Genomic DNA, 56,991 nt, shown 5'->3' on the forward strand with positions numbered 1-56,991 from the left:
TCTCCACCACGCGACCCCACGGCGTCACGGGCGACGCCGGGTCAGCCGTGCCCCCATCCGCTTGTTCCACCAGTTCACGGGAGCCACCATGAGTGCGACCACCGCCACCGCACGCGAGCGAACGAAAGCCGCCAACCGCGCAGGGTTCGGAGCCTTCATCGGCTCCACCATCGAGTGGTTCGACTTCTACATCTACGGGACCGCGGCGGCGCTCGTCTTCGACAAGGTGTTCTTCCCCGAACTGGAAGGCCCCATAGGCACCCTGGTCGCCTTCGCCACCTTCTGGGTCGGCTTCCTCGCCCGCCCCATCGGCGGCATCATCTTCGGCCACTACGGAGACCGGCTCGGCCGCAAGAAGACCCTCGTCATCACCCTGCTGATGATGGGCATCTCGACCACCGCGATCGGCCTGCTGCCCGGCTACGCCTCCATCGGCGTCGCCGCCCCGATCCTGCTGGTCCTCATCCGCATGATCCAGGGCATCGGCCTCGGCGGCGAATGGGGCGGCTCCGTCCTGATCGCGTCCGAGCACGCCCCGAAGGGCAAGTCGGTGCTGTACGCGGCGTTCGCCCAGCAGGGATCGCCCGTCGGCAACACCCTCTCCACGGTGAGCTTCCTCGCCATCAGCCAGCTGCCCGACGACGCCTTCGTCTCCTGGGGCTGGCGGGTGCCCTTCCTCGCCTCCGCCGCACTCGTCATGGTGGGTCTGCTGGTCCGGCTGAAGGTCGCCGAGTCCCCGGCCATGGCCAAGCTCATCGAGAAGAAGGAAGTCGTCAAGCTCCCGCTGACCGAGGTCCTGCGCAGCCACCCCATGCTGATCGTCCTCGGCATCGGCGCCTGCACCATCGGCCTGTCCGCGACGTACTTCAAGTCGACGTTCGCCCTGTCCTGGGCCACCACGTCCCTCGACTTCGACCGCAGCTCGTTCCTGACGATCATCCTCGTCGCCAACATCACCCAGATCATCGTCCAGCCCTTCGGCGCCCTCATCGCCACCCGGATGAAGAGCTGGTCCCGCGCGGTGACCGTGATGCTGGTCCCCGAGCTGGTCCTGATGCCGGTCATGTTCGTCCTCATCAGCACCGAGAACTACGGCCTCGCGATGCTCGGTGTCGCCGTCGCCACGATCCCCCACTGCCTCTACTACGCGGCACTCGCCGGAATGCTCGCCAGCCGCTTCCCGGCCCACCTGCGCTACACCGGCATCTCGCTCTGCTACCAGCTCTGCGGCACCCTGCTCGGTGGCACGACCCCGATCGTCGGCCAGTTCCTGCTCAACCGGACCGGCTCCATCACCGCCGTCATCGCGTACGCCGTCTTCCAGGTGGCGCTGACCCTGGGCTGCATGCTCCTGCTGCTCAAGCGCCCCAACCACGACGAGCAGGCCGCCGAGCCGGTCGCCGCCCCCCGCACCGCGCCCGTCACCGCCTGACCGCCCGTACACGCAGAACGGAGTACCGCCCATGCCGCTGACCGTGCACGGCATCCCGGAGATCCTCGCCCTCGGCGGGCGCGACCTCGGACACTCGGAGTGGAAGGAGGTCACCCAGGAGCTGATCGACGCCTACGCGCACGTCTCGGGGGACCACCAGTGGATCCACACCGACGTCGAACGCGCCGCCGCCGGCCCGTACGGGCGCACCATCGCGCACGGCTACATGGTGCTGAGCTGGGGCATCCCGATGTTCGGCGAGCTGCTCCGGGTGAGCGGCGTGGGACGCGCGCTCAACTACGGGGTCAACCGGGTCAGGTACCCGGCGCCCGTCCCCGTGGGCAGCCGTGTCCGCCTGCACGCCACCGTCACGGGGGTGACCGAGGTCGCGCGGGGCGGCGTACAGATGACGCGTGGCTTCACCTTCGAGCTGGAGGGCTCGGAGAAGCCGGCCTGCGTCGCCGAGTCGCTGACGCACTTCTACCCCTGAGGGGCTCCGGCGGCCCGTGGCCACGCCGGACCGGCCGTCGCCATCATCACCGGCCGTCGCGGAGCCTGGTCCGGAAGGCTTCGGAGACGGAGTGATGTCCGCCCGAGATCAGCGACGGCTCGAGAGCGGCTCTGCGGAGGCCAGGCGATGACCGTGGTCACCTCCGGTGCGTCCGTCACCGGCACGGCAACCACGTCGTCACGCAGTTGGGAGCGGCAGGAGTCGGGCGCCACCATCAAGGTCCGGCCAAGGGAGATGAGCTGCAGGAGCTGCGTGTGGCTGTGCACCTCGGGGCCCGGGCCGGCGGGGTAGGTACCGTCGGGCCCAGGCCAGCGGGGCGCGGGCAGATCCTCCACGTCGGTCAGGTCCTTCAGTCGCAGGTTTTCGCGGGTGGTCAGCGCGTGCCCGGCCGGCAGGACCGCGATCTGCCCTTCGGTGAGGAGTTCCTCGGTGTCGAAACCCGTCGTGTCATCGAACGGCTGGTGCAGTATCGCCACGTCCGCCCGTCCGTTGCGTAGGAGCCGTTCCTGCTCACCGGGAGCACAGAGCACCACGTCGACGCGGATCGATCCGGGATCGGCGGCGTAGGCGTCGAGCAACTTCGCCAGCAGCTCGCCGGAGGCCCCGGCTTTGGTGGCCAGGACGAGACCGGGCCGGCCGGCGGCCGCAAGGGCCGCACGTCGAGTGCGGTGCTCAGCGGCTTCCATAGCGTCCAAGGCCGCACGGCCTTCACGCAGCAGGACGGTGCCGGCCTCGGTCAGGGTCACCGACCGGCTGGTGCGCAGCAGCAGCTCGGCGCCCAAGCGGCGTTCGAGCAGGCTGATCGCCCGTGACAACGGCGGCTGGGCCATGTTCAGCCGCTGCGCCGCCCGGCCGAAGTGCAGCTCTTCAGCGACGGCGACGAAGTAGCGCAGCTCACGTGACTCCATCAGGAAAGGGTACGCGAGCAGCACCACCCATCGATACCTACGAGGTATCGCTCATGACCCGAGCGGTGTTGGACGCTCCGGCGGACAGGCCCGCACCATCGAGACATGAGTGCAACGAAGACCGCCCTGGTCACCGGGGCGAACAAGGGCATCGGCTACCAGATCGCGGCGGGACTGGGCGCGCTGGGCTACAGCGTCGGGATCGGCGCCCGTGACCGGACCCGGCGGGATGAAGCGGTGGCTGGACTTCTCGGGGCCGGCGTCGACGCCTTCGCCGTCCCGCTGGACGTCACCGATGACCACAGCGTCACCGAGGCGGCGGAACTGATCGCCGAACGTGCCGGGCACCTGGACGCCCTGGTGAACAACGCCGGCATCACCGGCGGCGGGCCGCAGCAACCGAGCACCGTCGACCCGGCCGTCATCCGCACGGTCGTGGAGACCAACGTCATCGGCGTCATCCGGGTCACCAACGCCATGCTGCCGCTGCTGCGCCGTGCGACGTCGCCGCGGATCGTGAACATGTCAAGCAGCGTCGGCTCCCTGACCCGCCGGTCCGGCCCGGGAAGCGAGACCACCACCGGCCCGGTGGCCGTGGCTTACGCTCCCTCGAAATCGTTCCTGAACGCGGTCACGCTGCAGTACGCCCAGGAACTGGCCGGCACGGGCATCCTCATCAACTGCGCCTGCCCGGGTTTCGTCGCCACCGACCTCAACGGCTTCCGCGGCGTGCGCAGCCCCCAGGAAGGCGCATCGACCGCCATCCGCCTGGCCACCCTGCCCGACAGCGGCCCCACCGGAGGGTTCTTCGAGGACGCCGGCGTCGTGCCCTGGTGACGGCACCGCACCGTCGGCGACGCCGCCGCACGGCCCGTCCACGCACGGCCCGTCCACGCACGGCCCGTCCACGCACGGCCTGTGCCCGTCCACGGAATTTCCGGCACCGCGTTCTCCGCACACGGATCACGGATCGTTTGTCCCGTCACAGAAGGAACCATGAACATCGCCATCCTCGGCACCGGCAAGGTCGCTCCACGCGCAGGCGCTATCCGGCGCGCTCGGCCTTCTCCGGATCCCGGGCCGTGGCCGGGGCCGCCAGATGGTCCGCCCGGGCGTCCGGGTCCGTCAGCCGGTTCAGCCGCGCGGGGACGTCGAAGCCGACCAGCAGCACCACGATCACCGTCCCGGCGAACGTCAGCACCGCGAGCGCCTGGCCCAGGTCCATCCCGGACGCCAGATCGGCCCCGAGCACCGGAGCCACGGCCCCGCCGAGCGCTCCCACGTTGTACGTGAAGCCGAGCGCCGCCCCTCGGCTCGCCGTCGGGAAGTGGCCGCCGATGTAGCGGGGCAGCAGCCCTGAGATACCGAAGCTCGTCGCCTGGAGCATGAACAGCAGGCAGCCGAGCAGCAGCAGGTCGTCCTTCACCGCGAAGACCGGGTAGACGAAGGCCAGAGAGGCCAGCAGAGTCAGCGCGTACGCCTTCTTCGCCCCGATCCGGTCTCCCAGGAAGCCCGCCGCCCAGCAGCCCACCATGGTTCCGAAGCCCGCGAAGTAGAGGACGTCGGTGACCTGGTCGGTGGTGTACCCCAGTTCGGTCTTCAGGTAGGTGGGGAGCAGCGCCTGGATGGGCCACGAGTACAGGAAGGCGAAGAACAGCGTCACGATCATCGCGAGGTAGAGCAGCCAGCTCTTCTTCCCGCCCAGCTGCACCGCGAATGCCGCGAGGGAGAGCCCCGCGACCACCGACAGCAGGGGTACGAGGCCCTCGCCGCCGGGTGTGAAGATCAGGAACAGCGAGAGCGTGGCGGCCACGACGAGGACGGTGTTGACCACGGTGAGCCGCGACGTGCGGAACAGCGGCCGGAAAGGGTTCGGCCTGGCACCCTTCTCCGCGACGTCCGAGGCCCACTCCTCGGCCTCCGGCAGTGCGCGCCGCATCCACAGCGCGACCGCGATGGGTATCAGGCCCAGGTAGAACATCCACCGCCAGCCGAGCGAGGGGACCACCCAGTTGTAGACCTGCGCCGCGAGCACCGAACCCACCGAGAAGCCCGAGATGAGGAAGCCGCTGGCCCGGCTGCGGACCCTGGCGGGCCAGCTCTCCATGACGTACGTGGCGCTGGCGCTGTACTCGCCGGCCATGCCCATGCCGATGGCGAGGCGGGCAGCGAAGAGGCTGTGGAAGTCCCACGCGAATCCGCAGGCGAACGTGCCCAGCGAGTAGAGCATGATGCTCAGCACCATCGAGAGCTTTCGGCCGTACCGGTCGCCGATGGCTCCCAGTACGGCGCCGCCCAGCCAGCGGGTGATGAAGGCGCCGGAGATCAGGCTGGCGGCCTGCACCGTACTCAGGCCGAATTCGTCGCTGATCTCCGTGAGGACCAGCGTGATGAGGACGAAGTCGAAGCCGTCGAGGACGTAGCCGATCCAGGCGGCGAAGAAGGACTTCCACCGGGTACCGCTCACCTCGCGGTACCAGGGGAGCGTGGATGTCGGTTTCTGCACGGTGCGCTCCTGGTGCGGGACGGCGTCTCGTTGCCGGACAGCTGTCCCTCGTGGTGAAGGCTGCTCAGGGCCGGGCGAGGCCGGCGACGAAGCGGGAGGTCAGGGCGGTGGGAGCGGTGATGGCCGTACCGACCACGACGCTGTGGGCGCCGCGGGCGAGAGCCTCGGCAGCCTCCTCCGGTGTATTGATACGGCCTTCGGCGACGACCGGTACAGAGACCGAGCCCGAGAGGGATGTCACAAGGTCCAGATCCGGGCCGGTCCGCTGCGGGGTCCCGGGCACGTAGCCGGACAGGGTCGTGGAGACGAAGTCCGCCCCCTGCGCGGCGGCGGCGACCCCCTCGGCGAGCGTGGAGACGTCGGCCATGACCAGGGCGCCGGCCGCGTGCACGGCGGTGACCAGCTCTTCGAAGGTGGAACCGTCCGGGCGCGGCCGGTCGGTGGCGTCGGCGGCGACCACGGCGGCACCGGCCTCGACGATCGCCAGGGCGTGCCGGACGGTCGGCGTGATGTAGACGCCTGTGTCACCGTCCTTCCACAGGCCGATGACGGGGAGGTCGACGGCCTCGCTGATGGCGGCGACGACCTCCGGCTCGTTGGCCCGGATCGCGGAGCCTCCGCCGGCGACGGCCGCGAGGGCGAGCCGTACCAGGGTGGCGGTCTCCCGCATCGGGTCGCCGGGGGGTGCCTGGCAGGAGACGATCAGTCTGCCCCGGAGGGTGTCGGCCAGATCCTGTGCGGTCATCGGAGGGCTCCCGGGTGGTGGAGGGGAAGGGCGGTGGTCAGAGCCGCGGCGCCGAGTACGGCGGCGTCGTGACCGAAGAGAGGGGGCTCGGGGACGAGCCCACGCAGGGGCGGCATCAGCTCGGCGGCGAACGCTGCGGCCAGCGCGTCGCCGTACAGCGCGCCGATCCGGGGAACCCCGCCGCCCACGACGACCCGGTCGGGGCCGAGCACGTTGGCGAGGCCGCCGAGAACCCGTCCGGCCGCCGTCGCCCCCGTGGTGACGGCGCGTACGGCGGCCTGTTCGCCCCGGGCCGCACGGGCGGCCACCGTTTCCAGCCGGTCCGCCGGGCTGCCGCTGAGCCGCTCGTAGTGCGCGGTGATGCCGGGGCCGGAGGCGATGACCTCCAGATGTCCGGTGCCGCCACAGGTGCAGGGCAGTCCGGCCGCCTCCTCGCTGGGCAGGTGGCCGAGGTGGCCGGCGATGCCGGACGCGCCGTGCAGCATCCGGCCGTCGACGGCGAGGGCACCGCCCACACCCGTGCCGACGGCGGCGAACAGGAGCGAACCGTAGCGGTCCGGCAGCGCGGCGAGTTCCGGACCGGCGGTGGCGCGTACGTCGTTGTCGCAGGCCACCGGGAGACCGGTACGGTCCGCGAGGCCGGCGCCGAGCGCGGTGCCCGTCCAGCCGCTGATCGAGTCGGTGGCACTGGTGACCGTTCCGCTGCGGGGGTCGACGACTCCGGCGGCCGCGACGCCGAGCAACGTGGCCAGCCGGCCGGGGTCCACCTCGGCCGCCGCTGCGGCGAGCGCGTCGAGTACCGCCTCGGCTCCGTCCCGGGCGGGGGTGGGCCGGGTGTGCCGGGCCAGTACCGTGCCGTCGGCGGCGAAGAGCGCCGCCGCTATCTTCGTGCCGCCGAGATCGAGACCGATCACCACGGCCCCGGTAGCCGCCGCACTCATCGGACGGGCGGCAGACCGGCGCCGCGCAGCCGCTCCGCGACCAGTTCGACCGATGCGGCGGACAGCTGGATCTGGGGGAGGGCGGTGGAGCCGTCCTCGATGACGCCGAGCAGCCACAGAGCCGCCTTGAAGGAGCCGAGCGCCGACGAGCTGCGGCCCATGTCCTGCTCCGGGCCCACGTCGACCATGCCGAACAGCTCGACGAGCCGCTCCTGTTCCCGGGCGGCGAGCGTCCATTCGCCGGCACGCGCGGCGTCGTACAGCCGGACGTAGCCGGCCGGATCCACGTTGCCGATCCCGGGCACGACACCGTCGGCTCCGGCCAGCAGCGCGGCGTCCACGGTGAGTTCGGAACCGGTCAGCACTCTGAAGTGCGGCACGGGACCCCGGGCCCGGCCTTCCCGCCCGCCGAGCTCCACGATCAGCCGGCGCAGCCCGCCCTCGTCGCCGCTGCTGTCCTTGAGACCGGCGAGAACACCGTCCTCGGCGAGCTCGCGCACCAGGGCGGCGGAGAGCTTCGAGTGGACGGCCACCGGGATGTCGTAGGCGAACAGCGGCAGGTCGACGGCGGCGCGCAGCCGCCGGAAGTGTCCGGTGATCTCCTTCGGGTGCGTACGGGTGTAGAAGGGCGCGGTCGCGACGAGGGCGTCCGCGCCGAGCGCTGCGGCGGACCGTGCGTGCCCGGTGACCCGGGCGGTCGTCGTGTCGATGACCCCGGCGAGGACCGGAACGCGTCCGGCGGCCGCGGTGACCACGGTCTCCAGAGCAGTGGCGCGCTGGACGTCGGTCAGATAGGCGACCTCGCTGGTCGAGCCCAGGGCGAAGAGCCCGTGCACCCCACCGTCGACGAGGTGGTCGACGAGCCGGGTCAGGGAGGCCGTGTCGACGTCCCCGCGGTCGTCGAGAGGTGTGCAGACCGGCGGCACGACGCCGTGCAGCGGTGAGATCAAGGGCATGGTGAGGGGCTCCAGCTTGTTCGGAACGCCGGACCGCCGCCGGAAGGGGAGGCGGAACTGGGACGTGAGACGTAAGATGTCCTATGTCTGGCCTCACCTTAAACAGATGCCCCGGCGGCCGGTCAAGAGTCACCGGAGGCCGGCGACACCTCAGGAGGACCGTTGTGGCCCGCCCCACCATGGCTCAGGACATCGAGCGAAGGATCAAGGAACTGATCCTCGAACGCGGACTCGGACCGGGCGATCCGCTGCCCACGGAGGCCGAGCTGATGGAGCTGTTCTCGGCCGGACGGGTCTCGGTGCGCGAGGCGCTCAAGGCGCTCCAGGCGATGAACGTCGTCGAGATCCGGCGTGGCTTCGGGACCTTCGTCGGCTCACTCTCCCTGTCGCCCTTCGCCGAAGGACTGGCCTTCCGGGCCGCCGTCCGGCACCGGCAGGGCGAACCGGGTCTGCTGGAGCTGATGAAGGTGCGCGAGGCGTTGGAGACCGGGCTGGTCGGTGCCGTCACGGCAGGCGTCCCCGCCGGGGACCTGGCCGTGCTGCGGGGGCTGGTCGCGACGATGGAGAGCGAGGCCGCCCAGGGGGGCCGGGTCGCCCGTGCCACCGACCGTGCCTTCCACCTCGCGCTCTACGCCTCCCTCGACAACCACCTGCTCAGTGAGGTGCTCGACGCGTTCTGGGCTGCCATGGACCGGGTCCGTGAGGATGTGGACGACGGTCACCAGGACCCGGCCGTCACCTGCGCCCAGCACCACGAGATCGTCGAGGCGGTCGCGGCGGCCGACGGCGTGCGTGCGGTGCGCGCGATGCGTACGCACTTCGACGGCATCAGGGGCCGCCTCGACCCTCAGTCGGTGTCGGCGTAGAGATAGCTGCTCGTGCCCGCCAGGGTGGCGCGGCACCACGCGTCCACCGAACCCTGGTCCATCGCCGTCCAGTCAGGGGGCTGTTCCACCTGGGCGCGGCCCAGCCTCCGGCCCAGCTCGACGAGCCGGGCCCCCTCCGGGGTCCGCTCGCGGGCGTAGCGCCGCAGCGCGTCGGCGGGTGAGGCGGACGTCCGTAGCGCCTCCTCCAGGCAGAGGGCGTCCTGCAACGCCTTGACCGCTCCGCTCGCGGTGTGCGGGCGGGTCACCCCCGCCGCGTCGCCCGCCAGCACGAACGGCGGCTCGGCCGCGCTCGGTGCGTGCAGATCGGTGACGGGGTGGCAGGTCATGGCGGTGTGCTCGCCTCGTGCCACGATCTCCGCCCACTCCTGGGGGAAGTGCTCGTCGGCCAGCTGCCGTACGTATCCGACCTCGACCGGCGGGCGGCCGGGTGGGGTCGCGTAGATCGCGTAGGCCAGCAGACGGGCGTCCGGCCCGGCACCGCCGCCCCGGGGGATCAGATAGAAGATGCCGTGGCCGCCGGGGAACCCGATCGTCACCCAGGCCTCACGCAACAGCCTCAGGGGCCGGCGGTGTTCCGCCGACGCGCTCACCGGAAGCGTGCCGCGCCACACCGCGTACGTGGCGGGGGAGGGGCGCAGGTCAGGGGCGAGGACGCGGCGCGTGAGCGAACCGTGGCCGTCGGCGCCCACGACGATGCCGTAGGTCTCCTCGCCGTCGGCCGTGCGGACGAGGGCGCCCCCGGCGGGGGTCCGCTCGACGGAGGTGACGGGGCGGCCGCGGTGATAGCGCGCGCCGGTGGCGGAGGCACGCAGCGACTGCCACAGCAGACCCCAGTTGCACGGAGTGACAGGGCTGGGCCGGCGCGCGATCTCACGGGCCGACCGCTCTCCGGGCGCTCGGGTCAGCCACACGCGGGTCGCCACGGGGGCGGTCGGCATGGCGGCGTCCAGATAACCTGCGGCGACCGTCTGCTCATGCAGCGGGGGCGGGATGACGATCCCCAGCCCCCGGTCCCGGAGTTCGCCGTCGCTGCGCTCGTAGACGGTGACCTCCGCCCCCGCCCGGACGCCCGCGACCGCCACGGCACATCCGGCGATGCTGCCCCCGACCACGCCCATCCGTAAGCCTGTTGCCGCCACGTCGGCACCGCCCGTCCAGGGTCCCCTGATGTTCCGTCAGTTTCTGGTGCCGCCCATCTTCGCACCACCCGGACCGGGCCGGGGGCAGGCGGGAGCCCGTGTCCGTCACCCACGGATGTACCGGAGGGCCGGGCCGTCCCGGACCGGAGGAGGGGCCTGCCGTTCGCGCTGCCTGCGATGCCCGCCCATCTCCCGGGCCGCAGACAGGTTATGCCAGGGCGGCGACGCACATCCAGCCGGCCAGTACGCCCCCGGCCAGGCCACGCACGATTCGGCGAGGAACAGAGCCCAGTGGGCCTTCTCCCGAGCCGGCCGAACAGCTCGACAACGAGTGTGATCCCGAAGAAGAGCAGGAATGTGCCGGTGAATTACGCCGCGTGACGGAGTGGGGGCATTCCGTCCGACGCGGTCGCTGTGGAGTTCGTATCGACTGGGTCGGTCACTCGCCCGACGTTACCAAGGGGGTGCGCCCGTAGTGGTCCTGGTGAGCCGAATCCTTCGGAAGCCCGTACGTGTGTCCCGGACGCGGAGTGCGGCCCTGCCCCGGCAGGGCGTGGCAGGGCCGCTGTCCCGCCGGGGGCGCCCGCCCGCGCGGGCTTCGGACCGCGGTCTACGGCGTGACCGTCACCGCCCGGCTTCCCGAGGCCTGCTTGCCGTCCGCCCGGTATGTCGCCCCGAGGGTGACGTCGCCCGAGGCACCGGCCGGGACGGTGACAGGGACCTTGATGTTCGCGCCCTCACCCGGCCGGAGCGCCGGGAACGCCACCTGCTCGGCCGTCCACCCGGCGGGTCCCGTCAGGGCGAGCGTGCCTGCCGAACGCGTGACGTCCATCCGGTTGACCACCCGCACCGTCACCTCCGCCCTGGTGCCGGCCTTCATGGTGGCCGGCGGGGTGATCGTGATGTCCGCGCAGGTGCCGCCGAGCCACTTCAGATCGAACGCGGAGTACGTGATGTTCCTGTAGCCGTCACGCTCGTACAGCAGACCCAGCCGTCCGTCCGGCAGGCGCGTCAGCGTCGAGTACGCCGCGCTGCCGGGGTCGACGACCTTCCGGACGGGCCAGGTCTTCCCGCTGTCGCAGGACATCTTCACGGTGAGGTTGCTCCGGGAGGAAGTGCTCTCCGTGTTGCTGAACAGCAGCCATGAGGACTTCGGGTCGGACGCGGGAGCGTCCGGGGCGTACCGGATGACCGAGCCGTTGTTCGCCGGGTCCGGGAGCGCGGTGTCCTGCGTGAACGGCGTGTAGTTGACGCCGCCGTCGGTGGAGTGGGCGATCGTCCGGTACGGCGCGGACCGGTTGTTCAGCATGATCCGGCCGTCACTGAGCTCGACGGTCTTGTTCTCGTCCCCGCCCGGCCCGACCGGGTTGCCCGACCTCCAGGTCGCGCCATGATCGTCACTGTAGGCGCTGACCGCGTAGTTCGCCCCGTTGTGGCGGATGGCGTACTGCTGGATCAGCCGCCCCTTGTACGCGCCGTTGCGTACCTGGATGCCTTCGCCGGAGGCCGCGAACATGCCGGCCCAGGCCGGGTTCTTGATCTGTCGGGTGATACGGCGGTGGGTCCAGGTCACCCCGTCGTCGTCCGAGTAGCTGTAGTCGGCCTGGAGCACGTCCGGGTCGGTCTCGTCGTTGCCGGTGGCGGATCCGGCGAAGCCCTGGTTCACGGAGCCCGCGTAGAAGACGAAGACGCGGCCCGTCGTGCGGTCCACGAGCAGACTCGGGTCGCCGAACCCCTTGGGCGCGGCCTCCTTGCGGACGACCTGCTGGGTCTTCCAGGTGGCTCCGCCGTCGGTGCTGCGGCGCAGCACGATCCCGAGGTTTCCGGGCAGGTCCCCGAGCGTGGGGCGGGAGTCGTAGGCGGCGAGCAGGGTGCCCTTGACGGAGGTGGTCAGCGCGGGGATGCGGTAGTAGGGGGAGCCGACGCCCTGCGTCGCGAGGTCCTGGGAGATCAGTTCGCCGGCGGCGGGGGCGCCATGGGCGGTGCCTGCCGCGGTGGCGACCATGACGGCGGCGGACAGCATGGCGACGGTGACTCTGCGCTGCATGAACGGCTCTCTTCTCGTGAGGGGGAGAGGTGCGGAGACTCGGCGGAGCGCGTGGCACGGGAGGCCGGCGCGTCAGGGAGGGGAAGGAGTGCGCGGGTCGGCCCGTCCGGTCGGAGGGCCGGCGAACAGGCTTCGCACCCAGACGAGTTGCTGCGCCCTGTGGTGCTCGGCGCCGCCCTCGTGGCCGTTGAACTCGTATACGTGTACGTCCTTGGGCCCCGCGTACCGGTTGTAGGCCGTGAAGCAGGTGGAGGGCGGGCAGATCTCGTCCATCATCGCGACGGAGAACAGCGCGGGAGCCGTCGCCCGCGTGGCGTGGTGCGCGGCGTCGAAGTACGCCAGCGTGCGGAAGACCGGGGCGGTGCGGTCGCGGTGGAGCCGGAGGTAGGCGGCGACCTCGGTGTACGGCGGCACGCCCGCGATCCGTACGGCCCGGGGGATGTTGCACAGGAACGGCACGTCCGGCATCACCCCCGCCAGCCCCTCCACCAGCCCGGAGACGGCCAGCGCGATGCCGCCGCCCTGGCTCACTCCTGTCACCACGACGCGGGCCGGATCGATCTCGGGGTGGTCGCGCACCGCCTCCACGCAGCGGACCGCGTCGGTGAACACCCGCCGGTAGTAGTAGGTCTCGGGGCTCTCGATGCCCCGGGTCAGAAAGCCCGGTACGGTCCCTGCCGCACCGGGGTCGGTGTCGGTGGTGGCCCCGCCCGCCGCCGACCATCCCTGGCCCCGGGTGTCCATGACCAGGTGGGCGTACCCCGCGCAGGCCCACATCAGCTGCTCGTGCGCGAGCCCCCGGCCGCGTCCGTACCCGAGGAACTCGACGACGCAGCCGAGTGGTTCGGTGGCACCGGCCGGCATGTGCAGCCAGCCGTGTACCGGGCGGCCGCCGTACCCCGGAACGCTCACGTCGTACGTACGCACCTGGGTCAGCCCGCAATCGACCCGCCTGTACCGGGGCTTGACGGGTACGCCGTCGTGAGGTGCCTCGTTCAGGGTGGCGGACCAGAAGTCGTCGAAACCGTCGGGCAGCGGGAGTGCGGGCCGGTAGGTGCGGCATTCCGTGAGCGGGAGATCGGCCGACGGCATGGCTGTGCCCTCCAGGGGTACGGGAAGCGGCAGAACAGCAGACGTCAGATGTCCTGTTGGTCACCGGACCCTAGGGAGCCTTGCGGTCGGACGTCAAGGGCGGGGGGCCGGCCGGAGCCCCCGCCTCGGGGCGGCGGCGGAGGCGTGACGGCCGGCGGTCAGGCCGTGCCCGCTCCGCGTGACCTGGCCTCGGCGATCCGTCGCCGGACGGGGGCGTAGTGCTCGCCGAGGGCCTTCAGGAACGCGGTGACGTCACCCTCCCGGGCCGCGTCCACGATGTTCTGATGGGCGGCGATCGTCGCGGTCTCGTCGGCGTGCGTGAACCCGTCGAGGTGCGGTGCGACGATCGTGTAGACGTCCCAGAAGGCCATCGAGAGCTGGCCGATCAGGTCGTTGCCCAGAGGGGCCACCAGCAGCGCGTGGAAGGCCCGGTCCGCCGCGACGAAGCCGTGCCCCTCGCCCGCTCCGGTGGCGCGCATGGTCGCCACGAGGCTCTCGAGGCCGTCGAGCTGCTCGCTGCTGAGCGAAGAGATGATCCGGTCGGCCATGCCCCGCTCGAAGAGCTCGCGCACGTCGACCAGGTCGGCCATCACCTGGAAGTCGTCGTCGGGGGAGAGCAGGCCGCGGAAGGTGAGGCTCTCCACCAGCGCGGACAGGCTCAGCCGGCCGACGTACGTGCCGTGGCCGTGCCGCACCTCGACGATGTCGAGCGCGGCGAGGATCTTGACGGCCTCCCGGACGCTGGAACGGCTGGCTCCGAGCGCCTCGCACAGGGCCGGCTCCGTGGGAAGCGGGTCCCCGGGGCGCAGCCGCTCGTCGAGGATGTAGCGCTTGATGCCCTCGACGACTTCCTGTCGCAACAGGGTGCGGCCGGGTCGCGTGCCGGACATATGTGAACTCCCCACCTCTTGACCCCTCTCGATTGTCAAGCTACGTTCCCACGCTATCAAGGCATCAGACATCTGACGTCTGATGCTTGCCGGTTCGCCGGCAGTCCGACAGCAGCCGAAACCAGATGTTTCCCCTGCATTCCCCGCCTCAACGTCCCTTGGAGGACCCGTGCCCGAGCTGAGGCCAGCCGGCGTCGAGCGCCGCACCTTCCTGCGTTACACCGGCGCCGTCGGCGCGGCCGCCGCCATCACGGCAGGCCTGTCCGCATGCGGCGGGCCCGGCTCGACCGCCGACGGCGCGGCCGGCAAGGGTGACGGCAACGGCACGATCGAGGCCGGTCTGTCCTACCCCCTGTCGACCGGTTTCGACCCGATGATCACTTCCGGGGCCACGCCGTACGCCGCCAACATGCACATCTTCGAAGGCCTGGTCGATCTCGATCCGGCCACGCTCGTGGCACGCCCCGCCCTCGCCACGGAGATGCCGAAGAAGATCAACGCCACCACCTACCGGGCCACCCTCCGCGACGGTGCGACGTTCCACGACGGCTCCCCGGTCACCGCCGAGGACGTGGTGTTCAGCTTCGAGCGCATCCTGGACCGGAAGAACGCGTCGTTGATGGCGCAGTTCGTGCCCTTCATCGACACGATCACCGCCGTCGACACCAAGACGGTCGAGTTCAAACTCACGTACGCCTTCGCGCTCTTCCCCTCCCGTATCGCCGTCGCCCGGATCGTGCCGAAGAAGGTCGTCGAGGCCGACGTCAAGGGCTTCGACGCGAAGCCCGTCGGCTCGGGGCCCTACAAGTTCGTCGAGGCCACCCGCGAGGACAAGATCGTCTTCGAGAAGTACGGCGCGTACAACGGACCCCACCCGGCCAAGGCCGAGAAGATGATCTGGCGCCTGATGTCGGACCAGTCGGCCCGCGTCAGCGCCATGGAGTCCGGCCGCGTCCAGGCCATCGAGGACGTCCCGTACATCGACGTCAAGCGTCTCGCCGCCACCACGAAGACCGAGTCCGTACAGTCCTTCGGCCTCCTCTTCCTCATGTTCAACACCACCGACAAGCGCTTCGCCGACAAGCGGGTCCGTCAGGCCCTGCACTACGCGCTGGACACCGAGAAGATCATCTCCACCGCGATGGTCGGCAACGCCGCCGCCGCGACCGGGTACGTCCCCTCGACCCACCCCGACCACCACGAGGCCGCGACCGTCTACACGCACGACCTGGCCAAGGCGAAGAAACTGCTGGCCGAGGCCGGCGCGGGCAAGCTGAAGTTCACCGTCCTGACCACCGACACCGGCTGGGTCAAGGACATCGCCCCGCTGCTCAAGGAGAGCTGGGCCGCGGCCGGGATCGAGGCCACGCTGAACATCGCCCAGTCACCGGCCCAGTGGGCCAAGGTCGACGCGGGCGACTTCGAGGTCATGGTGGCCCCGGGCGACCCGTCGGTCTTCGGTAACGACGTGGATCTCCTGATGCGCTGGTTCTACTACGGCTTCTGGCCGGAGAAGCGATACGGCTGGGCCGGAACCGCCGAGTACAAGCAGGTCAAGCAGCTCCTCGACAAGGCCGCCCAGTCCGCCGACGAGGCGGCGCGCAAGCAGCTCTGGGGGCAGATCACCGACGTGGTGGCGGAAGAGGCGGCGCTCTACCCGATCCTCCACCGCAAGCTGCCCACCGCCTGGGACGAGAAGGCCCTGCCCGGTTTCGAGCCGCTGCCCACCACGGGCCTGTCCTTCGTGGACGTCGGCCGCGCCTGACGCCCAGCGGTCCGGGCCGCCCTCACCGGCGGCCCGGACCGGCAGTCCGCCCAATCACAAGGAAACCGACGATGGTTGCTTTTCTCCGGCTCGCGCTGCGCCGCGTCGCGATGATGCCGGTGATGATCCTCGGCATCGCGCTGCTGGTCTTCGTGGTGCTGCAGTTCTCGCCGGCCGACCCGGCCTTCAACGCGCTCGGCGAGAGCGCCACCCCCGAGGCCCGCGAGGCCTTCGCCGAGGCCAACGGGCTCAACGACCCCCTGCCCGTGCGCTACTTCGACTTCCTCGGCCAGCTGCTCCACTTCGACCTCGGGATGACCGTCCCGCCGAGCCAGCCCGTGGTCGACCGGATCACCGCGGCCTTCCCGCTCACCCTCCAGCTCACCTTCCTCGGCCTGTTCCTCGCCGTCGTCCTCGCGGTCGCCGGCGGAGTCCTGGGCGCGATGTACCGCGACCGCTGGCCCGACCAGCTCTTCCGGATCCTGTCCATGGCCGGGGTCGCCATCCCGTCGTTCTGGCTCGGCGTCCTGCTCATCCAGCAGTTCGCCCTGAACACCCGGATCTTCCCGACCGGCGGATACACCAACCCCGCCGACTCGTTCGGCGGCTGGCTCACCACCATGGTCCTGCCGGCCGTCTCGCTCGCGGTGCCCGTCGCCGCCTCGCTCGCCCGCCTCGTACGCACCTCGATGGTCGCCGAGCTCGACCGCGACTACGTGCGCACCGCACAGGGCAACGGCCTCCCGGTCTTCCTGGTGATCCGCTCGGTGCTGCGCAACGCGCTCGTCACCCCCCTCACCGTGCTCGGGGTCAAGGTCGGCTACCTGCTGAGCGGAGCCGTCGTCATCGAAGCGATCTTCGACCTGCCCGGCATGGGCAAGCTCATCCTCGAAGGTGTCACCGGCGGCGACGTCGCCCTGGTCCAGGGCACCGTACTGACCATCGCCATCGCCTTCCTGGTGGTCAACGTCATCGTCGACCTGCTCTATCTGCTGGTCAACCCGCGCATCAGGACGGTGTGACATGTTCGCCACGGGCCGTCTGGCCAAGAAGCTCTCACGACCGGGCGTCGCCTTCCGCGCCCTCCCGGTCACCTCCCGCGTCGCCCTCGGCGTGCTGATCGTCGTCGTCCTCGGCGCCGTACTGGCCCCCCTCCTCACCCAGGACCCGCTGACCACCGGCACCCCCGTCCAGCCGCCGAGCGGCGACCACTGGTTCGGCACCGACCGTGCGGGGCGCGACGTCTTCGCCCGTGTGGTGCACGGCTCGCGCTACTCGCTGGTCATCGGCCTCGGCGCGACCGCCGTCGCCCTGGTCGCCGGGGCCGTCCTCGGCTCGCTCGCCGCCACCTCGCGCAAGCTCGGCGACGAGTCCGTCATGCGCACCCTCGACATCGTCATGTCCTTCCCGCCGATCGCGCTCGCGGCCGTCCTCGTCGCCGTGTTCGGCACCAGCGTCCCGGTGATCATCTTCACCATCGCCTTCGTCTACACCCCCTCCCTCGCCCGCGTCGTACGCGCCAACGTCCTCGCCCAGTACGGAGAGGACTACGTCGCCGCCGAGAAGGTCATCGGGGCCCGGCGCGGCTACATCGTGCTCCGCCACGTCGCCGTCAACTGCATGGCCCCGGTCATGGTGTTCGCGACGGTCATGGTCGCCGAGGCCATCATCTTCGAGGCCAGCCTCTCCTTCATCGGGGCCGGTGTGCAGGACCCCGACCCCAGCTGGGGCAGCGTCCTCGCCTACGGGCGGCAGATCCTCCTCGCCGGCGGATGGTGGGCCACCTTCTTCCCCGGTCTCGCCCTGCTGATCACCGTCCTCGCGCTCAACGTCCTCTCCGAGGGCCTCACCGACGCCTCCGCCGCGCCCAGCGGCGCCCGCTCCGCCACCGAGCCCGTCACCACCCCCGCGGCGGACCCGGTCGAAGCCGCTTCCACCGCCGGCATCGACGCCGCCCTCACCGAGCTCGCGCGGCACATCGACGCCACCGGATCCACCCTCACCCCCGTACCCGAGGACGCCGACGAACTCCTCGTCGTCCGGGACCTGGCCATCCGCTTCCCCGACCGCTACGGCCGGATCCCCGTCGTCGACAAGCTGAACTTCAGCGTCCATGAGGGGGAGACCCTCGGTCTGGTCGGCGAGTCCGGGTGCGGCAAATCCATCACCAGCCTCGCCGTCATGGGTCTCCTCGCCCGCGACGCCGAGGTCGACGGCGAGATCCTCTACCGCGGCCGGGACCTGCTGAAACTGCCGCCCAAGGAACGCCGGGCCTTGATGGGCCCCGAGATCGCGATGGTCTACCAGGACGCGCTCTCCTCCCTCAACCCCTCCGTGCTCGTCGGCACCCAGCTGAAGCAGCTGACCTCACGCGGCGGGACGAAGACCCCGGCCGAACTCCTCGAGCTCGTCGGCCTCTCGCCGGAACGCACCCTGCGCAGTTACCCGCACGAGCTCTCCGGCGGCCAGCGCCAGCGCGTGCTCATCGCCATGGCCCTCTCGCGCAGCCCCCGCCTCCTGATCGCGGACGAACCGACCACCGCCCTCGACGTCACCGTCCAGGCCCAGGTCGTCGAGCTGCTGATCCGGCTACGCGACGAACTCGGCTTCGCCATGGTGCTGGTCTCGCACGACCTCGCCCTGATCGGCGACCTCTCGCACCGGGTCGCCGTGATGTACGCGGGCCGGCTCGCCGAGGTCGGCGACACCCGGTCCGTCCTCACCGACCCCGCCCACCACTACAGCCGGGGTCTCCTCGGCTCCGTCGTCTCCCTGGAAGCCGGGTCCGACCGGTTGCACCAGATCCGCGGGGTCGTCCCCGCACCCCAGGGCTTCGGCGCGGGCTGCCGCTTCGCCGGGCGCTGTGGTGCGGCGACCGACCTCTGCCGCACCACGGCACCCGCACTCGCCGCACGCGGCACCACGAAGGACCACGGCTTCGCCTGCCACCACCCGGCCGGGGCCGCCGCGAAGAAGCTGGAAAGGAGCGCCCCGTGATCAAGCTCGACGGCGTTCACGTACGCCACAAGGCCCGCAGCGGCGGGCTCTTCAGCCGCGACGCCGTACACGCGCTCACCGACGCCACCCTGGAGGTGAAGCGCGGCGAGATCGTGGGCCTGGTGGGCGAGTCGGGCTGCGGCAAGTCCACGCTCGCCCGGGTGCTGACCGGACTGCAGAGGCCCACCGAGGGCGAGGTGCTCTTCCACGGCCGGAACCTCTGGAACCTGCCGGGCGGGGAGCGGCGCAACGACTTCGGATCGGCTGTGGGCGTCGTCTTCCAGGACCCCTCCACCGCCCTCAACCCGCGCCTCCCGGTCCGTCAGATCCTGCGCGATCCACTGGACGTGCACCGGCGCGGTACCCGGGAGGCCCGCGAGGCCCGCGTGGAGGAACTGCTCGATCTCGTCGGGCTGCCGGGCCACACCCTGGCAGCCCTGCCGGGACAGCTGTCCGGCGGCCAGCGCCAGCGCGTCGCCATCGCCCGAGCCCTGGCGCTCGAACCCGAACTCATCGTCGCCGACGAACCGACCTCGGCACTCGACGTCTCCGTACGGGCCCAGGTGCTCAACCTCCTGGTCGACCTGCGCGAACGCCTCGGCCTCGGCATGGTGTTCATCTCGCACGACATCCAGACCGTGCGCTACCTCGCCGACCGCATCGCCGTCCTCTACCTCGGCCGCATCGTCGAGGAGGGCAGGGCCGCCGACGTAGCGGGAGCTCCCAGCCACCCCTACACCGAGGCGTTGCTCTCCGCGACCCCGAGCCTGCTGGAGACGACGGAACGCATCGTGCTCACAGGCCCGGTGCCCTCCGCCACCAACCCGCCGCCCGGCTGCCCGTTCACCACCCGCTGCTGGAAGGCCGACGACGCGTGCTCCGCGGCCTTCCCCGCGGAGACCTCCGGGCCCGGCGGACACCTCTGGCACTGCGTCCATCCCCAGACCTCCGGCGCCCCGTCCGGGGGCCGGATCTCCGCAACGCCCGCAAGGAGCACCGCATGACCGGCCCCACCCCCTACTCCGGCGTGATCCCGCCCGTCGTCACCCCCCTCACCGCGGACGGCGACCTGGACAGGGCATCCCTGGAGCGGGTCGTCGGCCATCTCCTCGACGGTGGTGTCAGCGGCCTCTTCGCCCTCGGCAGCTCCGGCGAGACCGCCTATCTGACACCAGCACAGCAGGACGAGGTCATCAAGGTCGTCACCGTCGCGGCGGCGGGCCAGGTGCCGGTCCTCGTCGGTGCCATCGAGACCACCACCAACCGGGCCATCGAACGGGCCCGCGCCGCGGCCGCCCTCGGTGCCGACGCGGTCGTCGCCACGGCGCCCTTCTACACCCGCACCCACCCCTCGGAGATCGACCGCCATTTCCGGGACATCGCGGTATCCGTGGACGTGCCGCTCCTCGCGTACGACGTACCGGTGTGTGTCCACAGCAAGCTGGACCCGGAACTGCTGCTCCCGCTCGCCGCGGACGGGGTACTCGCCGGTGTGAAGGACTCCAGCGGCGACGACGGGTCCTTCCGCCGGCTGGCCATCGGAGCACGGAGGTTCCCCGGCTTCTCGGTCCTCACGGGCCATGAACTGGTCGTCGACGCGATGATGCTGAGCGGCGCCGACGGTTCCGTCCCTGGTCTGGGCAACGTGGACCCGCACGGGTACGTCCGACTGCACGAGGCCGCCATGCGTGGCGACTGGGCCGCCGCCGCGGCTGAACAGGACCGGCTCGTCGCGCTCTTCGACATCGTCGGTGCCGCCGCACCCGGAACGGCCTCGGCGACGGCGGCCGGACTGGGAGCCTTCAAGACGGCCCTGATGCTGCGTGGGGTCATCGCCACCAATGTGATGAGCCCGCCGATGCGCCGTCTGGACGCCGCGGAGACGGTCGTGATCGCCGCGCACCTGGACCGGGCGGGGTTGTCCCGCGTCTGAGAGAGCGTTCCGGTGAGCGTTCCGGTACGCCGGAGGGGCCGCCCCGCAGCACAGGTGCTGCCGGGCGGCCCCTCGTCCTCGTGGGGGGACTAGCCGCGTGAACCGCGGGTGCGGCGCATGAGCACAGCGCCTCCGAGCAGCAGTGCAGCGCTCGCGCCGGCGGCCATGCCGATCTCACCCGCGCCGGTCTCGGCCAGCTGGGTGTCGGGTGTGTTCGGACCGGGGTTACCGGCCGGCGGCTCCTCGACGGGCGGCTTCGAGGTCGGCGGGGTGACCGTCGGCGGCTCCTCGGTGGGCGGCTCCTCGGTCGGCGGGGTGACCGTCGGCGGCTCCTCGGTGGGGGGTTCCACCGGCGGGTACACCGGCGGGTCCACCGGCGGGTGGCCGTGGTCGTATCCGCTCTCGTTGACGCAGGAGTTGCCGAACGCGGGGTTCAGCGCACCCACGACATCGATGCTGTTGCCGCAGGCGTTGACCGGGACGTGCACCGGAACCTGGGCCAGGTTGCCGGACAGGACGCCCGGCGAGCCGACGGCCTTGCCGTCGGCGCTCGCGCCGGAGCCTCCGTGTCCCTGCCCGTCGCCGTACGCATCGCCGTGCTCGTCGCCCGAGGAGACATTCGCGCAGCTGTTGCCGAAGGCCGGGTTCAGCAGGCCGATCACATTGACGGTGTTGCCGCAGAGGTTGACCGGGACGTGCACCGGAACCTGGACGGCGTTGCCGGAGCCGACACCGGGCGAGTTCGCGGCCACACCGTCGGCCGAGGCGTCGGCGTGCGCATAGCCGCCCGCGGCGGTCAGGATGCCCGACGCCGCCGCCATGACGATCATGCTTTTATTCAGAACCTGTCGCATTACATGCCCTTCTCCGGTGAAATTCGCGTGGGCGGTGACCCTGATGGCGGTCATTCCATCGACGCGGACGACTGCATAACGACGCGAGGGTTGCGGGGGAAACTTGGAGATCGGTGGTAATTGTGTAACCACCCGAAAGGGTCACGTACGGATGTTCGTTCCACGGCGAAGTTCTGGCATTCGGGTGAACAGGGGCGGATGGGGGGAACCAAACGCCCGGCGCCCAGTTGATCAGGGCGCTCCGCTGCGGGGCACTCGGTACGAGAAGGGTTCATCGTGATCAAGAAGGTCCTGGCTACGGGCGCCGTCGCCGCTTCCATCCTCGGTCTCTCGGCGACCAGCGCCATGGCGATCGGCAACGACACGGGCACGACGTCGATCAACGGCAACGGTGCCGAGTCGGAGTTCGGCAACAGCGAGACCGAGGGTCACCAGAGCCCGCAGCTCAGCCTCGTGCAGGGCTCGCTGAACAAGCCCTGCATCGCCCTGCCGGTCAAGGCCAACGCCGGTGCGCTCATCGGTATTCTGGCCGCGGTCGCGGTCCAGGACATCAACGTCCTGTCGAACCCGCAGAACCAGCAGTGCGCGGACAACTCCACCCAGGCCAAGGGCGACGAGCCGCTGTCCCACATCCTGTCGGACATTCCGGTTCTCTCCGGCAACGGTGCCGGCAACAACTGACCCGGCCACCACCGACCGGTCCGGGCCGCCGACACTCCTCCATCGTGCGGCTCGGGCCTGCAGCATTCGAGCGATTTTCCGAGAAACGGCCCCCATGGCGTTTCGATGTCGCCCGTCAATCGTTACGCATTACAGCTCCGGAGTCACGAGTGCATTCGTAGAAGTGCTCGTACGGCACGAAAGACGTGTCCGTCCATGACTCCGCTGCAGAAAGGGACGAAAGTGAAGTACACCAAGGTTGCCGCCGTCGCCGCAGGAACCCTCATGGCGCTGGGTGCCGCTGCCCCGGCCATGGCCGACGCCGGTGCCGGCGCGGTCGCCGCCCACTCCCCGGGTGTCCTGTCCGGCAACGTCGTGCAGGTTCCGGTTCACATTCCGGTGAACGTCTGCGGCAACACCATCAACGTCATCGGTCTGCTCAACCCGGCGTTCGGCAACGTCTGCATCAACGACTGAGCTTCTGCCGATCGAGCCGACGGCTCGTCATGAGAAGGCCCTGGAGTGCATCTGGCGCTCCAGGGCCTTCTTGCTGCGCAGGGAAATTCCGATACCCACAGTTTCCCCGCGCACCGCTTCATCGTTGTCCCGGTCAAAGGCGGCGGATGCCGCCGGAGAAGGGATTTGAGAAAGTGAAGTACGCGAAGACCGTCGCCCTCGTCGCAGGTTCCGTGGCCGCTCTCGGGGCGGCCGCTCCCGCTTTCGCCGCCACCCCCACGGCTCCCCGGATCAGCCTCACCGGCGGAGTGAACGAACTGACCTCCACGGTGCCGACCATCCCCGACCAGGTGGTGAACCCCGTGGTGGACACAGTCGGCCGGACGGCCGAGAGGGCTCAGGAAGGCGACCCCGTCAGCAAGTCGGTGGAGGCGGTCACCACCGTCGCCAGGACGGCGGGCCCCCTCATGGGGGGCCTCCCGCTGGGCGGCTGATAGGCAGCGGGAGGGTTCCCGCATCGCGTCGCACCATTTCGCGGGCCGGCGGCCGCCCATCGCGCCGATTCCGGCCGGGGAAATCGTTCGAGTGAAATGGCGCAACCGAAACCGCCCGGGCGGAGTTGTTCAGAATGCTCCGGACAGGCGGGCAACAAGAGAAATCCAGAAGGGCACGTTCATGATGAAGAAGATTCTGGCGTCCGCGGCAGTCGCCGCCTCCGTCGCAGGCGTTTCCGCCGCTGCGGCCCCCTCGGCCATGGCGATCGGCAACGACACCGGCACGACGTCGGTCAACGGCAACGGCGCCGACCAGTACTACGGGAACAGCGCAACGCACGGTGACATGAGCCCGCAGATCGGTCTCATCCAGGGCTCGTTCAACAAGCCCTGCATCGCCCTGCCGGCGAAGGCCAACATCGGTTCGCTCCTCGGGCTCATCCCGATCTCGGTCCAGGACATCAACGTCCTGTCCTCCCCGCAGAACCAGCAGTGCACCGAGAACTCCACCCAGGCCAAGGGTGACGAGGCGCTGTCGCACATCCTGAACGACATCCCGCTGCTCTCGGGCAACGGAGCGGGCAACAACTGACACCGCGCGGCTCCGGCTCCTCCTGCGCCCATCCCGGCCAGGGTGCACCGTTTCCCGCCTCGCCGTAGTCCGTGAAGACGCGTGGGGTCGGCCCGTCCGCACCGCGACCGACCGCTGGTCGGCCGCCCGGACGGGCCGGCCCCACCCGTCTGTCCGCGGACGGTCCTTGGTCCGCCGGTCCGCACGTGGGGTACCCCGATGGTGCGAAAATTGGGCCGGTTGCCGCAGTCGCGGCCGACGCCGCCCGCAGGAGCGGGTAGGTGCGTCTCATGGACCCGTACGACAGTCGTCATCGGCCCGGCCGCGACCGGTTGCCGGAGAGCTCCACGCCCATCTACGACCGGCTGCTCGCCGAGTGGAGCGACACGGCACGGCGCGAGGCCGGACCTGACCCGGCGTCCGGTCCTCCGGCGACCCGCAGGTCCGCACGAGGCCAGGAGGGGGCATTCGTCCCCGCGGCCCGTGCGGAGAGCGGCGCACGGTGACAGCCACGTCGACGGGGAGAAGGATCCAACCCGTTCGAGTGGTGTAGCGGAACCTAACCCTCCGTTTCTGGTTAACAGTACGTTCCACAACGGGACGCTCCGAAAGGTGAAGCGTGATGAAGAAGATGATGGCCGGCGCCGCTGTGGCTGTGTCCCTGATCGGTCTGTCGGCCGCTGCGGCCCCCTCGGCCATGGCGATCGGTAACGACGTCGGCACCACGACGGTCAACGGCAACGGTGCCGAGTCCGAGTTCGGCAACAGCAAGACCAAGGGCGACCAGAGCCCGCAGCTCAGCCTCGTCCAGGGCTCGCTGAACAAGCCCTGCATCGCCCTGCCGGTGAAGGCCAACGTGGGCTCGCTGATCGGAATCATTCCGATCGCCGTCCAGGACGTCAACGTCCTGTCGAACCCGCAGAACCAGCAGTGCGCGGACAACTCCACCCAGGCCAAGGGTGACGAGCCGCTGTCGCACATCCTGAACGACATCCCGGTGCTCTCGGGCAACGGCGTCGGCAACAACTGACACCACTGAATGCGGGCGGCCCGGGGTTCGATGCCTGCGGACCGCCCGCATCCGGCTGTGAGGCACGTGCACAGGGCGATGCCCACCACTCCACGGGGGGTGGTGGGCATCGTCGTGAGCGCGGGTGGACGGGTCAGCCCAGGCTGCGTACCGGCATGAGGCAGTGGGCGGAGGTCCTGATGACCTCGGGGTCGCCCACGAAGGACCGCAGGAGTTCCTCGCCGACGGGCTGCCCGGGGACGGCTGCCGGCCACGGGCGGGTGGCGAACATCCCGTGCACCCTGCCCTCCGACCGTGCCACGTCCAGCCACTCCTGCGGCACGGTGTACTGCGCTGTGAAGTGGGGCAGCGTCAGGACGGCCTGTCCGGCCTGGACGAGAAGCTTCACCGGAAGGTTCGGCAGGTCCGAGGCGTCCAGCGTCTCGCCGCCGACGTGCAGCCCGCTGCGCTCCAGGGCCGTGCGCATGGCCCTCTCGCCGGCCTCCGGCCCGTCCGGACCGTCGCCGAGCGAATAGGTGAGCAGGAAGGCGGTCCCACGCCCCGTTCCGGGATCCGACCCGCTCCAGCCGATCAGGATCTGTGTGCCCAACTGGGCAGGGGAGTAAGGGGCGGTGGCGGCTTTGGGTGTGGTCATGTCCGGCACCTTAACGGCCCGGGACCGGTACGTGTGCACGCGTATCACCTGATCGTGGAGTATCTCCGTCAACTCGGTTCAATCCACGCGTGTGACCTCCGCGCCGGGAAAACCTGTTGACGGCTCGGGCCGGCCCCGGCCTATGGTGTTCCCAGTTCGAGGAACCAGGAGGTGAGGACATTGATGACTGTCGTTGCGGTGGGCGCTGCCCACGACCCGAAGAGCATCGTTCCCACCCCTGCGGCCGCCGGCTGACCTTGATCTTTTCCCTCCGCGCCTGAGCGCGCGGTGCCGGGGCCGCCCTTGTGAAGGGTTTCCCTTGTCTTTCTCCATCTCCCCGTTCTCCACCCCGTCACATCCTCTCGCCCCGTACGGCTGGGACGACGGATGGGCCGAGACCTTCGCTCCCCACGCCGAGCAGGGGCTCCTGCCGGGACGTGTGGTGCGGGTGGACCGCGGTCAATGCGACGTGGTCACTCCGTACGGCACCCTCAGGGCGGACACCGCCTTCGTGGTGCCCCGTGATCCGATGCGGATCGTCTGCACCGGTGACTGGGTGGCTGTCGACCCCGACGGCGACCCGCAGTTCGTCCGTACGCTCCTGCCCCGCCGTACCGCCTTCGTACGCTCGACGTCGTCGCAGCGTTCCGAAGGGCAGGTGCTCGCCACCAACATCGATCACATCGTCATCTGTGTGTCGCTCGCCGTCGAGCTGGACCTCGGACGGCTGGAACGGTTCCTGGCGCTGGCCCTGTCCAGCACCGCCGGCGCGGCGCTGCTCGGCGACGGGGCCCGGCCCGTCGGCCGCCAGGCGCCCCGAGCGTACGAGGCGCAACCGCTCGTGCTGCTCACCAAGGCCGATCTCGTCCCGGACGCCATCACGCTGTCCCACCTCGTCGAGGACGTCGAGCGCATCGCGCCCGGAGTGCAGGTGCTCCCTGTCAGCTCGGCCACGGGGGAGGGGGTCGATGTCTTCGGCGCGATCGTCGGCGGCGGCACGAGCGTGCTGCTGGGAACGTCCGGCGCCGGCAAGTCGACCCTCGCCAACACCCTGCTCGGCGAGGACGTGATGCACGTGCAGGGGGCTCGGGAGGTGGACGGCAAGGGCCGGCACACCACCACGACGCGAAACCTCCTCCTGCTGCCGGGAGGCGGGGCCCTGATCGACACCCCCGGGCTGAGGGGGGTCGGTCTCTGGGACGCGGAGACCGGCGTCGGTGAGGTCTTCTCGGAGGTCGAGGAACTGGCGCGGCAGTGCCGCTTCCACGACTGTGCCCACGAGTCCGAGCCCGGCTGCGCCGTGCTCGGCGCGATCGAGGACGGGTCGCTGTCCGCACGGCGCCTGGACAGCTACCGCAAGCTGCTCCGGGAGAACCGGCGCATCGCGGCGAAGACGGACGCCCGGCTGCGTACCGAGACCCTCCGCGAGTGGAAGCGCAGGGGCGCGGAGGGCCGGGCGGCCATGGCGATGAAGCGGGGCAGGACGCTCTGAGGCCGTGCCGCGAAGTCCCGCCCGGCGGGCGACGCCTGGCGTTTCCCCGGGCTCGGCTCCTTCCCCGGGGTCCCGGCTTCGCTCGAGCAGGGGAGATCCCGTTGAGCAGGGGGCCGGACGCCGCGGGCCGGCCCTCCGGGCGTACGGCGGGACTTCGCGGACAGACCCGGCGGTGACGCGGGTGTCCCGGGCGGCGGAGTGCCGCCGTCCGGGACACCCGCGGTCCTCAGCCCCAGACGACGGCTCCGAGCCACGCCCCCACCACCAGCAGGCAGCTGAAGAGCTCGAGCAGTACCGAGTACCCCGTGGCCCGCATCACGGACCTGAGGGAGGACCACCCCGCCGCCCGGCTGCCGAGGCGCAGCCGTTCGGCGCCGTAGACCGCGCCCACGTATCCCAGGATCCCGCCCACCACAGGGATCACGAAGAACCCGGCGATCGCCGCGACCCCGCCTGCCATCAGGGTCCTGCGAGGCGCCCCCGACTCGTGCGGACGGCGTGAGGGGAGCAGGGCCTTCAGTGCCTGGTTCAGCAGCAGCAGGCACGTCGCACCGATCAGCACGCCCCAGGCGACCGGCGTCGTGTCCGTCAGCGCCCACCACATCACCGCGGCCCAGACGATCGCCTGTCCCGGCACACCCGGCACCAGTACGCCGACCAGGCCGAGCAGCATCACCGCCCCCACGGCAACGAGCTGCCACACACTCATTCGACCAGCGTGCCGGAGTCCGCCGGGTCCCGCCCGTCAGCGCGACACCGCCGGCGGCCGAAGTCGCGGGCGGTGACGGGGGCCGGGAACCGAGGCCCGGCGCGGCGGGCGGGATCGGTGGGCCGGAGCGGTCAGCGCGGGGCGCGGGCCACCCAGCCGCGTTCGTACGCGTGCCAGCCGAGTTGCAGCCTGGTGGTGACCCCGGTGAGTTCCATCAGCCCCTTCACCCGACGCTGGACCGTTCGGAGGCCCAGGTCCAGTTGCTTCGCCACGCTCGCGTCCGTCAGGCCGGCCAGCAGCAGCGAGAGGATCTCCAGGTCGGTCGGATCCGCACCCGGGCCGCTCTCCTCGCTGAACCCGCTCCCGCCGAGCCGCAACGGCATCGCGTCCCGCCACACCGCCTCGAAGAGGCCCATGAGGGACTCCAGCAGCCCGCTGGCGTGGATCACCAGGGCGGTCGGCTCGGTCCCCCGGCCCGTCAACGGCACCATGGCCAGCGCGGCGTCGGCCACCACCAGTTTCGTCGGTACCCGGTCGACCACCCGGCACTGCTCGTCGCGGCTCAGCGCCGCCGACAGCTCCACGATCCCGGACGGCAGCGAGAGCACGTCGCGCTCGACGACCACGCGGTAGGACACGCCTCGCATCGCCGCACGTTCCTCGGACTCGTTCTCCATCCCGGTGACCGCGATCGGCTTCCCCGTGACCAGCGCGCAGACCTCGGACGTGGCGCCCAGCTGCAGCTGATGGAAGCGGTGGGCCACCGCGCTCGCACCCGTCACCACCTCGACCAGGTCGTGGACCGCGGGTTCGGCGGCCTCGGCCCGGTACTCCTCGGCGAGCACGGCGGACGCCAGCTCCGCCTGTTCGAGCTCATGGCGCTGCTGGGTCAGCAGCGCTCCCAGCGCGACACCGGGCGGCGCGGCGACCCAGCGGCCGGCCCGTGACGACGACTGGGCCACGAGCCCTTGCTGTTCCAGCCGACGCAGCGCGCGCTCGGTGTCCGCCTCAGGAAGGGCGAGCCGCCGCGCGAGGTCGGAGAGCTCCGCGGCGCCCGCCGCGACCAGTGCCCGGTAGACCGCTTCCTGTCTCTCGTCGAGACCTATAGCTGACAGCATCCTCGGCCCTCCCCGGATCGGTGCTCGCGCGTTCCCGCGCTCGTGGGGCGGGGTGCGCCGTGGCGGGAAACGGCCACGGCGTAAACCCGCCGCGCCCATCATGCCCCGTAGCACCCGTCACTCTGACAATCTGGCGCCACCGTAGCGACGGCCGCCCCACAGGCGGTGGCCCGGTACGCGGACCGGCCCGCCGGGCGACCTTCCCGTGGGGGGTGGGGACGTCCGGCGGGTCACCACGCGGCTGCCACTTCCGGGCCACTTTTCCCGATGACCCGGTTTCGGACGGCCCGAGCGGTCGACACTATTGGGCATGAGCCAGCAGGGGGAGAAGCCCGCCGCCCACGAGGACGACTGGTGGCGCAGGCTGTACGACGGGACCGCGCCGGACGCAGGGCCGAGCGGCGCGGCCGACAGTCTTGACGACCGCTTCGACTCCGCCGCGGATGCCGTGGGCGGTACGGAGCCGGCCCGGGCGGAACCTCCGGCGCGGGCGGAACCCCCGGCCCCGGTGGTGCCGCTGCCCGATCCGCGCCTGCCGGAAGCGGAAGCGGCACCGGGCCCCGTGCCGGAGCCCTCGGCCCGCCCGGTGCCGGAGCCGCCGTCACCCCGGCGTACCGTCCCGCTCGGGCGCGCCCCGTGGGAGAGGCCCGCCGGGCCCTCCCGTCCGCAGACCTTCGCCGTACGGCCACCGGCCCCGCCGCCTGCCGAACCGGCCCCGCCGGAGCCTCCGGTGCGCCCTGCCGTGGGGCACATCGGGGACCGGCCCCCCTCCTACGACGCCGAGCCCGCCGCGCTGCCCGCGTCCGGCCCCGACGACCTCGACGGCCTCGACGGCCTCGTCCCCGACACCGTCCTCGACGGCGCCCGCTACGGGACGTACACCCTGCGGGCCGCGTCCGTGCGTGGGGACTCGGCGCGTTTCCGTGGCGAGCCCCGTCGCGACGCGCTGCTCACCGCACGCTTCGGTGAGGGGGACGGCGCCCTCGTCCTGGTCGCGGTGGCCGGCGGAGCCGGAGGGGCGGGCCGGGCCCTTCCCGCCGACGCCTGTCGCTGGATCGGCGGAGCCGTCGCCCGCAGTCACGCCCGGCTCTCCGACGACATAAGGGCGGGGCGCAGGGGCGACCTCAAGTCGGGGCTGCACCGCCTCACCGACCGGACCTGCGGCAAGCTGCGCGCCCGTGCCGCCGAGCTCGGCCTGGAACCGTCCGCGTACAGCACCGGCCTGCGCTGTCTCCTGCTGTCCGCCGACCCGGTGTGCCGTACCCGGATCTTCTTCGGGGTCGGGCCGGGCGGCCTCTTCCGCCTGCGGGAGGGAGCCTGGCAGGACCTCGATCCCGTGGCCCCCGTGACCGGCGGCGCGGCGAGCGAGGAGAGCCCCGGCGGGGACCGGCTGACGATGGATCTGCAGATCACCACGCCACCCTCCCCGTACGCCGGGCACCCACCGCCCCCGCCCGCGGAGCCCTTCCGCTTCCGCGCCTCGGTCGCCCGGCCCGGGGACACGCTGCTGCTCTGCGGGAACGGCCTGGCCGGACCGGTGCGCGGTGAGCCGGAGCTGGCCGCGGAGCTCGCGCGGCGCTGGGCCGCCGGCCCACCCGGGCTGCCCGCCTACCTGGCCGACATCCAGCTCAGGACCAAGGGGTACGCCGACGACCGTACGGGTGCCGCTGTCTGGGAGGCGTAACCGGGCCCGCCGTGGGTTGATGGAGTCACGGACAGCCGGAGGCAGAGAGGGTGCGCACCCATGGCCAAGCAGAACGTGTCGGAACAGTTCGTCGACATCCTCGTGCGGGCGGGGGTCAAGCGGCTGTACGGCGTCGTCGGCGACAGCCTCAACCCCGTGGTCGACGCCATCCGGCGTAACGCAGGCATCGAGTGGGTCCAGGTCAGGCACGAGGAGACCGCAGCGTTCGCGGCCGGTGCCGAGGCACAGATCACCGGCACTCTCGCCGCCTGCGCGGGGTCGTGCGGGCCGGGCAACCTCCACCTCATCAACGGCCTCTACGACGCCCACCGCTCCATGGCCCCGGTGCTCGCCCTCGCCTCGCACATCCCGTCGAGCGAGATCGGCCTCGGCTACTTCCAGGAGACCCATCCGGAGCTGCTCTTCCAGGAGTGCAGCCACTACAACGAGATGATCTCCAACCCGCAGCAGATGCCACGGCTGCTCCAGACGGCCATCCAGCACGCGATCGGCCGCGGCGGCGTCAGCGTCGTCTCGATGCCCGGCGACATCGCCTCGCAGCCGGCCCCCGAGAAGTCGATCGAGCACGCCCTGGTCACTTCGAGGCCCTCCGTGAAGCCCGGTGACGAGGAGATCGACAAGCTCTGCCGGATGATCGACAAGGCCCGGCGGGTGACCCTGTTCTGCGGAAGCGGCACGGCGGGCGCGCACGCCGAGGTCATGGAGTTCGCCGAGCGGGTCAAGGCCCCGGTCGGTCACGCGCTGCGCGGCAAGGAATGGATCCAGTACGACAACCCGTACGACGTGGGCATGAGCGGGCTGCTGGGCTACGGCGCCGCCTACGAGGCCACCAACGAGTGCGACCTGCTGATCCTGCTGGGCACCGACTTCCCCTACAACGCGTTCCTGCCGACCGACGTGAAGATCGTCCAGGTCGATGTGCGCCCCGAGCACCTGGGCAGGCGGTCCAAGCTCGATCTGGCGGTCTGGGGGGACGTGCGCGAGACACTGCGTGCCCTGACCCCCCGCGTGAAGGTCAAGACCGACCGCAAATTCCTCGACCGGATGCTGAAGAAGCACGCCGACGCGCTCGAGGGCGTCGTCAAGGCGTACACCCGCAAGGTGGAGAAGCACGTCCCGATCCATCCCGAGTACGTCGCCTCGGTCCTCGACGAACTCGCCGACGACGATGCCGTGTTCACCGTCGACACCGGCATGTGCAACGTATGGGCGGCCCGCTACCTCACGCCCAACGGCAAGCGCAGGGTGATCGGCTCGTTCAGTCACGGCTCGATGGCGAACGCTCTGCCGCAGGCGATCGGAGCCCAGTTCACCGACCGGAACCGGCAGGTCGTCTCGATGTCCGGCGACGGCGGATTCACCATGCTGATGGGCGACTTCCTCACGCTCGTCCAGTACAACCTGCCGGTGAAGGTCGTCCTGTTCAACAACTCCTCGCTCGGCATGGTCGAGCTGGAGATGCTGGTGGCGGGACTGCCTTCGTTCGGTACGACCAACAAGAACCCGGATTTCGCGGCGATCGCGCGGGCCGCGGGGGCCTACGGGGTGCGGGTGGAGAAGCCCAAACAACTGGAGGGCGCGCTCAAGGACGCCTTCAGGCACAAGGGGCCCGCACTCGTCGATGTGGTCACCGATCCGAACGCCCTCTCCATCCCGCCGAAGATCAGCGCCGACATGGTCACCGGCTTCGCGCTCTCCGCCAGCAAGATCGTCCTGGACGGGGGTGTCGGCAGGATGCTCCAGATGGCCCGCTCCAACCTCCGCAACGTGCCGCGGCCCTGAGCCGGGCCGCGCGGACGCCCCCGTGGCGCCGGGGGCCGTCCGGCGGCCTCGGTGGCGGTCTCGATAATGTGGGGGGCATGCGACTGTTCCCTCCGGCCGGCGACGGCTCGGCGCCGGACACCGGCGTGCCGGGGGCCCGCGCGGTGACCAGGGAGACCCGCACCGTGGCGGCGCAGGACCCGGGTGCGGTGCGGGCGCCGTTCGTCATCCACGGCTACGACGAGGTCGTGGCACTCGACACCAGCTGGAACGCCCACGCCCACCCCTGGGACGAACTGCTCTGGAACGAACGGGGCACCTCCATGGCCGTCGTGGGCGCGCGGGCGTGGACGATCACCCCGGCCCTGGGCCTCTGGATGCCGGCCGGAACCATGCACTCCGGTTCGGCGGTCGCCGGCACATGGTTCCGCGCGGCCTTCTTCGGCCGCGCCGGCACCCCCTCGCTCTCCGACGTGCCCGTGGCGGTCGAGATCACTCCGCTGCTCCGCCTGCTGCTGGAACGGCTCGGCGACACTTCTCTCGCGGCAGGTTCCCGGACGGCCACGGAGTCGATGGTGCTCGACGTGCTCGCTCCGTCCACCAGGGAACTGCTGGTCCACATCCCGACGTCCCCGCTGCTGCGCCCTATCGCCGACGCCGTGCGGGAGAACCCCGGCGACCGGCGGACCCTGTCCCAGTGGGCGGCCGAGCTGGGTGTGAGTGCCCGAACGGTCACGCGCGCATTCAACGCCGAGACCGGCACCAGTTTCGCGCGCTGGGTCGCCGGCGTCCGGGCGCAGCACGCCGTCGGACTGCTCACCCGGGGCTGGGAGGTGGACGCCGTCGCGGACGAGGTCGGCTACCGCTCGGCGAGTGCCTTCGGTGCGGCGTTCCGGCGTACGACAGGGCTGACGCCGGGAGCTTTCCGGGCGCGCTGAGTCCTCGGACCCCAGGCTGCCCGGGCCGGTATGAACAGGCCTCGATGTCCCGATCGCTACAAGGGGTGTCTGAAAAGGTCGATTGCGACAACGGCAGGTCTTCCATAAGGTCAAAGAAAGCCAAGCCTTACCTAAGTTTGTTGCGCGCCTCCGGTCAAAGCTCCACGCCCCGGTCCCGCACCACGCGGACGGGCCGGGCCGGTACCACTCATTCTCGAACTGGAGTACGGATCCATGCGTTCACACCGCCTTCGCGTAGTCGCCGTCGCGGCCGCCCTGCTGGTGGGCCTCACAGCCTGCGGCGGGGAGTCCGAGTCCGAGAAGGGCGAGAGCGGCAAGGCCGGCTCGGGCGCGTTCCCCATGACGATCGAGCACGCCCTCGGGAAGACCACCATTCCGTCCGAGCCCAAGCGCGTGGCCACCGTGAACTGGGCCAACCACGAGGTGCCGCTGGCTCTCGGCGTCGTCCCCGTCGGCATGGCCGCCGCGAACTTCGGTGACGACGACGGCGACGGCGTCCTGCCCTGGGTCTCGGACAAGTTGAAGGAACTGGACGCCAAGACCCCCGTCCTCTTCGACGAGACCGACGGCATCGACTTCGAAGCAGTGGCCGACACGAAGCCGGACGTCATCCTCGCCTCGTACTCCGGGCTGACCCAGCAGGACTACGACACGCTGAGCGACATCGCACCCGTGGTGGCGTTCCCGGAGGCGGCGTGGGCCACTCCGTGGCGCGAGATCATCCAGATGAACAGCAAGGCGATCGGCCTCGCCGACGAGGGGGAGGAGCTGATCGACGAGGTCGAGGGCGACATCAGGAAGACCGTCGCCAAGTACCCCCAGCTGAAGGGCAAGTCGGCGATGTTCATGACGCACATCGACCCCAACGACGTGAGCGAGGTCGGCTTCTACACGGCCCACGACACCCGCGCCCAGTTCTTCGAGGACCTCGGTCTCAAGACACCGGGCAGCATCGCCGAGGCGTCGGAGGGCAACAAGAAGTTCTCGCTCACCAAGAGCGCGGAGCAGGTCGACGCCTTCGACGACGTCGACATCATCACCGGCTACGGCGACGACAAGGGTGAGCTGCTGAAGACGCTGAAGAAGGACCCGCTGCTCTCCAAGATCCCCGCCGTCCAGCGCGGATCGGTCTACCTCCTGCCGGGCAGCGCCCCGCTGGCGACCGCCGCCAACCCCACGCCCCTGTCGATCTCCTGGGTGCTGGAGGACTACGTGGCCGAGCTCGCCAAGGCCGCGGACAAGGTCAAGTGACCACGGTCGACACCCGACACCTGCCGGACGCCGCCCTGGTGCGGCGTCCGGCGCGTGTCCGGCTCCTGTGGCTCCTGGTCACCCTGCTCGCGCTGGCGGCGGTGTCGGTGCTCTCGGTCGCGGTCGGCTCGCGCACCGTCGCCTGGTCCGACGTCTGGAGCGCGCTCGGCGGTGCGGACGGGAGTCTGGAACAGGCCGCCGTCACCAAGCGGATCCCGCGCACCCTGCTCGCCGTCGTCATCGGGGCGGCGCTCGGCCTGGCGGGCGGGGTCATGCAGGGGGTGACCCGCAATCCGCTGGCCGATCCGGGCATCCTCGGTGTCAACATGGGCGCGTCGCTGGCCGTGGTCACGGGGGTCGCGTTCTTCGGGCTCACGTCGACGACCGGATACGTCTGGGTCGCCATGGCCGGGGCGGCGCTCTCGGCCGCATTCGTGTACACCGTCGGTTCCCTGGGGCGCGGGGGCGCCACGCCCCTCAAGCTCGCCCTCGCGGGCGCCGCCACCTCCGCCGCCTTCGCCTCGCTGGTGACCGCGGTCGTCCTGCCCCGCAACGACATCTCGGGGTCCTTCCGGCTCTGGCAGATCGGCGGTGTCGGCGGCGCGACCTACGAGCGCATGGGCCATGTGCTGCCCTTCCTGGGGGTGGGCTTCCTGATCTGCCTGCTCTCCGCGCGGGCGCTGAACTCACTGGCCCTGGGCGACGAACTCGCCGCCGGACTGGGGGAACGGGTCCCGGTGGCCCGTGCCACGGCGGCGGTCGGCGCCGTCGTCCTGTGCGGCGCCGCGACGGCGGCCGCCGGACCGATCGGCTTCGTCGGGCTCGTCGTACCGCACGCGTGCCGGATGATGGCCGGCGTCGACCACCGCTGGCTGCTGCCGTTCTCCGCGGTGACGGGAGCCGTGCTGCTGACCGCTGCCGACGTCGTCGGACGGATCGCGGCGCGGCCCTCGGAAGTCGACGTCGGCATCGTGACGGCGCTGATCGGCGCCCCGTTCTTCATCTACACCGTCCGCCGTCAGAAAGTGCGTGCCCTGTGAGCGCCCCCGCCGCCGTCGCCCGGCCGTCCGCCCTTCGTGAGGTCACCCGCGGACGGGTCAGGAACGCCTCCCGCCGCCGTCTGACCGCGCTGGCCCTCGCCGTGCTCGTCGTCGCCGCGTTCGCCGTGACACTGATGGCGGGGCAGACCTTCTACCCTCCGCGCGACGTGGTCCAGGTGGTTCTCGGGGAGCAGGTTCCCGGGGCGTCGTTCACCGTGGGGCGGCTGCGGCTGCCGCGCGCGGTGCTCGCCGTGACGGCCGGGTTCAGCTTCGGCATGGCGGGTGTCACCTTCCAGACGATGCTGCGCAACCCGCTCGCCAGCCCCGACGTCATCGGCATCAGCGCGGGGGCGAGCGCCGCCGCGGCCGTCGCCATCGTGACCCTGTCGCTCGACGAGACCCAGGTGTCGGTCCTCGCTGTCGTCGCCGCTCTCGTCGTCGCCCTGCTGGTGTACGTCCTGGCGTTCCGCGACGGGGTCGTCGGCACACGTCTCATCCTGATCGGCATCGGAATCTCCGCGATGCTCGACAGCATCACCTCCTACGTCCTGTCGCGCGCCGCCGAGTGGGACCTCCAGGAGGCCACGCGCTGGCTGACCGGCAGCCTGAACGGGGTGGGCTGGGACCGGACGGTGCCCGCGCTGGTTGCGCTCGCCGTGCTGGCTCCCGTCCTCCTGGCGCAGGGCCGCAACCTGTCGGCCCTGCAGCTCGGTGACGACACCGCCTCGGCACTCGGGGTCCGCGTCGAACGCACCCGCGTCACGGTCATCCTCGCCGCCGTAGGGCTGATCGCCTTCGCGACGGCCGCCGCCGGCCCCATCGCCTTCGTGGCGTTCCTGTCCGGTCCGATCGCGGCCCGGCTGGTGGGTGCGGGGGGTTCCCTGCTCGTACCCGCCGGGCTGGTCGGGGCACTCCTGGTCCTGGTCGCCGACTTCGCCGGACAGTTCGCCTTCGACACCCGCTACCCGGTCGGCGTCGTCACAGGGGTGCTGGGCGCGCCGTACCTCGTCTACCTGATTGTCCGCACCCATCGGGCTGGAGGCTCGATTTGACCACGTCCCACACCCTCACCGCCGAGCGGCTGACGCTCGGCTACGGCGACCGCGTCGTCGTCGACTCCCTCGACCTGACGGTGCCGCCCGGCAAGGTCACGGTCATCGTCGGGGCCAACGCCTGCGGGAAGTCGACGCTGCTGCGCTCGATGTCCCGGCTGCTCGCACCCCGTGCGGGGCAGGTTCTCCTCGACGGCAGGCAGGTGCACCGCATGCCCGCCAAGGAACTCGCGCGCACGCTGGGGCTGCTGCCGCAGTCGCCCGTCGCGCCCGAGGGCATCACCGTGGTGGACCTGGTGGGCCGAGGGCGCCACCCCCACCAGGGTGTCTTCACCCGGTGGAGCGAGAAGGACGACGCCGCCGTGGCCTCCGCGCTGGAGGCCACGCAGACCACGGAGATCGCCGACCGCTCGGTGGACGAGCTGTCCGGCGGCCAGCGCCAACGGGTCTGGATCGCGATGGCCCTGGCGCAGCAGACCGACCTGCTGCTGCTCGACGAGCCCACCACGTTCCTCGACGCCAGTCACCAGATCGAGGTGCTCGACCTGCTCACCGACCTGAACCGGGCGCGGGGAACGACCGTCGTGATGGTTCTGCACGACCTCAACCTGGCGGCCAGGTACGCGGATCACCTCATCGCCCTCGCTGCGGGGCGAATCCACGCCGCCGGCCCCCCGGCGGCGGTGCTGACGGAGGAGACGGTCGCGACCGTCTTCGGCCTGCAGAGCCGGATCGTCGAGGACCCGGTCTCGGGCAAGCCCCTGATGCTGCCCATCGGCCGGCATCACGTCCGGGCAGGTGCCGGTGCGGGGGAGGCACCCGCCGCCGAGGTCGCCGAGGCCCCGCGCTGACGCGCCGTACGGCGGGCGCGGTGCTCACATCAGCCGTAGGCTCCCGGGCCCGGCCCGGTCCGTGATGATCCCGACCAGCTGGTCGAAGAGCGTCGGACCGCGGCCCGCCCGTGCCTCGGCCAGCTCCCGCCCGACGCGCTCCCGGTTCGAGGGGTGCACCCGGGGAAGCAGGCGCTCCAGGCGGTGGGCGGTCTCCTCGTGGCCCAGCGCACGGGCGGAGTGGGCGTGGTCGCGCCATTCGATGACGAACGACCCGTCCTCGGGGGTGCCGAAACCACCGCCGAGGCAGTCCGCGAAGGCGTCGAGACTGCGGCCGAAGTAGCCGCCGGGGCCGTTCACCGCCTCACCGATCGCATCCCAGAAGCTGTCCAGGCCGGTGACTCCGGAGCCGTCGATCACATAGGTCACGGTCATGCGTGGAGCGTACAAGCGGGTTCTCTCCGGACCATGTCCGTGGGTCCGCGCCGCAGGTGGGGGACTACGGCGCGGACCGGACCATGGGGTGCGGATCAGCAGTCGTGGTCCACCAGGTCGAAGGACTCGTAGTGGTCCGCGGTGTAGTAGTCCTCCTCGGTCTCCTCACCCGTCACGATCCGGCGGGCGCCGCGGTCCGGGGAGCCAGGCGTGATGACCGTGTACTCGTGGTAGTAGCCGGTGTTCTGGCTGGGCAGCAGCGCTTCCCGGTTCTGGAAGACGGTGCCGTCCTGCTCGTACGGGAACGGGCCGCCCGACTCGATGAGATCGAGCGTGTCGTGGGCCTGCGAGGGCAGCGCGGAGTGACAGATGCTGCCGACCGCGGCGAGGGAGGGAGCCGTCGCGGCCGATGCGGTGACCGGCCCGCCGACGAAGAGGACGGACAGGAGGGCGGCGATGCCGCCGAGCGTGGTGATCCGTGGGGGGATTCGCATGTCCACCATGATGACGCGCGTAGATCCCCATCCGTCAACGCCAACACGAGTGAATTTTTGGGAAGTTAACCGTGAGTAAGAAGAGGTGGCGCGCCGGTGGTGCGCCCGGGCTCGCGCGACGGCTCGTTCATATGTTGACGCCTGCAGGACGCGTGACGGCTTCGCAGTGGGGCATGCATCCCGTGAGGCTGTTCGAGACATGACGTAACGAAACGGAACTCAGGGAGGCCGATCCAGCGTGCGTACGGGGGACATGACGAAGCGACAGGAGAGCCCGCCGGTGCGGTTGCACCGCAGACTCGGGCACACCGATCTGTCGGCCGTGGGGGAGATACGTGCGGCACTGCGGGAGTTCCTCCGCTATCGCCGGCGGCCCGAGGAGACCGAGGTGGCCGAGCTCCTGCTCAGCGAGCTGGTGACGAACGCCCTCATCCACACGAGGAACGGCGCCGTGGTCACGGTGACCTCCGCACCCGCCCGTCTGCGGGTGGAGGTACGCGACTTCGTGACCGGACAGGAGCCCGCGCCGTACGTACCGAACGCCGACGACGGTACGCACGGCAGGGGACTGCTCCTCGTCCAGAGCCTGGCGGACTCATGGGGAGTCACGATGCAGGCGCTGGGCAAGGTGGTCTGGTTCGAGCTGAACGCCGGAAAGGCCTGACGCTCAGCCGAACTGCTGCTCCAGGTCCTTCAGTTTCTGCTCCAGTGAATCGAGCCGGGGCAGCGCCTGGGTGTCGTCCTCCGCCGTGAGGTCGACGGTCGCGGGATCACCGCTGTGGGTCTGTGCCGAAGTACTCCTGGAGTTCGAGCCGTTCACGGCTTGAAGGGATGGCCGGGGGCGCAGTGGCAGTTGTCCCGGCTCTGTTATGGCAGGCTCCGCGACGGCCGGGGGGCCGCCGCCGGGTGCCGGGGCGATGGCCTGGACGTCCACCTGGCGGCCGGCCCGCCCGCCGCGCCCCCAGGCCCGGTTCTGCCGGTTGAGGGCCTTGATGCGGGCCCGGTCCAGCTTCGCCTGGTCCCTTCGGCGGTGCCTGTTCTGTTCCTTCTCCCGGCGGTCCTCGCGTACCTCGTCCACCGCCTCGTCCAGGGTGCGTACGCCCTCGAGCAGCATCAGCGACCAGGCGCCGAAGGTCTCCCTGGGGGCGCGCAGCCACCGCACGATCCGGATCTGCGGCAGCGGGCGGGGCACCAGGCCCTGCTCGCGCAGTGCCGCACGGCGGGTCTGCTTCAGCGCCCGGTCGAACAGGACGGCCGCCGAGAGCGACATCCCCGCGAAGAAGTGCGGGGCGCCCGCATGGTCCATCCCGCGTGGAGCGTGCACCCAGTTGAACCAGGCGGCGGCCCCGGCGAACGTCCACACCAGCAGCCGGGAGCCCAGCGCGGCGTCTCCGTGGCTGGCCTCGCGCACCGCGAGCACCGAGCAGAACATCGCGGCCCCGTCGAGACCGAAGGGCACGAGGTACTCCCAGCCCCCGGAGAGGCTGAGGTTCTGCCGGCCGAAGCCGACGAGCCCGTGGAAGGAGAGGGCGGCGGCGACCGCGGCGCAGCAGAACAGCAGGAGGTACGAGGCGGTGGCGTAGAGCGCCTCCTTGCGCCTGCGGCGCTCCTCGCTGCGTTCCCAGCTGTCGTCGGCCGCGGCCTTCTCAGCGGCGCGCCTGCCGCGCGCGACCACCGTCACCGCCGCCATGACTCCCACGAGCAGTACGGCGCCCGGAAGCAGCCAGTCAAGCGATATGTCGGTCAGTCTCATGCGCGGTCCCTTGCGTCACGTAGGGCGTTTCGGGCGCCATCGTGACGGAAATACCGCCGCGCTCAGGGGGTTTCGGGGCAAGTGAACGCCATTGGGTCGGGCGCGCTCATCGTTGGGCGGAATCTTCTCGAACGCCCGGACGGGTGAGCCGAGTCATGTTCGAACGGCTGTCGCCCGCCCGGGTGGTGTGAGTCGCCGTACGGCTCAAGGGGCGGGCGTCAGCCTCCGGACGCGGTCCGCGTCGCAGGTGCGCGGGCAGGTGACGCACGTGTCCTCGGGGCGCAGGGTGTAGAAGAGGCAGCAGCTCGCACGGTCGCGGGTCGGGAGCGATTCACCGTTCGGTCCGGTCAGTTCGCGGAAGCCGGCCGTGCCGACGTACGGCTTGGTGGTGCCCGGCAGCAGCAGCTCCAGCTCCCTCATCGCGCGGTCCTCCTCGCCGAGCAGATGGGCGACGTACCAGAGGCCCTCGACGATCTCGTCGGTGGCCATGCCCCACAGGGCCCGCTTCCCGCGCCGCATGCGCGGCCGGAAACCGTCCAGCACCGGGCCGATGTGCTGCGCCACGGCGTCGAGGACCTCGGCCCGCAGCGCCGACTCGTCGGGGACGACCCGGGCGCCGGGCAGCCCGGCCGCAGGGTCGTCCGGCAGGCAGGCGAACTCGCTCACGCGGAGGGTCAGATGGCCCAGACCCCGGTGGAAGGAGACGTCCTCCACGGGGATGCGCGGCACCCGCCGGTGCGTGAACCACGGCAGGGTCACCAGGAGGCAGGCCGGCCAGGCGTAGCGGTGCAGTCCGAAGCTGGCCACCACGTCGGGGCGGGCCTGCGTTCCGTAGTCCCGCAGCACCTGTGCCTCGTCCCAGGCCAGGAAGTCGTCCAGAACGGCGCCGCCCGCCGCGAGCTCGGCGGCGCCGACCCATCCGCCGCCCGAGGGCGCCGCGACGTCGTCGGTCAGCACCTCGGCGCGCAGGCCGGGGAAGACCTCGGCGAGACGTGTGTACGCCGCCGTCAGGGGAGACGGGGCGGTGGCGGTGAGCAGAGCGGGCACGGTCATTCAGGGACCACCGAATCACGATCTTTTGCAGGTAAGCCTAACCTTACCCGAAGTGATCGGTGTTTGAACTGCGGCCCGCTCCGCCTATCGTGCACAGGGGGCCGGGCGCACGCGAGTCGGCCCGCCAGGTGGAGGAGGTTCCGGTGGAGCAGGGCAGAGCGCGCGGGGACGCGTGGCCGTACGCGCCCGCGGGCACCCCACCCGACGTCCGCGTGCCCGAACAGGCGCGCGGCGAACACACCCACAGCGAGCCGCCCGCTCCCCGTGCGGTCCAGCGGCACTCCGTGCGCGGCCAGATCCTGGACGCCCTGCGCGCCGCACTCGTCGGCGGCGAGCTCGCCCCGGGAGAGGTCTACAGCGCCCCCGCGCTGGGCGCCCGCTTCGGAGTGTCCGCGACCCCGGTGCGCGAGGCCATGCAGCAGCTGGCCGTCGAGGGGGCCGTGGAGGTCGTACCGAACCGTGGCTTCCGGGTCAGTGAGAGGGGCCCCCGGGAGCTGGCGGAACTCGCCGAGGTGCGCGCCCTGATCGAGGTCCCCGTCATGCTGCGGCTCGCCCGCACCGTCCCGGCGGCCGGCTGGTGCGGGCTGCGCCCGCTGGCCGACGCCACGGTCGCGGCGGCCGCCGTGGGGGACCGGGCCGCGTACGCCGAGAGCGACCGCGCCTTCCACCGTGCCGTGCTCACGCTGTCCGGCAACCAGCAGCTCGTGTCGGTCGCGGACGACCTCCACCGCCGGTCCCAGTGGCCCCTGGCCGACAGCCCGGGCGGCGGCCGGGCCGACCTGCTCGCCGACGCCTCGGAGCACACCGCGCTGCTGGACGCGCTCATCGCCCGGGACCTCACGGTGGTGCGGTCCCTCGTACGCGAACACTTCAACGGCGCGGACGTCTGAGGCGGCGGGGTCCCACCGGGCCGGCCGCGCGGCCGGCCCCCGTGCCTCGTCCGGTGGGCCCTCAGTTCGCCTCGACGGCCTCCGGGGCCGGCGGCTCCAGGCGGGGAGCGAGCCAGGTCGGTACGCCGCCCAGCAGCCGGAACAGCCGGCCCGCCTCGGCGCGCAGTCGGGCGGCCGCCTCGGGTTCCGGCTCGGCGTCCGCGAGCGAGATGAGCGCCGGAGCCGTTCCCACGAGATAGCCCAGCTCCTCGCGTATCCGCAGCGACTCCGCGAAACCGTGACGTGCCTCCGCCAGCTCCCCCTCCCGCAGGGCGAGCGAGGCGATGTGCCGCCACGTGAAGGAGAGCAGGAGCTCGTCCCCCCGGGCCGTCGCACCGGCGTGCGCCCTGCGGTAGGCGGCGCGGGCGGACTGTGGGGAGTCGGCGATGTTCTGGGCGATCAGGCCCCGGCGGAAGTCCAGCAGCGGGCGTCCGGGGGCCGCGGGCGAGAGCAGGGCCGCGGCCCTGCTGAGCGCCACGCTGGCTTCGTCGGCCCGGTCGCGTGCCCCCAGCAGGGTCGAGGCGTAGGCCAGATAGCCGCGCTCGCAGGCGGCGGCCCCGCGCTCGGAGTCGTCCTGGGCGAGCGCCTCCGCGGTGCGCAGCGCGTCCTCGGCGTCGGTCCAGCCGGTGCCCGTGTAGAGACACCGCTCGGTCAGCAGCGAGGTCCGCTGGAGAGCGGCCGCGGGGTCGGTGGCCGCCCAGGGCTCGAGCAGCGCGGCCGCGTCCGTCCAGCAGGCCCGTGAGCGCAGCCGCCATACCGCGGTCTGGAGCGGCGGATCGTCATCTGCTGTCGTTCCGGAACCAGACATGGCGGTATGCGCCACATTGCCCTCCCCGAGCGCGCCATCGAGCTGTGGAGGCCGGCCGGCACACGCCGGTCGGCCAGGGTCTGCGCGCATCTCAGCACGGAATGGCACGCCGGGCCAAGGGGTGGGATCAATGTCAGGTGAAAGATTTCACAATCACCTGGAGCCCGGGAGGGCCGTGATGAGCCCGGGAAGTCAGCTCATGCGCAGGGCGAGGAAGAAGTCGAGCTTGTCCTCGAGGCGCGAAAGGTCACGGCCCGTCAACTGCTCGATACGTCCGACGCGATAGCGCAGTGTGTTGACGTGGAGGTGCAGCCGGGCCGCGCAGCGGGTCCAGGAGCCGTCGCAGTCCAGGAAGGCCTCCAGCGTCTCGATCAGCTCCGCGCGGTGCCGCCGGTCGTAGTCGCGCAGCGGGTCCAGCAGCCGGGCGGTGAAGGCCCGGCGGACGTCGTCCGGGACGAAGGGCAGCAGCAGGACGTGCGAGGCGAGCTCGTGGTGGCCCGCCGCACAGACCGGGCCCGGCCTGGCCGCGGCGACCCGGCGGGCGTGCCGGGCCTCCTCCAGCGCGCCGCGCAGGCCCTCGGCGGAATGGACCGCGGCGCTGACACCCAGTGTCAGGCGGCCGTCCTCGGCGAGGCCGGCGGAGAGCGGCACGCGGACGCTGTCCAGCAGGGTGTCGGCGTGCAGCGCGGAGTCCTGGTGCTCCGGGGCGGCAGCGTCCTCCGGCGTGCCCGTACCGTCGGTTCCCTGGGCGGTCTGCGAGGTCAGTGGGACGAGGGCGATCGCCTCCTCACCCGAGTGCGCCACGGCGATACGGTCGGCCGAGTCGGGGCCCGTCACCGCCGGGTCGACCAGGATCTCCTCCAGCAGGGACTGCGCGGCCCGGCCGCCCGACAGGTCCTCGCCGTCCGCCGCCCACTCGACCCTGGCCACCACGACCTGCCAGTGCGGCGCCGTGCCGACACCCGGCAGCAGGACCGGTGTGGCCACCCGCAGCCTGGCGGCGATCTCGGCCGGGGCCGCGCCCGCCTGGACCAGTTCGAGGACCTCCTGCGCGAGCCTGCGGCGTACGCCACGGGCGGCGTCGCGGCGGTCCCGTTCGACGGCGATCAGCTGGGTGACACCCTGGAGCAGGTCCAGGCGGGGCGCCGGCCAGTCGCCCGCGTCCGCCGCCACGGCCAGCAGCCAGTCCGACAGCACGGACTCCCGCACGTCACGGGACGGGGCGGGCACGGTACCCCGCCCGGTGTTCCGGATCGGGAACAGCGAATACGCCGCGCCGTCCACCTCCGCACGGTGCGGCCCGGGGCGGCCGGTCCGGGCCGCCGCGAGATGGCGGCCCGCCAGTTCGGCGCCGACGTGCGGGGGCAGGGGCTCGCCGGCTCCGGCGATCTGCCGGCCCGTCGGGGACAGGACCCAGGCGCGCAGGTCCAGGTCCGAGGTGAGCAGGTCGAGGACCACTTCGGGGCCGCCGCCCGCCGGGCCCGAGGTCATGAGCCTGCGGTGCCGGTCCACGACCGCGGCGAGGTCGCCGGCCCGCTCGCCGGAGACCTGGCGCACGACGTGCTCGGTGATCGTCGCGAATGCCACCGTCTCGTCGACCGCGAAGAGCGGGAGCCGGTGCCGCAGGCAGGCCTCGACCAGATCGTCGGGGACGGCCCCGAGTTCGGCCTCACCCGCCGCCAGGCCGGCCACCCCGGCGGTGGCCAGGATCCGGACGAACGGCTCCGAGTCCGACGAGTCCCGGCGCCATGCCAGCCCCGTGAGGACCAGCTCCCCGCCGGACAGATAGCGGCTGGGGTCGCGGAGGTCGGTCGTCATGACGCCTCGGACCGAGCGGTCGAGCTCGTCCTCGCCGCCGAGCAGCCGCAGGCCCAGCGCCTCGGTGTCCAGCAGTGCGCGCAGCCGCATCGTCGATTGCCGCCGATCTCTTCGTTGGTGCGGGGGACGACGGAGGTGACCTGTGAATTGTGGTGAGGCCACCGTTACCCGCCATTCGTTCGAATCTACAAGACAGGGATGGGGACCAGCCAATTCCTTCATGGTTTCGGTGACTGCACCGAGTGGAGCAAGGCTTGTGTACTGGGCCACACACCGCGTCAACAACACAGGAACGACGCATCGAGGGCCGGCCGTCCCCAGCCCACCCGAACGACCCGATTGAGAAGAAGAGAGCCACTCATGGACTTCCTTCGCCCCGCCAGCTGGGAGGAGGCGCTCGCCGCAAAGGCCGAGCACCCGACGGCTGTGCCCATCGCGGGTGGCACGGATGTGATGGTCGAGATCAACTTCGACCACCGGCGGCCCGACCACCTCATGGACCTGAACCGCATCGGTGAGCTGTCCGAGTGGCAGGTGGGCCCGGACACCGTACGTCTCGGTGCCTCCGTGCCGTACAGCGACGTCATGGAGCACCTGCGGGCCGAGCTGCCCGGTCTGGCACTCGCCTCGCACACCGTCGCCTCACCGCAGATCCGCAACCGCGGGGGCGTCGGCGGCAACCTGGGCACCGCCTCGCCCGCGGGGGACGCCCATCCGGCGCTGCTCGCCGCGGGAGCCGAGGTCGAGGCCGCGTCCGTACGGGGGACGCGGATGATCCCGATCGACGACTTCTACACCGGCGTGAAGCGCAACGCACTCGCCCCCGACGAGCTGATCCGGGCCGTGCACATCAAGAAGGCCGACGGGCCGCAGCAGTACTCCAAGGTGGGCACCCGCAACGCGATGGTCATCGCGGTGTGCGCCTTCGGCCTCGCGCTCCACCCGGACACCCGCACCGTGCGCACCGGCATCGGCTCCGCGGCACCGACCCCGGTGCGGGCCAAGGCGGCCGAGGACTTCCTGAACGCCGCGCTGGAGGAAGGCGGGTTCTGGGAGAGCGGAAAGATCATCACTCCGTCAGTGGCCAAGCAGTTCGCCCAGCTCGCCGCCGGGGCCTGCAACCCCATCGACGACGTACGGGGAACGGCCGCCTACCGCAGGCACGCCGTCGGCATCATGGCCCGCCGCACGCTGGGCTGGACCTGGGAGCAGTACCGCGGAGCGGGACGCACCCTCGAAGGAGCTGCTTAACCATGCGAGTGAATTTCACGGTCAACGGCCGGAAGCAGGAAGCGGACGATGTCTGGGAGGGCGAGTCCCTCCTGTACGTCCTGCGTGAGCGCATGGGCCTGCCCGGCTCCAAGAACGCCTGTGAACAGGGCGAATGCGGGTCCTGCACGGTCCGCCTCGACGGCGTTCCGGTCTGTTCCTGTCTCGTCGCCGCCGGCCAGGCGGAAGGCCGCGAGGTCGTCACCGTCGAGGGCCTCGCGGACTACGCACGGCACCGCGACGACGCCCACCCCGGCACCGGCTGCGCCGCAGGCACCTGTGGCACCTCGCTCGACGCGGCCCAGCGGTGGCAGGCCCGGCCCACCGACGGGCAGAGCGCGGAGGCGGCGGAACTCTCCCCGGTCCAGCAGGCGTTCATCGACGCGGGCGCGGTGCAGTGCGGCTTCTGCACCCCCGGCCTGCTGGTCGCCGCCGACGAGCTGCTGGAGACGCGGCCCTCCCCGTCCGACCAGGACATCCGAGAGGCGCTCTCCGGCAACCTCTGCCGCTGCACCGGTTACGAGAAGATCCTCGACGCGGTCCGTCTCGCGGCCGCCCGTCAGGAAGAGGCGGTCCGATAGCCATGGCGCTGCACCCACGAGCCGCGTCCGTACCGGCCGGCACCCCCACCAAGATCACCCAGGGTTCCGAGACCCGGGGCGGCATCGGCGAGTCCACCCTGCGCCCCGACGGCACCCTCAAGGTGACCGGCGAGTTCGCGTACTCCTCGGACATGTGGCACGAGGACATGCTGTGGGGCCACACGCTCCGTTCCACCGTCGCGCACGCCGAGATCCGCTCCATCGACATCGGCGAGGCCGTCGCCACGCCCGGCGTGTACGCCGTCCTGACCTACGACGACCTGCCCGCGGCCATGAAGAACTACGGGCTGGAGATCCAGGACACCCCCGTCCTCGCCCACGGCAAGGTCCGTCACCACGGCGAACCCGTGGCGCTCGTCGCCGCGGACCACCCCGAGACCGCGCGCCGCGCCGCCGCCAAGATCCGGATCGACTACGCCGAGCTGCCTGTGATCACGGACGAGGCGTCGGCGACGGCCCCCGACGCGATCCTGATCCACGAGGGCCGCGACGACCACCACATCGGGCACGTCCCGCACCCCAACATCGTCCACCGTCAGCCCATCGTCCGCGGCGACGCCGACGCGGCCGCCGCGCGGGCCGACGTGATCGTCACCGGGGACTACGTCTTCGGGATGCAGGACCAGGCATTCCTCGGCCCCGAGTCCGGCCTCGCCGTGCCGTCCGAGGACGGGGGCGTCGAGCTGTACGTCGCCACCCAGTGGCTGCACTCCGACCTCCGCCAGATCGCCCCCGTCCTCGGCCTCCCCGAGGACAAGGTCCGCATGACCCTCTCCGGCGTCGGCGGCGCCTTCGGCGGACGCGAGGACCTGTCGATGCAGATCCACGCCTGCCTGCTGGCGCTGCGCACCGGCAAGCCCGTCAAGATGGTCTACAACCGCTTCGAGTCCTTCTTCGGCCACGTCCACCGTCACCCCGCGAAGCTGCACTACGAGCACGGGGCCACCAGGGACGGCAAGCTCACCCACATGAAGTGCCGCATCGTGCTGGACGGCGGCGCCTACGCCTCCGCCTCCCCGGCCGTCGTCGGCAACGCCTCCTCGCTCGCCGTCGGACCGTACGTCGTCGAGGACGTCGACATCGAGGCGATCGCCCTCTACTCCAACAACCCGCCCTGCGGCGCGATGCGCGGCTTCGGCGCGGTCCAGGCGTGCTTCGCCTACGAGGCGCAGATGGACAAGCTCGCCGCCGCCCTGGACATGGACCCGGTCGAGCTCCGGCAGCTGAACGCCATGGAGCAGGGCACCCTGCTCCCCACCGGGCAGCCCGTCGACTCGCCGGCCCCCGTGGCCGAACTGCTGCGCCGCGTCAAGGCCCGCCCGATGCCGCCCGAGCAGCAGTGGCTCTCGGCCGACGCCGGGGGCAGCTCGGTCGACGTGCGCGCCCTGCCGGGCGGGCTGTCCAACACGACCCACGGCGAAGGTGTGGTGCGCGGCGTCGGTTACGCCGTCGGACTGAAGAACGTCGGCTTCTCCGAGGGCTTCGACGACTACTCCACCGCCCGGGTCCGGATGGAGGTCATCAACGGCGAGCCGGTCGCCACCGTGCACACCGCGATGGCCGAGGTCGGGCAGGGCGGTGTCACCGTCCACGCCCAGATCGCGCGTACCGAACTGGGCGTCAACCAGGTGACCATCCATCCGGCGGACACCCAGGTCGGCTCCGCCGGCTCCACCTCAGCCTCCCGGCAGACGTACGTCACCGGCGGCGCCGTGAAGAACTCCTGCGAGGCCGTCCGGGAGCAGGTCCTGGAGACCGGCCGCCGCAAGTTCGGTACGTACCACCCCGCCTGGGCCACCGCCGAACTCCTCCTGGAGGGCGGCAAGGTCGTCACCGACGGTGGTGAGGTGCTCGCCTCGCTGGCCGATGTGCTCGAGGACGAGGCGGTCGACGTCGAGCTGGAGTGGCGCCACCGGCCCACCGAACCCTTCGACCTGCGTACCGGACAGGGCAACGGCCATGTCCAGTACTCCTTCGCCGCCCACCGCGCGGTCGTGGAGGTCGACACCGAACTCGGTCTGGTCAAGGTCATCGAGCTCGCCTGCGCCCAGGACGTCGGCAAGGCCCTCAACCCGCTGTCGGTCGTGGGCCAGATCCAGGGCGGCACCACCCAGGGGCTGGGTGTCGCCGTCATGGAGGAGATCATCGTCGACCCGAAGACGGCGAAGGTACGCAACCCGTCCTTCACCGACTATCTGATCCCCACCATCCTCGACACCCCGACCATCCCGGTCGACGTGCTCGAACTCGCCGACGACCACGCCCCGTACGGGCTGCGCGGCATCGGCGAGGCCCCCACCCTGTCGTCCACCCCGGCCGTCCTCGCGGCGATCCGGAACGCGACGGGCCTGGAGCTCAACAGGACTCCGGTGCGCCCCGAGCACATCACCGGAACCTGACGGCTCATCACGTACATCCGGGCGGTGCGTGCCTGCCGTGAACGTCACACCTCCCCGCGCACGCGCCGTCCGGAGCCGACGTACCACCGACCCGTCCGATCCAGCGCATCACCGCTCCATCTGCACGAAGAGTTCGTCTCGGGCCGTCCCCCGGGTCGTGCGCCTCGCAGTCATCCCAAATCCCGCAATCACGAGAGCTCCACGCGGGTGCCCCTGTGAACCTTGGGAGTCAGGCAACATGACCCAGCAGTCCGTGGAACCCAGGACCGGTGCGGAAGACGCGGGCTCCGGCTCGCGCGTCCCCGCCGGACGGTCCTGGCTCGACCGGTACTTCCACATATCCGAACGGGGATCGACCGTCGCGCGGGAGGTGCGCGGCGGCGTCACGACCTTCATGGCCATGGCGTACATCCTCCTGCTCAACCCGCTCATCCTCGGCGGCGAGGACGTCGACGGCCAGCTGCTCGGCCAGTCCGGGCTGATCACCGCCACCGCACTCGCCGCGGCCGCCACCACCCTGCTGATGGGCTTCGTCGGCAAGGTCCCCCTCGCGCTCGCGGCCGGACTGAGCGTCTCCGGTGTGCTCGCCTCGCAGGTCGCTCCTGCCATGACCTGGCCGCAGGCCATGGGCATGTGCGTGATCTACGGGCTGGTGATCTGTCTCCTGGTCGTCACCGGCCTCCGCGAGATGATCATGAATGCCATCCCGCTCGCGCTGAAGCACGGCATCACCATCGGCATCGGCCTCTTCATCGCCCTGATCGGCCTCTTCAAGGCCGGCTTCGTCCACAAGGGGACGGCGACACCCCTCTCCCTCGGTCCGGCGGGTGAGCTGGCCGGCTGGCCGGTCCTCATCTTCGCCGTGACCCTGCTCCTGATCTTCATGCTGCAGGCGCGCAACGTCCCCGGCGCGATCCTGATCGGCATCGTCGTCGGCACCCTGGCGGCGATCGTCGTCAACGCCGTGGGCGACATCGACCCCAAGTCGTGGAGCAGCGGCCCGCCGGAGCTGAGCGGCAGCGCGGTCTCCTCACCGGACTTCTCGCTCTTCGGGAACGTCGAGTTCGGCGGCTGGGGCGATGTCGGCGCCATGACGGTCGGCATGATCGTCTTCACTCTCGTCCTGGCCGGTTTCTTCGACGCGATGGCCACCATCATCGGGGTGGGCACGGAGGCGAAGCTCGCGGACGACAAGGGCCGGATGCCCGGCCTGTCGAAGGCCCTGTTCATCGACGGCGCCGGCGGTGCGATCGGCGGCGTCGCCGGGGGTTCCGGTCAGACCGTCTTCGTCGAGTCGGCGACCGGTGTCGGCGAGGGGGCCCGCACCGGGCTCGCCTCCGTCGTCACCGGGCTCTTCTTCGCGGCCTGCCTCTTCTTCACCCCGCTCACCGCCATCGTGCCCGCCGAGGTGGCCTCCGCCGCCCTGGTCGTCATCGGCGCGATGATGATGCAGAACGCGCGGCACGTGGACTGGGCGGACCGCTCCGTGGCCGTACCGGTCTTCCTCACCGTGGTCCTGATGCCGTTCACGTACACCATCACCACCGGTGTCGCCGCAGGCGTCATCTCGTACTCGGCCATCAAGCTCGCCCAGGGCCGGGCCCGCGAGGTCGGCGTGTTCATGTGGGTCCTCACCCTGGTCTTCGTCGTCCACTTCGCCCTGCACCCCATCGAGAGCTGGCTGGGCGTCAGCTGACTCCCGCCGTGCCCCCCGCCCCTCAGTCAGAAGGAGAGACCCATGCTGGACATCGCCGAAGAGCTCCACCGGTGGGTCGGGCAGGGACGTGCGTTCGCCGTGGCCACCGTGGTGGCGGTCGGCGGCAGCGCGCCCCGGCAGCCGGGCGCGGCCCTCGCCGTGGACAGCGACGGCACGGCCGTCGGGTCGGTCTCCGGCGGCTGTGTGGAGGGCGCGGTGTACGAGCTGTGCCGACAGGCGATCGAGGACGGCACCACCGTGCGCGAGCGCTTCGGCTACAGCGACGACGACGCCTTCGCGGTAGGTCTGACCTGCGGCGGGGTCATCGACATCCTGGTGACACCAGTGCGCGCGGACGACCCCGCGCGCCCGGTGTTCGCCGCCGCGTTCGCCGCCGCCGCCGGGGGGACGGCGGCGGCGGTCGCCCGGGTCACCGAGGGGCCGGAGAGCCTGCTCGGCCGCCCCCTGCTCGTCCACTCCGACGGCGCGTACGACGGCGGACTCGGCGGACATCCCGAGCTGGACCGTACGGCAGCCGCCGAGGCCCGCGCGATGCTCGACGCGGGCGGCACCGGCACCCTCACCATCGGCGCGGAGGGATCGCGCTGCGGTCAACCCCTCACTCTGCTCGTCGAATCGAGTGTCCCGCCGCCCCGGATGATCGTCTTCGGGGCCATCGACTTCGCCGCCGCCCTGGTCCGCGCCGGCCGCTTCCTCGGCTACCGCGTCACCGTCTGCGACGCCCGCCCCGTCTTCGCCACGGCGGCGCGCTTCCCGGAGGCCGACGAGATCGTCGTCGACTGGCCGCACCGCTATCTCGCCACCACCGAGGTGGACGCGCGCACCGTGCTCTGCGTCCTCACGCACGACGCCAAGTTCGACGTCCCGCTGCTGGAGCTGGCCCTGCGGCTGCCGGTCGCCTACGTCGGCGCGATGGGCTCGCGCCGCACCCACCTCGAGCGCAACGAGCGGCTCCGCGAGGCAGGAGTCACCGAACGGCAGCTGGCGGCCCTGCACTCGCCGATCGGCCTGGATCTCGGCGCGCGCACGCCGGAGGAGACCGCCCTGTCGATCGTGGCCGAGATCGTCGCGGACCGGCGCGGTGGCAGCGGCCTGCCCCTCAAGGGCGCCCACACCCCCATCCACCACGAGAGCGCCACGCCGCTCGCCTCGGTGGCCTGATCCGGACCACCAGCAGCCGGTCACGGTGGGCGGGTTGCCGCCACGGCGGTTTCACGCCAGGGGTGAAGCCGTCCGCAGCCCCGTATTTACCGGTAGATCAGCTGCATGACATTTTCCCTCTCCTCCGTTTCCGGCCGGGCGAGACCCGCTCGCGCGGGACGCAGGGCTCTGCTCATAGCGACCTCGGTCGCCCTCGTGAGCGGCGCCATGCTTCCCGCAGCGGGCTCCGCCGCCGCAGCGCCGAAGCCGCCGACCACCGAGGCCCGCCACGGATCCGAGGTCCGCGACTACGACATCACGCTGCTCACCGGTGACGTCGTCCACTACTCCGACGGCGCGGGCAACCAGGACACCGTCACCGTCGACCGCCCCGAAGACGCCGAGGGCGGCGTGCACGTGCAGCAGGCGGGGGAGGACATCTACGTCATCCCCGACGAGGCGACCGCCCTCATCGCGGCGGAGAAGCTGGACCGCCGGCTGTTCAACATCTCGACGCTGGTCGAGATGGGCTACGACGACCGGCGTTCGGGCGGCATACCGCTGATCGCCACCTACTCCGCGAGCACGGCGCGTGCGCTTCCCGCCGCCCCGCGCGGCAGCGAGGCGGTCCGCCGGCTCGAGTCGGTGAACGGTGCGGCGCTCAAGACGGACAAGGACGACGCACGCGCCTTCTGGAGCGACATCTCCCGTACGGCGAAGAGCCGTTCCCTGGACAACGGCATCGCGAAGCTGTGGCTCGACGGCAAGGTCGAGGCAGCGCTGAAGGACTCCGTGCCGCAGGTCGACGCGCCGCAGGCATGGGCCGCCGGCTTCGACGGCAAGGGCACCACGGTCGCCGTCCTGGACACCGGCATCGACGCGACGCACCCGGACGTCAAGGACCGCGTCACGCAGTCCAAGAGCTTCGTCCCCGGCGAGGAGGTCGTCGACAAGCACGGCCACGGCACGCACGTGGCCTCCACGATCGCGGGCTCCGGCGCGGCGTCGGACGGCGCCCACAAGGGCGTCGCACCCGCCGCCGACCTGATCGTCGGCAAGGTGCTCAGCGACGGGGGATCCGGCGCCGACTCCGGCATCATCGAGGCCATGGAGTGGGCGAAGGCCGAAGGCGCCGACGTGGTCTCCATGAGCCTCGGCTCCAGCATCCCGGACGACGGCACCGACCCGATGGCGCAGGCCGTCGACGCGCTCTCCGCCGACGGCGGCCCGCTGTTCGTGATCGCCGCGGGCAACGCCTACGGCGCGGGCACCATCGGCTCGCCCGGCTCCGCCGCGAGCGCGCTCACCATCGCCGCCGTCGACAAGCAGGACGGCCGAGCCGACTTCTCCTCCATGGGTCCGCTCGTGCGGTCCCACGGTCTGAAGCCCGACCTGTCCGCACCCGGTGTCGACATCAACGCCGCGGCCTCGCAGGCGATCCCCGGCATCGAGGGCATGTACCAGGGGATGTCCGGTACGTCGATGGCGACCCCGCACGTGGCGGGCGCCGCGGCGATCCTGAAGCAGCGCCACCCCGAGTGGTCCGGTCAGCGCATCAAGGACGCGCTGATGAGCTCGTCGAAGCGGCTGCCCGGCTACACGCCGTACGAGCAGGGCACCGGACGTCTCGACGTGAAGGCCGCCATCGACACCACGGTCGAGGCCACCGGATCCGTCGAGGTCGCGTCGTACAACTGGCCGCACAGCGCCGAGGACGAGGTCGCGGAGCGCACCATCACCTACCGCAACACGGGTGACAGCGACGTCACGCTGAACCTGGCGACCGACACGGACGCGGCCGCCTACACCCTGTCGACGCCGGAGCTGACGGTCCCGGCCGGTTCCACCGCCGAGGCGGTCCTCTCGATCGACCCGTCGAAGGTCGCGAACGACACCCGGTTCTCCGGCCAGGTCGTCGCCACCGACGCGTCCGGCACGACGGTGGCACACACCGGCTTCGCCGTGAACAAGGAGCAGGAGCTCTACGACCTCACGCTCCGCCTCCGGGGCCGTGCGGGCGAGCCGATGGACGGCACCGTGATCCTCGCCGCGCTCGGCGACCCGCAGCTCGGCCTCGTCCAGGTCTCCGGTGAGACCACACTGCGGCTGCCCCCGGGCAACTACACCGCCTGGACCTCCGCGGACATCGACGGGGACCGCCCCGACTCGAAGGCCGTCGCCTTCCTCGCGGCACCCGAGACGATCCTCGACAAGGCCACCACGGTCACCCTGGACGCCTCGAAGGCCCGCAAGGTCAGCGTGCGCACCCCGCAGGAGTCCGAGAAGCGGCAGCTGCGCTACGACATGGCCCGCACGTCCCCCGAGGGTGTGGTCCAGCGTGACGCCTTCCAGATCCCGCTGACCTACGACCAGTTGTGGGCGAGCCCGACGAAGAAGGTCACCGAGGGCAGCTTCAGTTTCCTGACCCGCTGGCGCCAGAGCGAGGAGCTGCTCGACCTGACGGCCGACGGCCACGACGTCCCGGTCACGGTCCAGAACGGCTCGGCCGTCGCCGAGGACAGGGAGCAGAAGCTCACCGGTGTCTTCGCCGGCAACGGCGCCGCGGCCGACTACAGGGGCCGCAGCGTCAAGGGCAAGGCCGTCGTCGTCACCCGCAGTGATGCCGTCCCGCCCGCCGAGCGGCTGGCCAACGCACTCGCGGCGGGTGCGGAGGCGCTCTTCGTCGTCAACGACGGCCGCGGGGTCGCGATGGAGAGCTACATGCCGTACGGCGAGGAGACCACCATCCCGGTCGCCTCGGTGCAGAAGACCGCCGGCGAGACGCTGATCAGGGCGGCGCAGCGCGGCAAGAAGCTCTCCGTCGACCAGAAGAGGTACGCCTCGTACGTCTACGACCTGGTGGACCGTCACGACGGCACCATCCCCGACCGCTCCCTGGCCTTCGCCCCGTCGACCCGCCAGCTGGCGAAGGTGGAGAACACCTTCTACGGCCACAAGGCGACGCTCGGCGGCGGCTACCGCTACGACATCCCGGACTACGGCCCGGGCCTCGGCTTCGAGGAGTACGAGAAGTTCCCGGGCACCCGCACGGAGTGGGTCAACCCGCTGCCGGGCGACTCCTTCTGGTACGAGAACCACTCGGTCCTGAACGCCGACGCCTCCGACCGGGCGCAGGAGATGCGCAGCGCCGAACTCGACTACACGGCGGGCCGGACCTACCGCGCCGACTGGTTCGCCCCGGTGACCGGCCCCCGTCTCGGAACCGGCTACTGGGGTCCGTTCCGCACCGCGTACAACGACGTCCAGTTCAACATCACGCCGTGGACGGATTCGGGTGAGGGCCACTCCGGCGCGATGCCCGCGGACGAGTACGACACCACGTCCTTCGCCTTCTACCAGGGGGACACCCTGATCAAGAAGGGTGTGGGCCGGGCCGGTAACGCCTGGGACCTGTCGCCCGAGAAGGCGCCGTACCGCCTGGTCATCGACTCGGTACGGGACGAGGCGACCTGGAAGACCTCCACGCGGACGCACACCGAGTGGGGTTTCGTCTCGGGCGCCCTGCCCGAGGGCACGCCGCAGGCGGACATCCCGCTGCTGCAGCTGGCCTACGACGTGGACACCGACCTGGCGGGTGACGTCAGGGCCGGCAAGCAGGTCGAGGTCGGCATCGAGTCAGGCACCCAGGCCTGGCTGGACGGTGCCGTGAAGGCGACGAAGGCCTCGCTGAAGGTCAGCTACGACGAGGGCAGGACCTGGAGCGCCGCGGAGCTGCGCAAGGGCTCGTCGGGCAAGTGGACCGCGAAGCTGCGGACCCCCGCCAGGGGCGCGTCCTCGGTCTCGCTCAAGGCGCACACCGAGGGCCCCGGCGGCCTGTCCGTCGACCAGGAGATCATCAAGGCCTTCGGTCTGAAGTGACCTGCTGAACAGCCTGATCGAGGTGGTCCCGTATCCCGTGTCCCGTGCGGGGTGCGGGACCACCGCGTTGTGCGCCAGGTGCCGGCACGCTCACCGCCCGAAACGCGCCAGGCAGTGCCACACGCGCTTGAGGTCCTGGGGATCGTGCCGTCCCGTCCGGACCGCCTCTCCGATGATCCGTGCGTCGAGGATCCCGTCGACAGCGAGCGCGGCGCCCAGCTCCACGTACTCCGGGCCCCGGTACTCCGGGTGGCGCCGCAACTCCTCGACGGAGAGTCGGAATCCACCGTGCCAGTCGACGGGGCAGGGCAGCGCGCGGGCGGCCTTCTCCACGTCCGTTCCCCGGAAACACGGATCGAGGACGAGGACCTCCACAAGCCCGTCGAGCCGGACCGGGCCGTGCACCTGTGCCTCGACGTAGTCGTCCAGGGCGTCCCGGCCGGCGGTCTCGGCGAGCGCGACGAGCCGGCTACCGGCCGCCGCCACACCGAAGTCGGAAGGCTCCAGGAAACTGTCCGGGTAGCAGAGCGTGGTGTGGGGCAGGGCCTCGGCGCTCAGCCTGAAATGCGCCGAGCCGAATCGGGGCGCCGCACCGTAGGGGGAGCGGCGGAAGTCCAGCGCGCCGTAGACAGGCCGCTCGTGCGCGTCCGCGCCGTCGTAGGCGCCCCCGAAGATCCGGCTCTCCCAGCGCCACCGGTCACCGCCGGGGTGCGCGGTGAGGCCGCCGTTGCTGGTGCCCGTGACGAACTGGGAGACGTACACCCCGTCCTCGGCCAGCCGCTCCAGGACCGTACGGCCCCCGCTGACGCGGTCGGGGTGGAAGTTCAGCGTCACGCGCGTCGACGGGTCCAGGGGAGGACCCGTCGACAGCGAGGCCACGTGTCTCAGCGCGCGTGTCCTCGCATCGGGGGTGTCGGCGTCCATCGGCCCAGTCTGCCCGAGCGCCGACCGCGGGAGCGGGTGGTTTTCCTACCGCCGACGGGCCGCCTTCTCCTGTGCCTTGCGCCGCGCGACGGTGTACCTCGACCAGTCCCCCCGGTGACGGTCGCACCGGGAGGCGCCCTTCATCGCCAGCCGTCGGCAGCGAGTCCCCTTCTGGGTGAGTGCTCCGCATGCCGACTGCGTACGAGCCATGTCCGACCGCCCTCCGGGTCCTGTCGGCCGGGTGCCGACACGGCTCAGATTCGTCCGTGGGGGTGGTGCGGGGGAAGGCGTGCCCGTGCCGTCCGGGTGCGCTCCGGAGCGCACGGGCGGGCGGGGCGGCGTCAGGGCGTCGCGTTTCCCCGGGCGGCGACGGCCTCCTGCTCTTCCCCGTCCCGGTGAAGGGGTG

The 56,991-nt window shown here is 71.3% G+C and carries 51 protein-coding genes; 31 read left to right on the forward strand and 20 right to left on the reverse strand.

Annotated elements, in window-relative coordinates:
* Positions 1-88 precede the first annotated feature (88 nt).
* Entirely contained in the window at positions 89-1,432 is a 1,344-nt protein-coding gene (locus OO67_RS14015) for an MFS transporter (RefSeq protein WP_033300431.1), read from the forward strand.
* Between the two features lie 31 nt (positions 1,433-1,463).
* On the forward strand, positions 1,464-1,922 hold the full coding sequence (locus OO67_RS14020; RefSeq protein ID WP_033300225.1) for a MaoC family dehydratase: 459 nt from the start codon (positions 1,464-1,466) through the stop codon (positions 1,920-1,922).
* Here OO67_RS14020 and OO67_RS14025 read toward each other — a convergent pair.
* Positions 1,913-2,851: a LysR family transcriptional regulator gene (locus OO67_RS14025; RefSeq protein WP_078597895.1), complete on the reverse strand. Its 939-nt coding sequence runs from the start codon at positions 2,849-2,851 to the stop codon at positions 1,913-1,915. The two genes, OO67_RS14020 and OO67_RS14025, sit on opposite strands and share 10 nt — an antisense overlap.
* Positions 2,852-2,956: 105 nt before the next feature.
* Here OO67_RS14025 and OO67_RS14030 point away from each other — a divergent pair, with 105 nt between their 5' ends.
* Complete coding sequence (locus tag OO67_RS14030) at positions 2,957-3,688, forward strand: SDR family oxidoreductase (protein ID WP_033300226.1); 732 nt, start codon at positions 2,957-2,959, stop codon at positions 3,686-3,688.
* Between the two features lie 208 nt (positions 3,689-3,896).
* On the opposite strand, the gene OO67_RS14035 is transcribed toward OO67_RS14030, so the two are convergent.
* From OO67_RS14035 to OO67_RS14050, 4 genes are all read right to left on the reverse strand, one after another.
* Positions 3,897-5,357 (reverse strand): sialate:H+ symport family MFS transporter, encoded by a 1,461-nt coding sequence (locus OO67_RS14035; RefSeq protein ID WP_033300228.1) that lies wholly within the window; start codon positions 5,355-5,357, stop codon positions 3,897-3,899.
* Between the two features lie 64 nt (positions 5,358-5,421).
* On the reverse strand, positions 5,422-6,102 hold the full coding sequence (locus OO67_RS14040) for an N-acetylmannosamine-6-phosphate 2-epimerase (protein ID WP_033300230.1): 681 nt from the start codon (positions 6,100-6,102) through the stop codon (positions 5,422-5,424).
* The gene (locus OO67_RS14045; protein ID WP_033300231.1) at positions 6,099-7,043 is read right to left on the reverse strand and encodes an ROK family protein; all 945 of its coding nucleotides are present in this window, start codon (positions 7,041-7,043) and stop codon (positions 6,099-6,101) included. The genes OO67_RS14040 and OO67_RS14045 overlap by 4 nt, the downstream gene beginning before the upstream one ends.
* Complete coding sequence (locus tag OO67_RS14050; RefSeq protein WP_033300232.1) at positions 7,040-7,999, reverse strand: dihydrodipicolinate synthase family protein; 960 nt, start codon at positions 7,997-7,999, stop codon at positions 7,040-7,042. The genes OO67_RS14045 and OO67_RS14050 overlap by 4 nt, the downstream gene beginning before the upstream one ends.
* A 164-nt stretch (positions 8,000-8,163) precedes the next feature.
* On the opposite strand from OO67_RS14050, the gene OO67_RS14055 reads away from it, so the two are divergent.
* Positions 8,164-8,865 (forward strand): FadR/GntR family transcriptional regulator, encoded by a 702-nt coding sequence (locus OO67_RS14055; protein ID WP_033300233.1) that lies wholly within the window; start codon positions 8,164-8,166, stop codon positions 8,863-8,865.
* On the opposite strand, the gene OO67_RS14060 is transcribed toward OO67_RS14055, so the two are convergent.
* The 4 genes from OO67_RS14060 to OO67_RS14075 form a co-directional block, all read right to left on the reverse strand.
* Positions 8,847-10,004 (reverse strand): FAD-dependent monooxygenase, encoded by a 1,158-nt coding sequence (locus OO67_RS14060; protein ID WP_033300234.1) that lies wholly within the window; start codon positions 10,002-10,004, stop codon positions 8,847-8,849. The genes OO67_RS14055 and OO67_RS14060 overlap by 19 nt on opposite strands.
* A 631-nt stretch (positions 10,005-10,635) precedes the next feature.
* Positions 10,636-12,072 carry an exo-alpha-sialidase gene (locus OO67_RS14065; protein WP_033300236.1) on the reverse strand — a complete coding sequence of 479 codons (1,437 nt, stop codon included), beginning with the start codon at positions 12,070-12,072 and terminating at the stop codon, positions 10,636-10,638.
* A 72-nt stretch (positions 12,073-12,144) separates the two neighbouring features.
* Positions 12,145-13,164 (reverse strand): acetylxylan esterase, encoded by a 1,020-nt coding sequence (locus OO67_RS14070; RefSeq protein WP_033300237.1) that lies wholly within the window; start codon positions 13,162-13,164, stop codon positions 12,145-12,147.
* Between the two features lie 158 nt (positions 13,165-13,322).
* Positions 13,323-14,054, reverse strand: coding sequence for a FadR/GntR family transcriptional regulator (locus OO67_RS14075; protein WP_033300238.1), 732 nt, complete (start codon positions 14,052-14,054; stop codon positions 13,323-13,325).
* A gap of 169 nt (positions 14,055-14,223) precedes the next feature.
* On the opposite strand from OO67_RS14075, the gene OO67_RS14080 reads away from it, so the two are divergent.
* From OO67_RS14080 to OO67_RS14100, 5 genes are all read left to right on the forward strand, one after another.
* Complete coding sequence (locus OO67_RS14080) at positions 14,224-15,819, forward strand: ABC transporter substrate-binding protein (RefSeq protein WP_033300240.1); 1,596 nt, start codon at positions 14,224-14,226, stop codon at positions 15,817-15,819.
* A gap of 71 nt (positions 15,820-15,890) precedes the next feature.
* Positions 15,891-16,841 carry an ABC transporter permease gene (locus OO67_RS14085; protein ID WP_033300241.1) on the forward strand — a complete coding sequence of 317 codons (951 nt, stop codon included), beginning with the start codon at positions 15,891-15,893 and terminating at the stop codon, positions 16,839-16,841.
* Position 16,842: 1 nt separating this feature from the next.
* Positions 16,843-18,816, forward strand: coding sequence for a dipeptide/oligopeptide/nickel ABC transporter permease/ATP-binding protein (locus tag OO67_RS14090; RefSeq protein ID WP_033300242.1), 1,974 nt, complete (start codon positions 16,843-16,845; stop codon positions 18,814-18,816).
* Entirely contained in the window at positions 18,813-19,820 is a 1,008-nt protein-coding gene (locus OO67_RS14095; protein WP_033300244.1) for an oligopeptide/dipeptide ABC transporter ATP-binding protein, read from the forward strand. Before OO67_RS14090 ends, OO67_RS14095 begins: the two co-directional genes overlap by 4 nt.
* Positions 19,817-20,749, forward strand: a complete 933-nt coding sequence (locus tag OO67_RS14100; protein ID WP_033300245.1) for a dihydrodipicolinate synthase family protein — start codon at positions 19,817-19,819, stop codon at positions 20,747-20,749. The genes OO67_RS14095 and OO67_RS14100 overlap by 4 nt, the downstream gene beginning before the upstream one ends.
* 89 nt (positions 20,750-20,838) lie before the next feature.
* On the opposite strand, the gene OO67_RS14105 is transcribed toward OO67_RS14100, so the two are convergent.
* Entirely contained in the window at positions 20,839-21,603 is a 765-nt protein-coding gene (locus tag OO67_RS14105) for a chaplin (RefSeq protein ID WP_078597885.1), read from the reverse strand.
* Positions 21,604-21,879: 276 nt separating this feature from the next.
* On the opposite strand from OO67_RS14105, the gene OO67_RS14110 reads away from it, so the two are divergent.
* The 6 genes from OO67_RS14110 (at position 21,880) to OO67_RS14130 (ending at position 24,814) form a co-directional block, all read left to right on the forward strand.
* Positions 21,880-22,284, forward strand: a complete 405-nt coding sequence (locus OO67_RS14110; protein WP_033300247.1) for a rodlin — start codon at positions 21,880-21,882, stop codon at positions 22,282-22,284.
* Between the two features lie 222 nt (positions 22,285-22,506).
* Entirely contained in the window at positions 22,507-22,740 is a 234-nt protein-coding gene (locus tag OO67_RS14115; RefSeq protein ID WP_033300249.1) for a chaplin, read from the forward strand.
* A gap of 173 nt (positions 22,741-22,913) precedes the next feature.
* Positions 22,914-23,213: a hypothetical protein gene (locus tag OO67_RS14120; RefSeq protein ID WP_033300251.1), complete on the forward strand. Its 300-nt coding sequence runs from the start codon at positions 22,914-22,916 to the stop codon at positions 23,211-23,213.
* A 181-nt stretch (positions 23,214-23,394) separates the two neighbouring features.
* The gene (locus tag OO67_RS14125; protein WP_033300253.1) at positions 23,395-23,805 is read left to right on the forward strand and encodes a rodlin; all 411 of its coding nucleotides are present in this window, start codon (positions 23,395-23,397) and stop codon (positions 23,803-23,805) included.
* A gap of 269 nt (positions 23,806-24,074) precedes the next feature.
* The gene (locus OO67_RS36530; RefSeq protein WP_078597887.1) at positions 24,075-24,290 is read left to right on the forward strand and encodes a hypothetical protein; all 216 of its coding nucleotides are present in this window, start codon (positions 24,075-24,077) and stop codon (positions 24,288-24,290) included.
* A 116-nt stretch (positions 24,291-24,406) separates the two neighbouring features.
* Complete coding sequence (locus OO67_RS14130; protein ID WP_033300254.1) at positions 24,407-24,814, forward strand: rodlin; 408 nt, start codon at positions 24,407-24,409, stop codon at positions 24,812-24,814.
* A gap of 133 nt (positions 24,815-24,947) precedes the next feature.
* On the opposite strand, the gene OO67_RS14135 is transcribed toward OO67_RS14130, so the two are convergent.
* Positions 24,948-25,448: a DUF5949 family protein gene (locus tag OO67_RS14135; protein ID WP_033300434.1), complete on the reverse strand. Its 501-nt coding sequence runs from the start codon at positions 25,446-25,448 to the stop codon at positions 24,948-24,950.
* 319 nt (positions 25,449-25,767) lie between these two features.
* On the opposite strand from OO67_RS14135, the gene rsgA reads away from it, so the two are divergent.
* Entirely contained in the window at positions 25,768-26,940 is a 1,173-nt protein-coding gene (gene rsgA, locus OO67_RS14140) for a ribosome small subunit-dependent GTPase A (RefSeq protein ID WP_033300255.1), read from the forward strand.
* A gap of 226 nt (positions 26,941-27,166) precedes the next feature.
* On the opposite strand, the gene OO67_RS14145 is transcribed toward rsgA, so the two are convergent.
* Both OO67_RS14145 and OO67_RS14150 read right to left on the reverse strand, forming a co-directional pair.
* Positions 27,167-27,649: a DUF456 domain-containing protein gene (locus OO67_RS14145; RefSeq protein ID WP_033300256.1), complete on the reverse strand. Its 483-nt coding sequence runs from the start codon at positions 27,647-27,649 to the stop codon at positions 27,167-27,169.
* 131 nt (positions 27,650-27,780) lie between these two features.
* The gene (locus tag OO67_RS14150) at positions 27,781-28,767 is read right to left on the reverse strand and encodes a helix-turn-helix transcriptional regulator (protein WP_033300257.1); all 987 of its coding nucleotides are present in this window, start codon (positions 28,765-28,767) and stop codon (positions 27,781-27,783) included.
* Positions 28,768-29,077: 310 nt separating this feature from the next.
* Here OO67_RS14150 and OO67_RS14155 point away from each other — a divergent pair, with 310 nt between their 5' ends.
* From OO67_RS14155 to OO67_RS14185, 7 genes are all read left to right on the forward strand, one after another.
* Positions 29,078-30,451 carry a protein phosphatase 2C domain-containing protein gene (locus tag OO67_RS14155; RefSeq protein ID WP_063746143.1) on the forward strand — a complete coding sequence of 458 codons (1,374 nt, stop codon included), beginning with the start codon at positions 29,078-29,080 and terminating at the stop codon, positions 30,449-30,451.
* Positions 30,452-30,511: 60 nt separating this feature from the next.
* On the forward strand, positions 30,512-32,254 hold the full coding sequence (locus tag OO67_RS14160) for a pyruvate dehydrogenase (protein WP_033300259.1): 1,743 nt from the start codon (positions 30,512-30,514) through the stop codon (positions 32,252-32,254).
* A gap of 143 nt (positions 32,255-32,397) precedes the next feature.
* Complete coding sequence (locus tag OO67_RS14165) at positions 32,398-33,171, forward strand: helix-turn-helix domain-containing protein (protein WP_033300435.1); 774 nt, start codon at positions 32,398-32,400, stop codon at positions 33,169-33,171.
* Positions 33,172-33,405: 234 nt separating this feature from the next.
* Entirely contained in the window at positions 33,406-34,443 is a 1,038-nt protein-coding gene (locus tag OO67_RS14170; protein WP_033300261.1) for an iron-siderophore ABC transporter substrate-binding protein, read from the forward strand.
* The gene (locus OO67_RS14175; protein WP_033300262.1) at positions 34,440-35,483 is read left to right on the forward strand and encodes a FecCD family ABC transporter permease; all 1,044 of its coding nucleotides are present in this window, start codon (positions 34,440-34,442) and stop codon (positions 35,481-35,483) included. The genes OO67_RS14170 and OO67_RS14175 overlap by 4 nt, the downstream gene beginning before the upstream one ends.
* On the forward strand, positions 35,480-36,535 hold the full coding sequence (locus tag OO67_RS14180) for a FecCD family ABC transporter permease (protein WP_033300263.1): 1,056 nt from the start codon (positions 35,480-35,482) through the stop codon (positions 36,533-36,535). The genes OO67_RS14175 and OO67_RS14180 overlap by 4 nt, the downstream gene beginning before the upstream one ends.
* Positions 36,532-37,386 (forward strand): ABC transporter ATP-binding protein, encoded by an 855-nt coding sequence (locus OO67_RS14185; RefSeq protein ID WP_033300265.1) that lies wholly within the window; start codon positions 36,532-36,534, stop codon positions 37,384-37,386. Before OO67_RS14180 ends, OO67_RS14185 begins: the two co-directional genes overlap by 4 nt.
* A gap of 24 nt (positions 37,387-37,410) precedes the next feature.
* On the opposite strand, the gene OO67_RS14190 is transcribed toward OO67_RS14185, so the two are convergent.
* Together OO67_RS14190 and OO67_RS14195 are read right to left on the reverse strand one after the other, a co-directional pair.
* Positions 37,411-37,800 carry a barstar family protein gene (locus OO67_RS14190; protein ID WP_033300266.1) on the reverse strand — a complete coding sequence of 130 codons (390 nt, stop codon included), beginning with the start codon at positions 37,798-37,800 and terminating at the stop codon, positions 37,411-37,413.
* A gap of 95 nt (positions 37,801-37,895) precedes the next feature.
* Entirely contained in the window at positions 37,896-38,294 is a 399-nt protein-coding gene (locus OO67_RS14195; protein ID WP_033300437.1) for a guanyl-specific ribonuclease, read from the reverse strand.
* A gap of 253 nt (positions 38,295-38,547) precedes the next feature.
* Between OO67_RS14195 and OO67_RS14200 the strand changes: the two genes are divergently transcribed.
* Entirely contained in the window at positions 38,548-38,958 is a 411-nt protein-coding gene (locus OO67_RS14200) for an ATP-binding protein (protein WP_051709373.1), read from the forward strand.
* Positions 38,959-38,961: 3 nt separating this feature from the next.
* On the opposite strand, the gene OO67_RS14205 is transcribed toward OO67_RS14200, so the two are convergent.
* Together OO67_RS14205 and OO67_RS14210 are read right to left on the reverse strand one after the other, a co-directional pair.
* Positions 38,962-40,047, reverse strand: coding sequence for a DUF2637 domain-containing protein (locus tag OO67_RS14205; RefSeq protein ID WP_033300274.1), 1,086 nt, complete (start codon positions 40,045-40,047; stop codon positions 38,962-38,964).
* Between the two features lie 204 nt (positions 40,048-40,251).
* A complete protein-coding gene (locus OO67_RS14210; protein ID WP_033300276.1) occupies positions 40,252-41,100 on the reverse strand; it encodes a (2Fe-2S)-binding protein in 849 nt (282 codons plus the stop codon).
* A gap of 143 nt (positions 41,101-41,243) precedes the next feature.
* On the opposite strand from OO67_RS14210, the gene OO67_RS14215 reads away from it, so the two are divergent.
* Complete coding sequence (locus OO67_RS14215) at positions 41,244-41,990, forward strand: GntR family transcriptional regulator (RefSeq protein WP_033300277.1); 747 nt, start codon at positions 41,244-41,246, stop codon at positions 41,988-41,990.
* A 61-nt stretch (positions 41,991-42,051) separates the two neighbouring features.
* Here OO67_RS14215 and OO67_RS14220 read toward each other — a convergent pair whose 3' ends face one another.
* Together OO67_RS14220 and OO67_RS14225 are read right to left on the reverse strand one after the other, a co-directional pair.
* Positions 42,052-42,837: a hypothetical protein gene (locus OO67_RS14220; protein WP_033300278.1), complete on the reverse strand. Its 786-nt coding sequence runs from the start codon at positions 42,835-42,837 to the stop codon at positions 42,052-42,054.
* Positions 42,838-43,029: 192 nt separating this feature from the next.
* Positions 43,030-44,745, reverse strand: a complete 1,716-nt coding sequence (locus OO67_RS14225; protein WP_033300279.1) for a PucR family transcriptional regulator — start codon at positions 44,743-44,745, stop codon at positions 43,030-43,032.
* 270 nt (positions 44,746-45,015) lie between these two features.
* Here OO67_RS14225 and OO67_RS14230 point away from each other — a divergent pair, with 270 nt between their 5' ends.
* From OO67_RS14230 to OO67_RS14255, 6 genes are all read left to right on the forward strand, one after another.
* Positions 45,016-45,906 (forward strand): FAD binding domain-containing protein, encoded by an 891-nt coding sequence (locus OO67_RS14230; RefSeq protein ID WP_033300280.1) that lies wholly within the window; start codon positions 45,016-45,018, stop codon positions 45,904-45,906.
* Between the two features lie 2 nt (positions 45,907-45,908).
* Positions 45,909-46,505, forward strand: coding sequence for a (2Fe-2S)-binding protein (locus OO67_RS14235; protein WP_033300282.1), 597 nt, complete (start codon positions 45,909-45,911; stop codon positions 46,503-46,505).
* 2 nt (positions 46,506-46,507) lie between these two features.
* Positions 46,508-48,925, forward strand: a complete 2,418-nt coding sequence (locus tag OO67_RS14240; RefSeq protein ID WP_033300284.1) for a xanthine dehydrogenase family protein molybdopterin-binding subunit — start codon at positions 46,508-46,510, stop codon at positions 48,923-48,925.
* A gap of 238 nt (positions 48,926-49,163) precedes the next feature.
* Positions 49,164-50,621, forward strand: coding sequence for an NCS2 family permease (locus OO67_RS14245; RefSeq protein WP_033300286.1), 1,458 nt, complete (start codon positions 49,164-49,166; stop codon positions 50,619-50,621).
* Positions 50,622-50,663: 42 nt separating this feature from the next.
* Positions 50,664-51,803 (forward strand): XdhC family protein, encoded by a 1,140-nt coding sequence (locus OO67_RS14250; RefSeq protein WP_033300288.1) that lies wholly within the window; start codon positions 50,664-50,666, stop codon positions 51,801-51,803.
* A gap of 207 nt (positions 51,804-52,010) precedes the next feature.
* Entirely contained in the window at positions 52,011-55,661 is a 3,651-nt protein-coding gene (locus OO67_RS14255) for a S8 family serine peptidase (RefSeq protein ID WP_033300290.1), read from the forward strand.
* A 90-nt stretch (positions 55,662-55,751) separates the two neighbouring features.
* Here OO67_RS14255 and OO67_RS14260 read toward each other — a convergent pair whose 3' ends face one another.
* Positions 55,752-56,585, reverse strand: a complete 834-nt coding sequence (locus tag OO67_RS14260) for a DUF3626 domain-containing protein (protein WP_033300292.1) — start codon at positions 56,583-56,585, stop codon at positions 55,752-55,754.
* Between the last annotated feature and the right edge of the window lie 406 nt (positions 56,586-56,991).

It is taken from the genome of Streptomyces atroolivaceus (assembly GCF_000717025.1).
GTDB lineage: Bacteria > Actinomycetota > Actinomycetes > Streptomycetales > Streptomycetaceae > Streptomyces > Streptomyces atroolivaceus.

Bases quoted from the DNA above. Each gene is read 5' to 3' on its own strand.
- OO67_RS14015 (WP_033300431.1), top strand. From the start codon at position 89: ATGAGTGCGACCACCGCCACCGCACGCGAGCGAACGAAAGCCGCCAAC.
- OO67_RS14020 (WP_033300225.1), top strand. From the start codon at position 1,464: ATGCCGCTGACCGTGCACGGCATCCCGGAGATCCTCGCCCTCGGCGGG.
- OO67_RS14025 (WP_078597895.1), bottom strand. From the start codon at position 2,851: ATGGAGTCACGTGAGCTGCGCTACTTCGTCGCCGTCGCTGAAGAGCTG.
- OO67_RS14030 (WP_033300226.1), top strand. From the start codon at position 2,957: ATGAGTGCAACGAAGACCGCCCTGGTCACCGGGGCGAACAAGGGCATC.
- OO67_RS14040 (WP_033300230.1), bottom strand. From the start codon at position 6,102: ATGACCGCACAGGATCTGGCCGACACCCTCCGGGGCAGACTGATCGTC.
- OO67_RS14045 (WP_033300231.1), bottom strand. From the start codon at position 7,043: ATGAGTGCGGCGGCTACCGGGGCCGTGGTGATCGGTCTCGATCTCGGC.
- OO67_RS14050 (WP_033300232.1), bottom strand. From the start codon at position 7,999: ATGCCCTTGATCTCACCGCTGCACGGCGTCGTGCCGCCGGTCTGCACA.
- OO67_RS14060 (WP_033300234.1), bottom strand. From the start codon at position 10,004: ATGGGCGTGGTCGGGGGCAGCATCGCCGGATGTGCCGTGGCGGTCGCG.
- OO67_RS14065 (WP_033300236.1), bottom strand. From the start codon at position 12,072: ATGCAGCGCAGAGTCACCGTCGCCATGCTGTCCGCCGCCGTCATGGTC.
- OO67_RS14070 (WP_033300237.1), bottom strand. From the start codon at position 13,164: ATGCCGTCGGCCGATCTCCCGCTCACGGAATGCCGCACCTACCGGCCC.
- OO67_RS14075 (WP_033300238.1), bottom strand. From the start codon at position 14,054: ATGTCCGGCACGCGACCCGGCCGCACCCTGTTGCGACAGGAAGTCGTC.
- OO67_RS14085 (WP_033300241.1), top strand. From the start codon at position 15,891: ATGGTTGCTTTTCTCCGGCTCGCGCTGCGCCGCGTCGCGATGATGCCG.
- OO67_RS14090 (WP_033300242.1), top strand. From the start codon at position 16,843: ATGTTCGCCACGGGCCGTCTGGCCAAGAAGCTCTCACGACCGGGCGTC.
- OO67_RS14100 (WP_033300245.1), top strand. From the start codon at position 19,817: ATGACCGGCCCCACCCCCTACTCCGGCGTGATCCCGCCCGTCGTCACC.
- OO67_RS14105 (WP_078597885.1), bottom strand. From the start codon at position 21,603: ATGCGACAGGTTCTGAATAAAAGCATGATCGTCATGGCGGCGGCGTCG.
- OO67_RS14125 (WP_033300253.1), top strand. From the start codon at position 23,395: ATGATGAAGAAGATTCTGGCGTCCGCGGCAGTCGCCGCCTCCGTCGCA.
- OO67_RS36530 (WP_078597887.1), top strand. From the start codon at position 24,075: ATGGACCCGTACGACAGTCGTCATCGGCCCGGCCGCGACCGGTTGCCG.
- OO67_RS14130 (WP_033300254.1), top strand. From the start codon at position 24,407: ATGAAGAAGATGATGGCCGGCGCCGCTGTGGCTGTGTCCCTGATCGGT.
- OO67_RS14135 (WP_033300434.1), bottom strand. From the start codon at position 25,448: ATGACCACACCCAAAGCCGCCACCGCCCCTTACTCCCCTGCCCAGTTG.
- OO67_RS14145 (WP_033300256.1), bottom strand. From the start codon at position 27,649: ATGAGTGTGTGGCAGCTCGTTGCCGTGGGGGCGGTGATGCTGCTCGGC.
- OO67_RS14150 (WP_033300257.1), bottom strand. From the start codon at position 28,767: ATGCTGTCAGCTATAGGTCTCGACGAGAGACAGGAAGCGGTCTACCGG.
- OO67_RS14155 (WP_063746143.1), top strand. From the start codon at position 29,078: ATGAGCCAGCAGGGGGAGAAGCCCGCCGCCCACGAGGACGACTGGTGG.
- OO67_RS14160 (WP_033300259.1), top strand. From the start codon at position 30,512: ATGGCCAAGCAGAACGTGTCGGAACAGTTCGTCGACATCCTCGTGCGG.
- OO67_RS14170 (WP_033300261.1), top strand. From the start codon at position 33,406: ATGCGTTCACACCGCCTTCGCGTAGTCGCCGTCGCGGCCGCCCTGCTG.
- OO67_RS14190 (WP_033300266.1), bottom strand. From the start codon at position 37,800: ATGACCGTGACCTATGTGATCGACGGCTCCGGAGTCACCGGCCTGGAC.
- OO67_RS14195 (WP_033300437.1), bottom strand. From the start codon at position 38,294: ATGCGAATCCCCCCACGGATCACCACGCTCGGCGGCATCGCCGCCCTC.
- OO67_RS14200 (WP_051709373.1), top strand. From the start codon at position 38,548: ATGACGAAGCGACAGGAGAGCCCGCCGGTGCGGTTGCACCGCAGACTC.
- OO67_RS14205 (WP_033300274.1), bottom strand. From the start codon at position 40,047: ATGAGACTGACCGACATATCGCTTGACTGGCTGCTTCCGGGCGCCGTA.
- OO67_RS14210 (WP_033300276.1), bottom strand. From the start codon at position 41,100: ATGACCGTGCCCGCTCTGCTCACCGCCACCGCCCCGTCTCCCCTGACG.
- OO67_RS14220 (WP_033300278.1), bottom strand. From the start codon at position 42,837: ATGTCTGGTTCCGGAACGACAGCAGATGACGATCCGCCGCTCCAGACC.
- OO67_RS14225 (WP_033300279.1), bottom strand. From the start codon at position 44,745: ATGCGGCTGCGCGCACTGCTGGACACCGAGGCGCTGGGCCTGCGGCTG.
- OO67_RS14230 (WP_033300280.1), top strand. From the start codon at position 45,016: ATGGACTTCCTTCGCCCCGCCAGCTGGGAGGAGGCGCTCGCCGCAAAG.
- OO67_RS14235 (WP_033300282.1), top strand. From the start codon at position 45,909: ATGCGAGTGAATTTCACGGTCAACGGCCGGAAGCAGGAAGCGGACGAT.
- OO67_RS14240 (WP_033300284.1), top strand. From the start codon at position 46,508: ATGGCGCTGCACCCACGAGCCGCGTCCGTACCGGCCGGCACCCCCACC.
- OO67_RS14245 (WP_033300286.1), top strand. From the start codon at position 49,164: ATGACCCAGCAGTCCGTGGAACCCAGGACCGGTGCGGAAGACGCGGGC.
- OO67_RS14250 (WP_033300288.1), top strand. From the start codon at position 50,664: ATGCTGGACATCGCCGAAGAGCTCCACCGGTGGGTCGGGCAGGGACGT.
- OO67_RS14255 (WP_033300290.1), top strand. From the start codon at position 52,011: ATGCTTCCCGCAGCGGGCTCCGCCGCCGCAGCGCCGAAGCCGCCGACC.
- OO67_RS14260 (WP_033300292.1), bottom strand. From the start codon at position 56,585: ATGGACGCCGACACCCCCGATGCGAGGACACGCGCGCTGAGACACGTG.